The 57,671-nt window shown below is 34.7% G+C and carries 52 protein-coding genes and 1 other RNA gene (2 of these 53 cut by a window edge); 38 read left to right on the forward strand and 15 right to left on the reverse strand.

The window, feature by feature from the left end:
- The 3 genes from DCS32_RS13340 to rnpB all read left to right on the forward strand — a co-directional run.
- A protein-coding gene (locus tag DCS32_RS13340; RefSeq protein WP_108878728.1) for a M16 family metallopeptidase crosses the window boundary here: on the forward strand, positions 1 to 759 show its 3' end. Its footprint begins 1,311 nt before the window's first position; 759 of the gene's 2,070 nt are visible here — the last part of the coding sequence; its start codon lies beyond the left edge, outside the window; it ends in the stop codon at positions 757 to 759.
- A 324-nt stretch (positions 760 to 1,083) separates the two neighbouring features.
- Positions 1,084 to 3,663 (forward strand): phosphoenolpyruvate carboxylase, encoded by a 2,580-nt coding sequence (locus DCS32_RS13345; protein WP_108878729.1) that lies wholly within the window; start codon positions 1,084 to 1,086, stop codon positions 3,661 to 3,663.
- A gap of 59 nt (positions 3,664 to 3,722) precedes the next feature.
- Positions 3,723 to 4,044: RNase P RNA component class A (rnpB, locus tag DCS32_RS13350), an RNA gene on the forward strand.
- A 105-nt stretch (positions 4,045 to 4,149) separates the two neighbouring features.
- Here the strand turns inward: rnpB and DCS32_RS13355 are convergent.
- Genes DCS32_RS13355 through DCS32_RS13365 form a run of 3 tightly spaced genes read right to left on the reverse strand, consistent with a single transcriptional unit; the run spans position 4,150 to position 6,141 of the window.
- Positions 4,150 to 4,710 carry an RsmD family RNA methyltransferase gene (locus tag DCS32_RS13355; protein WP_108878730.1) on the reverse strand — a complete coding sequence of 187 codons (561 nt, stop codon included), beginning with the start codon at positions 4,708 to 4,710 and terminating at the stop codon, positions 4,150 to 4,152.
- On the reverse strand, positions 4,707 to 5,498 hold the full coding sequence (locus tag DCS32_RS13360) for a DUF3822 family protein (protein ID WP_108878731.1): 792 nt from the start codon (positions 5,496 to 5,498) through the stop codon (positions 4,707 to 4,709). Before DCS32_RS13360 ends, DCS32_RS13355 begins: the two co-directional genes overlap by 4 nt.
- Positions 5,491 to 6,141 (reverse strand): hypothetical protein, encoded by a 651-nt coding sequence (locus DCS32_RS13365; protein ID WP_013752279.1) that lies wholly within the window; start codon positions 6,139 to 6,141, stop codon positions 5,491 to 5,493. The genes DCS32_RS13360 and DCS32_RS13365 overlap by 8 nt, the downstream gene beginning before the upstream one ends.
- Positions 6,142 to 6,255: 114 nt before the next feature.
- Here DCS32_RS13365 and DCS32_RS13370 point away from each other — a divergent pair, with 114 nt between their 5' ends.
- From DCS32_RS13370 to DCS32_RS13385, 4 genes are all read left to right on the forward strand, one after another.
- The gene (locus DCS32_RS13370) at positions 6,256 to 7,692 is read left to right on the forward strand and encodes an ATP-dependent RecD-like DNA helicase (protein ID WP_108878732.1); all 1,437 of its coding nucleotides are present in this window, start codon (positions 6,256 to 6,258) and stop codon (positions 7,690 to 7,692) included.
- Between the two features lie 168 nt (positions 7,693 to 7,860).
- The gene (locus DCS32_RS13375; RefSeq protein ID WP_108878733.1) at positions 7,861 to 8,421 is read left to right on the forward strand and encodes a DUF4126 domain-containing protein; all 561 of its coding nucleotides are present in this window, start codon (positions 7,861 to 7,863) and stop codon (positions 8,419 to 8,421) included.
- A gap of 157 nt (positions 8,422 to 8,578) precedes the next feature.
- Positions 8,579 to 9,298: a 3-deoxy-manno-octulosonate cytidylyltransferase gene (gene kdsB, locus DCS32_RS13380; RefSeq protein ID WP_108879297.1), complete on the forward strand. Its 720-nt coding sequence runs from the start codon at positions 8,579 to 8,581 to the stop codon at positions 9,296 to 9,298.
- 5 nt (positions 9,299 to 9,303) lie between these two features.
- Entirely contained in the window at positions 9,304 to 9,858 is a 555-nt protein-coding gene (locus DCS32_RS13385) for a 1-acyl-sn-glycerol-3-phosphate acyltransferase (RefSeq protein WP_108878734.1), read from the forward strand.
- 6 nt (positions 9,859 to 9,864) lie between these two features.
- On the opposite strand, the gene DCS32_RS13390 is transcribed toward DCS32_RS13385, so the two are convergent.
- Together DCS32_RS13390 and DCS32_RS13395 are read right to left on the reverse strand one after the other, a co-directional pair.
- Entirely contained in the window at positions 9,865 to 10,359 is a 495-nt protein-coding gene (locus DCS32_RS13390) for a hypothetical protein (RefSeq protein WP_108878735.1), read from the reverse strand.
- Between the two features lie 74 nt (positions 10,360 to 10,433).
- The gene (locus tag DCS32_RS13395; RefSeq protein ID WP_108878736.1) at positions 10,434 to 10,925 is read right to left on the reverse strand and encodes a Dps family protein; all 492 of its coding nucleotides are present in this window, start codon (positions 10,923 to 10,925) and stop codon (positions 10,434 to 10,436) included.
- Positions 10,926 to 11,087: 162 nt separating this feature from the next.
- Between DCS32_RS13395 and DCS32_RS13400 the strand changes: the two genes are divergently transcribed.
- The 19 genes from DCS32_RS13400 to DCS32_RS13490 all read left to right on the forward strand — a co-directional run bounded on the left by DCS32_RS13400 (position 11,088) and on the right by DCS32_RS13490 (position 30,245).
- The gene (locus DCS32_RS13400; protein WP_108878737.1) at positions 11,088 to 12,086 is read left to right on the forward strand and encodes an SDR family oxidoreductase; all 999 of its coding nucleotides are present in this window, start codon (positions 11,088 to 11,090) and stop codon (positions 12,084 to 12,086) included.
- A gap of 37 nt (positions 12,087 to 12,123) precedes the next feature.
- Positions 12,124 to 13,404 (forward strand): nucleotide sugar dehydrogenase, encoded by a 1,281-nt coding sequence (locus DCS32_RS13405; RefSeq protein WP_162533659.1) that lies wholly within the window; start codon positions 12,124 to 12,126, stop codon positions 13,402 to 13,404.
- On the forward strand, positions 13,404 to 14,447 hold the full coding sequence (gene rfbB, locus DCS32_RS13410) for a dTDP-glucose 4,6-dehydratase (protein WP_162533660.1): 1,044 nt from the start codon (positions 13,404 to 13,406) through the stop codon (positions 14,445 to 14,447). The genes DCS32_RS13405 and rfbB overlap by 1 nt, the downstream gene beginning before the upstream one ends.
- The gene (gene rfbA, locus DCS32_RS13415; protein ID WP_108878739.1) at positions 14,447 to 15,301 is read left to right on the forward strand and encodes a glucose-1-phosphate thymidylyltransferase RfbA; all 855 of its coding nucleotides are present in this window, start codon (positions 14,447 to 14,449) and stop codon (positions 15,299 to 15,301) included. The genes rfbB and rfbA overlap by 1 nt, the downstream gene beginning before the upstream one ends.
- Positions 15,301 to 15,855: a dTDP-4-dehydrorhamnose 3,5-epimerase gene (gene rfbC, locus DCS32_RS13420; protein WP_108878740.1), complete on the forward strand. Its 555-nt coding sequence runs from the start codon at positions 15,301 to 15,303 to the stop codon at positions 15,853 to 15,855. The genes rfbA and rfbC overlap by 1 nt, the downstream gene beginning before the upstream one ends.
- On the forward strand, positions 15,855 to 16,745 hold the full coding sequence (gene rfbD, locus DCS32_RS13425) for a dTDP-4-dehydrorhamnose reductase (RefSeq protein ID WP_108878741.1): 891 nt from the start codon (positions 15,855 to 15,857) through the stop codon (positions 16,743 to 16,745). The genes rfbC and rfbD overlap by 1 nt, the downstream gene beginning before the upstream one ends.
- Positions 16,745 to 17,548 (forward strand): 3'(2'),5'-bisphosphate nucleotidase CysQ, encoded by an 804-nt coding sequence (gene cysQ, locus DCS32_RS13430; protein WP_108878742.1) that lies wholly within the window; start codon positions 16,745 to 16,747, stop codon positions 17,546 to 17,548. Before rfbD ends, cysQ begins: the two co-directional genes overlap by 1 nt.
- Positions 17,549 to 17,555: 7 nt before the next feature.
- A complete protein-coding gene (locus DCS32_RS13435) occupies positions 17,556 to 18,566 on the forward strand; it encodes an NAD-dependent epimerase (protein ID WP_108878743.1) in 1,011 nt (336 codons plus the stop codon).
- An 88-nt stretch (positions 18,567 to 18,654) separates the two neighbouring features.
- The gene (locus tag DCS32_RS13440) at positions 18,655 to 20,049 is read left to right on the forward strand and encodes a UDP-glucose 6-dehydrogenase (RefSeq protein ID WP_108878744.1); all 1,395 of its coding nucleotides are present in this window, start codon (positions 18,655 to 18,657) and stop codon (positions 20,047 to 20,049) included.
- A 147-nt stretch (positions 20,050 to 20,196) separates the two neighbouring features.
- Positions 20,197 to 21,210, forward strand: a complete 1,014-nt coding sequence (gene pseB / locus DCS32_RS13445) for a UDP-N-acetylglucosamine 4,6-dehydratase (inverting) (RefSeq protein ID WP_108878745.1) — start codon at positions 20,197 to 20,199, stop codon at positions 21,208 to 21,210.
- Positions 21,211 to 21,218: 8 nt separating this feature from the next.
- Positions 21,219 to 22,412, forward strand: coding sequence for a UDP-4-amino-4,6-dideoxy-N-acetyl-beta-L-altrosamine transaminase (gene pseC, locus DCS32_RS13450; RefSeq protein ID WP_108878746.1), 1,194 nt, complete (start codon positions 21,219 to 21,221; stop codon positions 22,410 to 22,412).
- A complete protein-coding gene (pseF, locus tag DCS32_RS13455) occupies positions 22,405 to 23,091 on the forward strand; it encodes a pseudaminic acid cytidylyltransferase (protein WP_108878747.1) in 687 nt (228 codons plus the stop codon). Before pseC ends, pseF begins: the two co-directional genes overlap by 8 nt.
- Positions 23,078 to 24,079 carry a GNAT family N-acetyltransferase gene (locus DCS32_RS16095; RefSeq protein ID WP_162533661.1) on the forward strand — a complete coding sequence of 334 codons (1,002 nt, stop codon included), beginning with the start codon at positions 23,078 to 23,080 and terminating at the stop codon, positions 24,077 to 24,079. The genes pseF and DCS32_RS16095 overlap by 14 nt, the downstream gene beginning before the upstream one ends.
- A 4-nt stretch (positions 24,080 to 24,083) precedes the next feature.
- On the forward strand, positions 24,084 to 25,103 hold the full coding sequence (gene pseI, locus DCS32_RS13465; protein WP_108878748.1) for a pseudaminic acid synthase: 1,020 nt from the start codon (positions 24,084 to 24,086) through the stop codon (positions 25,101 to 25,103).
- Between the two features lie 33 nt (positions 25,104 to 25,136).
- Positions 25,137 to 26,336, forward strand: a complete 1,200-nt coding sequence (locus tag DCS32_RS13470; protein WP_108878749.1) for a lipopolysaccharide biosynthesis protein — start codon at positions 25,137 to 25,139, stop codon at positions 26,334 to 26,336.
- Entirely contained in the window at positions 26,336 to 27,496 is a 1,161-nt protein-coding gene (locus DCS32_RS13475) for a hypothetical protein (protein WP_108878750.1), read from the forward strand. The genes DCS32_RS13470 and DCS32_RS13475 overlap by 1 nt, the downstream gene beginning before the upstream one ends.
- A 2-nt stretch (positions 27,497 to 27,498) precedes the next feature.
- The gene (locus DCS32_RS13480) at positions 27,499 to 28,812 is read left to right on the forward strand and encodes a hypothetical protein (RefSeq protein ID WP_108878751.1); all 1,314 of its coding nucleotides are present in this window, start codon (positions 27,499 to 27,501) and stop codon (positions 28,810 to 28,812) included.
- Complete coding sequence (locus DCS32_RS13485) at positions 28,748 to 29,482, forward strand: phytanoyl-CoA dioxygenase family protein (RefSeq protein ID WP_108878752.1); 735 nt, start codon at positions 28,748 to 28,750, stop codon at positions 29,480 to 29,482. Before DCS32_RS13480 ends, DCS32_RS13485 begins: the two co-directional genes overlap by 65 nt.
- A 4-nt stretch (positions 29,483 to 29,486) precedes the next feature.
- Entirely contained in the window at positions 29,487 to 30,245 is a 759-nt protein-coding gene (locus tag DCS32_RS13490; protein WP_108878753.1) for a glycosyltransferase family 2 protein, read from the forward strand.
- Positions 30,246 to 30,274: 29 nt separating this feature from the next.
- Here the strand turns inward: DCS32_RS13490 and DCS32_RS13495 are convergent, their stop codons facing one another.
- Positions 30,275 to 31,183: an aldo/keto reductase gene (locus DCS32_RS13495; protein WP_108878754.1), complete on the reverse strand. Its 909-nt coding sequence runs from the start codon at positions 31,181 to 31,183 to the stop codon at positions 30,275 to 30,277.
- Positions 31,184 to 31,461: 278 nt separating this feature from the next.
- Here DCS32_RS13495 and DCS32_RS13500 point away from each other — a divergent pair, with 278 nt between their 5' ends.
- Genes DCS32_RS13500 through DCS32_RS13520 form a run of 5 tightly spaced genes read left to right on the forward strand, consistent with a single transcriptional unit; the run spans position 31,462 to position 38,773 of the window.
- The gene (locus tag DCS32_RS13500) at positions 31,462 to 32,424 is read left to right on the forward strand and encodes an MraY family glycosyltransferase (RefSeq protein WP_108878755.1); all 963 of its coding nucleotides are present in this window, start codon (positions 31,462 to 31,464) and stop codon (positions 32,422 to 32,424) included.
- 3 nt (positions 32,425 to 32,427) lie between these two features.
- Positions 32,428 to 33,558 (forward strand): DegT/DnrJ/EryC1/StrS family aminotransferase, encoded by a 1,131-nt coding sequence (locus tag DCS32_RS13505; RefSeq protein WP_108878756.1) that lies wholly within the window; start codon positions 32,428 to 32,430, stop codon positions 33,556 to 33,558.
- An 8-nt stretch (positions 33,559 to 33,566) separates the two neighbouring features.
- On the forward strand, positions 33,567 to 35,564 hold the full coding sequence (locus tag DCS32_RS13510) for a polysaccharide biosynthesis protein (RefSeq protein ID WP_108878757.1): 1,998 nt from the start codon (positions 33,567 to 33,569) through the stop codon (positions 35,562 to 35,564).
- 38 nt (positions 35,565 to 35,602) lie between these two features.
- The gene (locus DCS32_RS13515) at positions 35,603 to 36,376 is read left to right on the forward strand and encodes a polysaccharide biosynthesis/export family protein (protein WP_108878758.1); all 774 of its coding nucleotides are present in this window, start codon (positions 35,603 to 35,605) and stop codon (positions 36,374 to 36,376) included.
- A gap of 9 nt (positions 36,377 to 36,385) precedes the next feature.
- Positions 36,386 to 38,773 (forward strand): GumC family protein, encoded by a 2,388-nt coding sequence (locus DCS32_RS13520; RefSeq protein WP_108878759.1) that lies wholly within the window; start codon positions 36,386 to 36,388, stop codon positions 38,771 to 38,773.
- A gap of 70 nt (positions 38,774 to 38,843) precedes the next feature.
- On the opposite strand, the gene DCS32_RS13525 is transcribed toward DCS32_RS13520, so the two are convergent.
- Complete coding sequence (locus tag DCS32_RS13525; protein WP_108878760.1) at positions 38,844 to 39,566, reverse strand: tyrosine-protein phosphatase; 723 nt, start codon at positions 39,564 to 39,566, stop codon at positions 38,844 to 38,846.
- 46 nt (positions 39,567 to 39,612) lie between these two features.
- Here DCS32_RS13525 and DCS32_RS13530 point away from each other — a divergent pair, with 46 nt between their 5' ends.
- Both DCS32_RS13530 and DCS32_RS13535 read left to right on the forward strand, forming a co-directional pair.
- Entirely contained in the window at positions 39,613 to 40,971 is a 1,359-nt protein-coding gene (locus tag DCS32_RS13530) for a capsule assembly Wzi family protein (protein WP_108878761.1), read from the forward strand.
- A 286-nt stretch (positions 40,972 to 41,257) separates the two neighbouring features.
- The gene (locus tag DCS32_RS13535; RefSeq protein ID WP_108878762.1) at positions 41,258 to 42,328 is read left to right on the forward strand and encodes an NADH:flavin oxidoreductase/NADH oxidase; all 1,071 of its coding nucleotides are present in this window, start codon (positions 41,258 to 41,260) and stop codon (positions 42,326 to 42,328) included.
- Positions 42,329 to 42,582: 254 nt separating this feature from the next.
- On the opposite strand, the gene mnmE is transcribed toward DCS32_RS13535, so the two are convergent.
- Positions 42,583 to 43,971, reverse strand: a complete 1,389-nt coding sequence (gene mnmE / locus DCS32_RS13540; protein ID WP_108878763.1) for a tRNA uridine-5-carboxymethylaminomethyl(34) synthesis GTPase MnmE — start codon at positions 43,969 to 43,971, stop codon at positions 42,583 to 42,585.
- 76 nt (positions 43,972 to 44,047) lie between these two features.
- Here mnmE and DCS32_RS13545 point away from each other — a divergent pair, with 76 nt between their 5' ends.
- On the forward strand, positions 44,048 to 44,413 hold the full coding sequence (locus DCS32_RS13545; RefSeq protein WP_108878764.1) for a DUF4870 domain-containing protein: 366 nt from the start codon (positions 44,048 to 44,050) through the stop codon (positions 44,411 to 44,413).
- On the opposite strand, the gene DCS32_RS13550 is transcribed toward DCS32_RS13545, so the two are convergent.
- Positions 44,406 to 44,684, reverse strand: a complete 279-nt coding sequence (locus DCS32_RS13550; protein WP_013752231.1) for a DUF3817 domain-containing protein — start codon at positions 44,682 to 44,684, stop codon at positions 44,406 to 44,408. The two genes, DCS32_RS13545 and DCS32_RS13550, sit on opposite strands and share 8 nt — an antisense overlap.
- Positions 44,685 to 44,747: 63 nt before the next feature.
- Positions 44,748 to 45,851 carry an esterase-like activity of phytase family protein gene (locus tag DCS32_RS13555; RefSeq protein WP_162533662.1) on the reverse strand — a complete coding sequence of 368 codons (1,104 nt, stop codon included), beginning with the start codon at positions 45,849 to 45,851 and terminating at the stop codon, positions 44,748 to 44,750.
- 113 nt (positions 45,852 to 45,964) lie between these two features.
- On the opposite strand from DCS32_RS13555, the gene DCS32_RS13560 reads away from it, so the two are divergent.
- Entirely contained in the window at positions 45,965 to 46,681 is a 717-nt protein-coding gene (locus tag DCS32_RS13560; protein ID WP_108878766.1) for an SDR family oxidoreductase, read from the forward strand.
- A gap of 289 nt (positions 46,682 to 46,970) precedes the next feature.
- Entirely contained in the window at positions 46,971 to 48,479 is a 1,509-nt protein-coding gene (gene hutH, locus DCS32_RS13565) for a histidine ammonia-lyase (RefSeq protein ID WP_108878767.1), read from the forward strand.
- 3 nt (positions 48,480 to 48,482) lie between these two features.
- On the opposite strand, the gene DCS32_RS13570 is transcribed toward hutH, so the two are convergent.
- From DCS32_RS13570 to DCS32_RS13580, 3 genes are all read right to left on the reverse strand, one after another.
- Complete coding sequence (locus DCS32_RS13570) at positions 48,483 to 48,851, reverse strand: STAS/SEC14 domain-containing protein (RefSeq protein WP_108878768.1); 369 nt, start codon at positions 48,849 to 48,851, stop codon at positions 48,483 to 48,485.
- Positions 48,852 to 48,927: 76 nt separating this feature from the next.
- A complete protein-coding gene (locus tag DCS32_RS13575; protein WP_108878769.1) occupies positions 48,928 to 49,314 on the reverse strand; it encodes a hypothetical protein in 387 nt (128 codons plus the stop codon).
- A 158-nt stretch (positions 49,315 to 49,472) separates the two neighbouring features.
- On the reverse strand, positions 49,473 to 52,025 hold the full coding sequence (locus tag DCS32_RS13580) for an ATP-dependent Clp protease ATP-binding subunit (protein WP_108878770.1): 2,553 nt from the start codon (positions 52,023 to 52,025) through the stop codon (positions 49,473 to 49,475).
- 251 nt (positions 52,026 to 52,276) lie between these two features.
- Between DCS32_RS13580 and gyrA the strand changes: the two genes are divergently transcribed.
- Both gyrA and DCS32_RS13590 read left to right on the forward strand, forming a co-directional pair.
- On the forward strand, positions 52,277 to 54,823 hold the full coding sequence (gene gyrA / locus DCS32_RS13585) for a DNA gyrase subunit A (protein ID WP_108878771.1): 2,547 nt from the start codon (positions 52,277 to 52,279) through the stop codon (positions 54,821 to 54,823).
- A gap of 64 nt (positions 54,824 to 54,887) precedes the next feature.
- The gene (locus DCS32_RS13590; RefSeq protein ID WP_108878772.1) at positions 54,888 to 56,144 is read left to right on the forward strand and encodes a tetratricopeptide repeat protein; all 1,257 of its coding nucleotides are present in this window, start codon (positions 54,888 to 54,890) and stop codon (positions 56,142 to 56,144) included.
- Between the two features lie 71 nt (positions 56,145 to 56,215).
- Here DCS32_RS13590 and DCS32_RS13595 read toward each other — a convergent pair whose 3' ends face one another.
- Positions 56,216 to 56,965, reverse strand: a complete 750-nt coding sequence (locus tag DCS32_RS13595) for a C40 family peptidase (protein WP_108878773.1) — start codon at positions 56,963 to 56,965, stop codon at positions 56,216 to 56,218.
- 15 nt (positions 56,966 to 56,980) lie between these two features.
- Positions 56,981 to 57,671 carry the 3' portion of an acetyl-CoA C-acyltransferase gene (locus DCS32_RS13600; RefSeq protein WP_108878774.1) on the reverse strand. The gene runs 491 nt beyond the window's last position, so the window shows 691 of its 1,182 coding nt (coding positions 492–1,182); its start codon lies beyond the right edge, outside the window — the gene reads right to left on this strand; its stop codon occupies positions 56,981 to 56,983.

Genomic DNA, 57,671 nt, shown 5'->3' on the forward strand with positions numbered 1-57,671 from the left:
ATTGTAGTTACTGGAAAAGGTAGCGAGGTGATTGATAATCTTAATAAGGTTGTTATTAATGGTAAAGCTGTACCAGTAAAGTATTTTGATGTGTACGGTAAAGCAATTGCAAAGCCAGAATTTAAGAAAGAACTTCCAGCAGATTTAACGGTAAATAAGGTGCTTGAATCTTACATTGCTGCCATAGGTGGAAAGGATAAGATTGCTGCAGTAAACTCTGTGTACATAAAAGCGCAAGGTACTGTGCAAGGTATGACGTTAGATTTTGAGCTTAAAAAGACAACTAAAGAGCAATTTGTGCAAAACATCATGATGGGAGGTAATTCTCTTTCTAAGCAAGTGCTAGATGGTGAGACCGCTTATATGGTAGCACAAGGGCAGCGTAAAGACCTAGAAGGTGATGATATTGCAAAAGTAAAAGCAGAATCTTCTCCTTTTCCAGAAGTAAACTGGTTAAGTGGTGGAGCTACTCTAGAAGGCATGGAGAAAGTAGATGGTGAAGATGCTTATGTTGTAAAGGTTGATGGAGGTAAAATGGCTTATTACAGTGCAAAAACTGGACTTAAACTTCAAGAAGTTTCTGTACAAGAAGCACAAGGTCAAACTTTCAAGACTACGATCGTTTATAGCAAGTACCAAGATGTAGGAGGAATCATGTTTCCATTTACATTGAGCCAGTCTTTAGGCCCACAAGCTATAGAGTTTAATGTTACAGAGATCAAAGTAAATGAAGGAGTTTCAGATGCAGATTTTGAGTAATCATTAATCACATAATTTTAAAAAGGTCAGCGGTTGCTGGCCTTTTTTTATGCTCTTAATTTCCTTTGCACATTGTTATAAACTCCTTATTGCTACTTTACTTCTCAGAATATTCAAAAAAAGCTGGAAGTATATGGTATTACGCTTTCGCGAAAGCATAATAATAACCCATCAAAAAAGAGAAATTATAAATTTTACGATGAATTAATTGGCTATTTGCTAATGAGGTTAACTCATAAACAAGTGTAATTATGAGATTCTGAAATTTAACAACCCTATATAGTAAGTGAAAAGTGATATGTACTTTTAATAAAAATAATACCCATGTCTAGAGAACCAAAAATTGAGAGATTTAATACAAACGTAAAGTCAAAATATGAAGTGTATAACGCTATATTTATGACACTTCCCTTTGACGGTATTTCAAATACTGGAGTACTTCTGCCGCTTTTTCATTCTATTTGTAAAGCAGGATATGAAGACAATAAAAATCCTTCAGAAATCATTGAGTACTTTTTTGAAAGATACATGAGAGATGCTTCGGCAAAGGAAAGGGAGGATTTGCTGTTTAAGTTTATTCAATATATAGAACGCCAAGTGGTACTTTTTGATGCGATAGAAGATGCTTCATATCGTATTGTAAACAATATGGACGGTCGCGGAACACTGCGTAACATAAAAGAAGAAGCAGAGGCAACTGGTAAAAAAGAAGAGCTTATCGCTTACTTAAATACCTTTAAAATAAGACCAGTACTTACTGCTCACCCTACGCAATTTTATCCAGGAGTGGTGCTAGGTATTATTAATGATCTTAGTGAAGCAATACGAGAAGACCGTCTAGAAGACATAAAATCATTACTTGCTCAATTAGGAAAAACACCTTTCTTTAAGAAAGAAAAACCTACGCCTTATGACGAGGCAGTAAGTTTAATATGGTATCTAGAAAATGTGTTTTACCATAGTGCAGGTGCTATTTATGATTACTTACATAAGCACTTAATACAAGACGAAGCTTTTAGTAACTCACTAGTAGATCTAGGTTTCTGGCCAGGTGGAGATCGCGATGGTAATCCATTTGTTACTACAGCAATCACGCTTAAAGTTGCAGGTAAATTACGCAGCACCGTACTAAGGAATTATTATCGCGAACTAAGACAACTGCGTCGTCGTATAACTTTTCAAGGTACAGAAGAGCTTCTTGGGTCATTAGAGGCTGCATTGTATAAAGCCATTTTTGTAGAAGGAAAGCCAGAGATTGATCAAAAACATATTCTTACTACACTTAAAGATGTGCGAGATGTTGTAAGAGATAAACATCAAAGTTTGTACTTAGACCATATAGATAGCTTAATTCACAAAGTAGAGCTTTTTGGGTTGCATTTTGCTTCTCTAGATATAAGACAAGATAGTAGCATCCATAAAATTGTATTTGAAGAAATAGTAGCACATGCTCAGATAGATGGTAAAGCCATATTTCCAGAGAACTACTTGAGTCTAGATGACGAGGCGCAGATTGCATTTTTAAATGATGTTTCTGGCTCCTTAGATCCGGAGAGTTTTAGTGAAGAAGTTGTCACAAAAACACTAGGTTCCATTTATGCAATGAAAACTATTCAAGAAGAAAATGGAGAAAAAGGTTCAAACCGTTACATTATAAGTAATTCACAAAGTGCATTGCATGTAATGCAGGCTTTTACATTCTTAAGACTATGTGATTGGGACATGCCTACGGCAGATGTTTCTCCGCTTTTTGAGACCGTTCCAGATTTAATTGCTGCGCCAGAAGTGATGGAAGCGTTATATACAAACCCAACCTACAGTGCGCATTTAAAGCGTCGTGGTATGCGACAGACTATCATGCTTGGCTTCTCTGATGGAACCAAGGATGGAGGTTATCTCATGGCCAACTGGAGTATTTTTAAAGCCAAAGAAGCAATGACTGCCATGTCTAGAAAATACGGTGTTACTGTAATCTTCTTTGACGGTAGAGGAGGACCACCAGCACGTGGTGGTGGAAAAACACATCAATTTTATGCATCCTTGGGTTCTAAAATAGAGGCTCAAGAAATACAACTTACAGTACAAGGACAAACCATCAGTTCAAATTTTGGAACCTTAGATTCTTGTCAATATAACCTGGAGCAATTATTAAGTAGTGGTGTAGCAAATGAAGTGTTTGCTTCTGCAAATAATGACATTACAGATAGTGATAGAGCCACACTAGAAGCACTAGCTCAAAAGAGTTATGAAGCATATACAGCTTTTAAACAGCACGATAAATTCTTGCCGTATCTAGAGCGTATGAGTACGCTTAAATATTATGCAAAAACAAATATTGGTAGTAGACCAAGTAAGCGTTCTCAGAAGTCTACACTAGATTTTGGAGATTTAAGAGCGATTCCTTTTGTGGGAAGTTGGAGCCAACTTAAACAAAACGTTCCAGGATTTTATGGTGTAGGTACTGCACTGGCTTCTTTTGAAGAAAAAGGAACACTTGACGAGGTGAAAGAACTTTATAAGAACAGTTCATTCTTCCGTACGTTGCTAGAAAATAGTATGATGAGCCTAACTAAGTCTTTCTTTGGCTTAACGGCTTATATGGCAGATGACGAGGAGTTCGGTGCTTTCTGGAAAATTCTATTTGATGAATATGAACGTAGCAAGCGATTAATGCTTGAAGTGTCAGGACTTAAGGAGTTAATGGAAAATGAGCAAGCTGGAAAAGCTTCCATACAAGAAAGGGAACGCATTGTATTACCCCTTCTTACCATCCAGCAATATGCCTTAAGAGCTATACAAGAAATGCAAAAATATGGAGAACAGTCTGATAAGCTAGCTGTATATGAACAGATGGTGACGAGATCATTATTTGGTAATATTAATGCGAGTAGAAACTCGGCATAAAAAAAACATCATAAGGGAGTAATGCGTTGCTCCCTTATAATAGTTAGAGTACCTTTGCGTCAGCAGGCCGCCTTATTGATCCAGCAATGGATAGGAAAGTCCGGACACCATAGGATAGCATAGCGGCTAACGGCCGTCACGCTAAATTTATTTTTAGTGGAGGACAAGTGCAACAGAAAGAATGTACAGGTAATGCTGTAGCGAACCCAGGTAAACTCTATGCGGTGCAATGTCAAGTATACTCACAGTTAAGTGCGATCCGCGCGTTGTGGGAGGGTAGGCAGATAGAGGTTACTAGTAATGGTAATCCCAGATAAATAATAAGGAATCTCTAGAATCATCTAGAGTGAACAGAATCCGGCTTATAGGCCTGCTTTTTTTAAGATTTTACAAGCTTTTTATAACAAATAAATCCCGCTAGTTGCGGGATTTATTTGTTATACTATATGTTGTTACGCTTAAGCGAAAGCGTGCTTATATAAATTACTATTCTTCTTCGTCGCTTTCTGGCAGTTCAAAAAAGCTGAAGGCATTGCCACCATAATTACGTGTTTGTACATAATTACTAAACGAGTCCATCTTAGTATATTTTCCGTGTTCTATGATCAAGGTGCCATCTTGATCTAGCAAATTTTGTTTAAAAACAAGCGTTGCTATTTTTTCAAAATCTTTAATGTCAATATCGTAAGGTGGGTCTGCAAATATGATATCATAGGTACCTCTTGCTCGCTCTAGATACTTAAATACGTCACTTTTTATAGTTTGGATTGAAAATTCAAACTCCTCTGCCGTTTTATTTATAAACTGCACACAACCATAATTTGCATCTACGGCTGTAATCTGGTCTGAGCCACGTGATGCAAACTCATAACTGATATTTCCTGTACCCGCAAAAAGGTCTAAAACCCTAAGCTGGCTCATATGGTAATTGCTTCTCAGAATATTAAACAATGCTTCCTTTGCCATATCTGTGGTAGGGCGTACGGGTAATTTTTTTGGAGCAGCGATGCGGCGTCCTTTATATTTTCCTGAGATTATTCTTGTCATAGTAGTGTTGCGAGTAGGGATTGAGATCTTGTGAAGCTGGTAGACGGACTATCTTTAATAATAAGATGTCTGATGTACGTATGTGCTATACTATAAAATTCGTCGTCTTTTTCTATAGTACCTGTAAGTGTTACAGGTGTATTTTCTGGATTGAGTTCTAGTTGTTCTAGTGTGAAGAGTAGGTAATATATAAAATCTTCCTTGGCGCGTATCTCAAACCTATTAATAAAAAGTAGTTTTTTGTTCTTTACAACACCCATCTCAAAATAGGAGCCTTGTAAATTTATTAATACCTGAGCCTCTTCGTTATTAGAATACTCTTTAAGAAGATGTTTTGCAAATATTGTGGTACTGTGATAATACTCAAAGGATCCAAAAGTGTCAAAAAAGAAGTTGTTTATGTTTGAATACGGCACATAGACATTGATAAGATCATAAAAATCTATGGTGTCGTGAGCTATATAATCAGTACTTAAAATCTTTGTATTAAACTTAAGATAGTCTGCTGCTTTCTCACTATCAAATAGCGCCTGAGGGACAAGTGTAAACAATTCGTTAGCATAAACCACAATAACCTTTGAAAATGGTTGTGCAAGCGCCTCTATCTCTTTGAAAGCCTTTTCTATCTCAACAAGTAGGGTTGTAGGATTCACGTTTTCGCGAAAGCGTACTACCTCTGCATCCTTTATATCCTTAGAATGGATATGTTGAGTAAAAAAAGAAAGTCCATCCAAATGTATTTGGATGGACAGACTATATAATGAGTTAGAATGACCTTGATTAATCATCAACACCGTAACTTTTTGGGAAGTTACTGTTAGTATTAATAGAAACCATTGATCCTATAGTTAATGCATCTCCATTTACACCATCTACAGATACGATTTGCTTTTCTTTAGCAACATAGTCTTTAGGTTGGTCTGCAAGTAATATATCTTTCTTTAAAGAAATTTCAAATACTGGATACATGGTGTTGTTTTTTTCAATTTCTCCAGCGTCCATAGTATACTTTGCATCAATCCCTTCAATAGGTACATTGATCATTGTCTTATAACGATCTGAACCCTTAAATAAAGAATCCTTTACTGATTTAGTTCCTAAAGTATCTATTATTACAATATTCTTTTTTGTGTCAACACGGAAACGCTTAGTTTTCTCTACATCAAGAACCGAAGTATCTCTACGTTGAGTTATTGTGAACTCAGCTGTATCAATAAAACGAACTAGTTTGTCAAAGTCTTTTTCATATTTTCCTGTTACGGTTTTATGAGCTAACTGAGCTTTACGTAGATCTCTCATGTTAGTAATAGCGGCCTTATATCGCTTTTCTTTTATTTCATTAAATTCTACCTCTCCCCAAACTGCGTTAAAAAGAAGGTAACCTAAAGCGGCAATTACTACCCAAAGTACAAGCTGTATTACTAGTTTCATGTAATGATGTTTAAAATTAGTTATGGTTAGGAACAAATCTACAATTTTTTTTTACACACAAAAATTTATTATCTCATTTTTCATTATGTAATTTGCGAGCATTCTCAACCTCCTATGATTAAAGAACCCAGAGCATTTTACAAGCAGCTAGTTAAAGACTTTGTACACACACCTACTTTAAAGCAAGACAGGCTGTTAGAGCAATTGTCTACTTTTCTATTTGACACCTCTAAGGATAAAGTATTTGTTCTTAAAGGGTTTGCAGGTACGGGTAAAACAACGGTAATAGGGACTGTTGTAAAAAATTTATGGCAAGCTGGCATGACATCTGTGCTCATGGCACCCACAGGAAGAGCGGCTAAAGTGGCGAGTAATTACAGTAAAAAGCAAGCATATACCATCCATAGAAAAATTTATTTTCCTAAAAAAGAGCGCGGAGGCGGCGTTTCTTTTAGCCTACAACCCAATAAGCACAGAAATTGCATTTTTATAGTAGATGAGGCCTCCATGATTTCAGATCGAGCAGCAGAGTCGAAGTTTTTTGATAATGGATCACTCTTAGATGATATGATGCAATACATATATAGTGGACATAATTGTAAACTTATTCTAGTAGGTGATGAGGCGCAGTTACCGCCAGTAAAATTAGATATGTCTCCTGCACTTGATATTAAACTGCTCTCCATGCAGTATAATAAAAATGTCGAGACCATACAGCTTGATGAAGTAATGAGACAAGCAGAGGATAGTGGTATCCTTATGAATGCAACAGCCTTAAGGGAGCAACTCTCTGAAGAATTTTATGAAGATTTTAAATTTGAAATAGCAGGGTTTACAGATGTAGTACGACTTATAGATGGCCATGAGATAATGGACGCGATTAATGATTGCTACAGTAGCGTGGGAACGGAGGAGACAGCCATTATTGTACGATCTAACAAACGAGCAAACTTATATAATCAGCAAATTAGAAACAGAATTCTCTTCCAAGAAGAGGAGATATCTGCTGGAGATCATTTAATGGTTGTAAAAAACAACTACTTCTGGATTGACGCAAAAAGTGATGCAGGATTTATTGCAAATGGTGATATTATTAAAGTGTTAGAGATTCTGGCCATTAAGGAACTATACGGTTTCCGCTTTGCAGAAGTAAAAGTGCAAATGGTAGATTACCCACAGATGCAACCTTTTGAAACTGTTGTCATGCTTGACGTACTTACCCTTGAGACGCCAGCGCTTCCTTATGAGCAAGGTGACACCTTATATAAGGAAGTTCAAAAAGATTATGCAGATGAAACTTCTAATTATAAACGCTTTCAAAAAATAAAGAACAATAAATTCTTTAACGCACTACAGGTTAAATTCTCCTATGCAATCACCTGTCACAAATCACAAGGTGGACAGTGGGATAATGTTTTTATAGAACAGCCCTATCTTCCTGACGGTATGAATAAAGATTATTTGAGATGGTTATATACGGCCATCACACGATCTAAAAGTAAGCTGTACTTAATAGGTTTTAAAGACGATATGTTTGTAGAAGAGGCTTAAGTTATAGTTCTTTTGGAGCTATTTCCCGCTTTACGTTACAATTCCTCATCGCGGCTACGCCAGCTCTTGCGGGATTTTCACTACAATCGGGGCTAGGGTTAGGTTAGTACGTTGGCACTTTTCTTTTTCATTCTTACCTTGTGCACATTATTAGTTAAGTTTACCATTATGAGTTTTGAATTAATTGTAAGTATTATTTTAGGATTTTCTCTGGCGGCATCTGCTGGCTTTAGAGTGTTTGTCCCTTTATTAGTATTAAGTCTCTCGGCTCATTTTGGCTGGTTTCCAGTAAACAATTCATGGGAATGGGTGGGAAGTGTTCCCGCCTTAGTGTTACTAGGAGTAGCCACAATTTTTGAAATAGGAGCTTACTTTATTCCTTGGGTAGATAATATTCTAGATACCATTTCTGTGCCGCTTGCTGCAGTAGCGGGTACTTTATTAATGGTAGCAACGATGGGAGATATGGATCCCACCATCACATGGGCACTCGCCATTATTGCAGGAGGCGGAGCAGCGGCAGCAGTTTCTGGCACTACAAGTGCTACAAGATTAGGAAGTACTGCAACCACTGGCGGACTCGCAAACCCGGTAATCGCCGGGACAGAAACAATAGCTGCGACTACAGTCTCTGTGGCAAGTATATTTTCTCCTATTTTGGCACTTATTCTCGTATTGTTATTAGTGGGCCTAGTTTGGAAGGTAATTCGTCGTATTAGAAGAGCATAGCTTTTGTACTCTTTTCACTAACTTCGCTACTTGTTTTGAGGTGATGTATCACGCTTTCGCGGAACTCGTCCCCGAATTTACTTCGGGAAGTGTAAACACATCCTTTGTAATTTTCTAAAAAAGATACTTTTTGAGTAAAGAACTTAAAATTATTGCTATGATCCCTGCTCGCTATGCAGCCTCACGTTTCCCAGGGAAAATGATGAAGGATTTGGCTGGTAAGCCGGTAATTGTGCGCACTTACGAGAGTACTGTTGCAACAGGTCTTTTTGACGAAGTATTTGTAGTTACTGATAGTGAAGTTATTTACAAAGCGGTAGAAGAAGCTGGAGGTAAAGCAATCATGAGCATAAAAGAACATGAGAGTGGTAGCGATCGTATTGCAGAGGCAGTTGCAAGTCTTGATATAGATATTGTGGTAAATGTACAAGGTGATGAGCCTTTTACTACAAGAGAAGATCTTGAACCAGTACTAGGTGTATTCTATGGTGACAATGCAGATCAAATAGATTTAGCTAGCGTAATGATGCCAATGACGGAAGGAGTAGAAATCGAAAATCCCAATAATGTCAAGGTGATAGTTGATAACGCAGATTTTGCGCTGTATTTTTCTAGATCTCCTTTGCCTTATGTGAGAGATACTACAGCTGGTATCACCACTTATAAGCATAAGGGAATATATGCTTTTAGAAAGCAAGCTATTTTAGACTTTGCTTCTATGAACATGACTCCATTAGAGAAAGCAGAAAAGATAGAATGCATCCGATTTTTAGAATATGGTAAAAAAATAAAAATGGTACGTTCTTCCAAGCTTGCTATAGGAATTGACACTCCAGAAGATCTTGAGGAGGCAATAAAAATTTATAAAGGTTTATAAAAGTTATGGGATTTTTTAAATGGATATATAACGATGTAATCGGTTGGAAAGCAATAGGTGATTTTTCTCAGGATACCGTAAAAAAAGCGGTGGTAATAGCCGTGCCGCATACCAGTTGGCATGATTTTTACATGGGCATCTTATTGCGAAGTGCACTTGATGTTAAAATAGGATTTATAGGAAAGAAAGAGCTTTTTAAATGGCCTATGGGCCTTCTCTTTAAGGCCATGGGAGGCGCACCTATAGACAGAACTCCAGGTCAAGATAAAGTACAATCTATAGCAGATGTCTTTAAGGATAAAGAAGAATTTAGACTTACAATTGCCCCAGAAGGAACGCGTAAGAAAGTTGATAAACTCAAAACGGGTTTTTATTACATAGCCCTAGCAGCAGAAGTACCTATTATTATGGTAGCTTTTGATTTTGGCAAAAAAGAGCATCGTATTTCTAAACCACTATATCCATCTGGAAATATTGAAGAGGATATGAAAACTATATATGCATTTTTTAAGGGGGCTGTAGGGAAGGTACCTGAGTATAGTTTTACTCCAGAGGAATAAAAACAACTATGTTCTCTTAAGGATTATTTTTTCTTGATGCCCTATTTTTTTTGAAGACGCACCAGCTCCAAATAATAAAGGAGTACTAGAAAAGGTGGTTCCAAAGGTGGTAGCGGCTGCACTTACTTGTTCTATAGCACTTTTTAATTCTTGGGTTGTAAGAACATCTAGTGGATGCACAAAAACTGACCATAATATCCCATTTGATATGGCATATTTTACGTCAAGAGCTGAGTGAAAATTTGCTGTAAGCGTATCTAGTAATAAATCTTTATCTAGAGATGCTGCCTCAATTATAGGTGATATGATCCGCATACGGTTGTTTTGCTCATCAGTTAAGATGACTAAGGGAGTATCATTATAAATAGCTTGCCATCGGCCTGATTGACCTAATAAGCTATCTACTTTAGTTTCTAGTAATTTTTCAAGCGAATCATTATTTAGTTGTGCATTTAAAGAACTTACAAATAACAAAATGGCTAAAATAAAAAAATGTCTCATAACAAATAATTGAATATTATCTGTCGAGACATTTTTAGTATGCTAACAAGCTTTCATTAAGATTTAATAATCTCTTAAGCTTCTTTATAAGTTCCTGCTGTTTTCTTTCTCCATGCATCCAGCATCCAGCTTGTTTTTTCTAATTCACGTATGTATGCTCCAATAAGGTCGATAGTTCCCTCGTCACCAGCATCATCTGCTTTCTTCACAACTGCACTTAGCTGTTTTAAAATAATTCCATGGTCCTCGAGAATGTTATCGACCATATCTCTATCTGACAGATCTGATTTTGCTTCCTTTATACTGGAGTTTTTTAAATAATCAGATAAATTACTTGTAGGTGCAAAACGTAATGTAAGAATACGCTCTGCGATTTCGTCAATTTTTAATTTTGCATCATCGTATAATTCTTCAAATTTAATATGTAAATCAAAGAAATTTACTCCTGAAATGTTCCAGTGAAAGTTACGGAGCTTTTGGTAGTACACGTGGTAATCTGCGAGGAGTGTATTAAGTTCGTTTACTGTATGTTTAGTTTTTTCTGTATCTAAGTTTAAATAATTCATAGTTTTATTTTTTGGTTTATGTAAAGCTACGAATGCATTTAAACCTACTAAGACGCTGGTATAGGGTTTAATATAAGTTTAACCCGATTTGCTAAGGTTATGGTAAAATAAGCAAAGTTCTCTAGACAGTCGAAATACATTATATTTGCTCAAAATTTTTTTATGAACGATAGTGTGTATTCTCAAGTCAAAGGAAAGAAGATATTAGTAACGGGTGGAGCTGGATTTATAGGTTCAAATATTTGCGAGGTATTGATTGAGAATGGAGCAATTGTTACCTGTTTAGATAATTTGGCAACAGGTCATAAGCATAATCTTGATGCTATTATTTCAAATCCTAATTTTATATTTATAGAAGGTGATATTAGAGATATCAAGGTATGTGAGAACGCTATTTCTAGTTGTGACTATGTGCTTCATCAAGCAGCATTAGGCTCAGTGCCTAGGTCAATACAAGATCCAGCTACGAGCAACGAAGTAAATGTGGGAGGTTTTTTAAACATGCTTATTGCAGCAAAAGATAAAGGCATAAAACGTTTTGTGTATGCTGCCAGCTCATCTACTTACGGTGATTCTCAAGGATTGCCTAAGAAGGAAGATGTCATAGGGAAGCCCTTATCACCATATGCCATCACAAAATATGTTAATGAATTGTATGCAGATGTATTTCATAAAACATATGGATTAGATTGTATAGGTTTGCGATACTTCAATGTATTTGGTCGTAAGCAAGATCCTAATGGGGCGTATGCCGCTGTTATTCCAAAATTCACAAAATTATTAATGGACCATGAATCGCCAGTGATGAATGGTGATGGTACATTTTCTCGTGATTTCACGTATATTGACAATGTTATTCAGATGAATATCCGTGCTATGCTTACTGAGAATGAGGAAGCAATGAATACTGTATACAATGTTGCTTATGGAGAAAGAACTGATTTAAACGAACTTGTTGCAATTCTGAAAACTGAATTAAGTCAGTTTGATAGTGGAATTGCAGATGTTGAAATAAAATTTGGACCAAAAAGAGCAGGTGATGTACCTCATAGCCTAGCAAGTATTGATCGTGCAAGAACTAGAGTAGGGTACGACCCTCAATTCAGTATTAAAGACGGTCTCAAGGAAGCAATGGCGTGGTACTGGAAAAATTTAAAATAAAGTTTTTTGCTTTCGCGAAAGCATAAAAAATATAGATATGACAAAAATTAAAGTAGGAGTTATTGGATTAGGTTATGTAGGATTACCACTGGCTAGGTTATTTGGGACTAAGTACAATACGGTAGGATTTGATATAAACGAAAAACGTATTGCTGAACTTCAATCAGGCACAGATAGTACATTAGAGGTTTCTGACGAAGTATTACAAGGCGTTCTTAAAACTGATAATAATGAATTGAACGGTTTGTTATGTAGTGCAGATAGTAAGGATATTGAAGACTGTAACTATTATATAGTAACCGTTCCAACACCGGTTGATAAAAATAACAGACCTGTTCTTACCCCTTTATATAAAAGTAGTGAGACTGTAGGTAAGGTTTTAAAGAAAGGTGATATCGTAGTTTACGAGAGCACTGTTTATCCCGGTGTAACAGAAGATGAATGTGTGCCTGTTTTGGAACGTGTAAGCGGACTTAAATTTAATATAGACTTTTTTGTAGGCTATTCTCCAGAGCGTATCAATCCAGGAGATAAAGAGCACACTGTAGAGAAAATATTAAAAGTGACCTCTGGTAGTACTCCAGAAATAGGTAAGAAAGTGGATGATCTATATAGTTCTATAATTACTGCTGGAACGCATCTAGCTCCAACGATAAAAGTAGCTGAAGCGTCTAAGGTAATCGAGAATTCTCAACGAGATATCAATATAGCTTTTGTAAACGAACTAGCTAAGATTTTTAATTTGATGGGTATCAATACCCATGATGTCCTAGAAGCAGCAGGGACAAAGTGGAACTTTCTTCCTTTCAGACCGGGATTAGTAGGAGGTCATTGCATAGGTGTAGATCCGTACTACCTAGCACAGAAAGCGCAAGAATTAGGATATCATCCAGAAATTATTTTAGCAGGTAGACGTCTTAATGATAGTATGGGGGCTTACGTTGCTTCAGAAGTCGTGAAACTCATGCTTAAAAATGACATAAAGGTTAAGGGAGCACAGCTTTTAATGTTAGGAATTACTTTTAAGGAGAATTGTCCAGATGTTCGTAATACAAAGGTAACGGACGTGATAAAGAATTTAAAAGAATTTGGGGTTAATGTAACCATTTATGATCCATGGGTAAATGCAACTGAAGTAAAACATGAATATGGATTAGAGACTCTTACGGAACTTCCTAGAAAGAAATATGATGCCATTGTGCAGGCTGTGTCGCATAAAGAATTTAGCTCTTTGAATTTAGATGCGCTCAAAAAGGACAATGCTGTTGTTTATGATGTAAAAGGGGTGTTAGGTAGTAAAGCAGATGCTAAGCTATAATGAATATTCTTATTACAGGTGGAGCAGGTTTTATAGGGTCTCATGTGGTGAGATTATTTTTAGAAGTTTTTCCCAAAAGTCATATTTACAATGTTGATGCGCTCACATATGCAGGTAACCTAGAGAACCTTTCCGATGTAGATACGTCTAGCAATTATACATTTATAAAAGGGGACATCAATGATGCCCCTTTTTTGATGAATCTATTTTCAAAGTACGAATTTGATAAGGTAATCCATCTAGCTGCGGAGTCTCATGTTGATAGAAGTATTGAGGATCCTTTAGCGTTTGTGCAGACTAATGTTATTGGAACACTTAATCTTCTTAACGCGGCAAAGAGTATTTGGAAAGAAGATTATTCGTCAAAACTTTTCTACCATATAAGTACAGATGAAGTCTATGGTTCACTAGGTGAAAGCGGACTCTTCACTGAAACTACTTCTTACGATCCAAACTCGCCCTATGCAGCGTCTAAGGCGAGCTCAGATCACTTTGTGAGAGCGTTTGGAGAGACGTACGGTTTACCATATATAATTAGTAATTGCTCTAATAATTATGGGCCTAATCAGTTTCCAGAAAAATTAATTCCTTTATTTATAAATAATATTATCGAGGGTACATCTTTACCTGTTTATGGTGATGGGAATTACACGAGAGATTGGTTATTTGTAAAAGACCATGCGGCTGCAATAGCACTTATATTTGAAAAAGGTACATTAAAAGAAACCTATAACATCGGCGGTTTTAATGAGTGGAAAAATATTGACTTAGTAAAGCTATTGTGTGATATAATGGATAATAAGCTTTCGCGAAAGCGGGATTCTTCAAAATCACTTATAACTTACGTGAAAGACCGTCCGGGTCACGATAAACGCTACGCAATAGATGCCTCAAAAATAGAAAAAGAACTTGGTTGGAAACCATCTGTTACTTTTGAGGAAGGTTTAGAACTTACTGTAAATTGGTATCTTGAAAATAATCAGTGGCTCAAGAATGTGACTTCTGGTAATTACCAAGAATACTATAATAAAATGTATTCATAATGAAAGGTATAGTACTTGCAGGCGGCTCGGGGACGCGTTTATCACCACTTACCATAGCGGTAAGCAAGCAGTTGTTACCTGTATATGATAAACCAATGATTTTCTATCCTATATCTGTATTAATGCTTGCCGGCATTAAAGAGATATTAATAATTACTACACCAGAAGACAGTCATCTTTTTGAGCGTTTACTTGGTGATGGTAGCTCATTAGGATGTTCGTTTTCTTATGAAGTGCAAGAATCACCTAATGGTCTAGCAGAAGCATTTATTATAGGTGAATCATTTATAGGAAATGATAAAGTTGCCTTAGTATTAGGTGATAATATCTTTTATGGTAATGGCCTTAGCCAGTTATTACAAAGCAAAAATGATGTAGATGGCGCGGCTATTTTTGCTTATCCTGTAAGGGATCCAGAACGATTTGGTGTCGTCGCTTTCGATAAGGATATGAAGGCAACAAGCATTGAGGAAAAACCGAGTATACCAAAATCAAATTACGCAGTTCCTGGAATTTATTTCTATGATAACGAGGTAGTGGGGATTGCAAAGAAGATAAAACCGTCAGAACGAGGAGAGCTAGAAATTACTACAATCAATCAAGAATATCTCAAGAAGAAAAAACTTTCAGTAGGTATTATGAGTAGGGGGATGTCTTGGTTTGATACAGGAACAGTAGATGCGCTAGATGATGCAACAGAATTTATAAGGGTGATACAACGCAATCAAAGCACGATGATAGCATGTCTTGAAGAAATCGCCTATAAGATGAATTGGATATCATACGAAGCACTTAAGGCAAGTGCATCAAGGTATGGTAAAGGTGCTTATGCACAATATATAAATACTGTATAGTGGAATTTCAAAAAACAGCATTCAAAGATTTAATTATATGTACTCCAAAGGTGTTTGAAGATGATCGAGGTTACTTCTTTGAATCATATAATTCGGAAGCTTTTGAAAAATTTGCTGGTTTCTCCCCATCATTTGTTCAAGATAATCAGTCTAAATCATCTTTCGGAGTACTAAGAGGACTTCATTTCCAGATAGGAAAACATGCTCAGTCTAAACTTGTGAGGGTTATTGAGGGTGAGGTGCTGGATGTCGTTGTAGATCTTCGTAAAGAAGAGCCTACCTATGGAAAATCTTTTACTATCAAACTTTCGGGCATTAATAAAAAACAACTCTTTGTGCCTAAAGGAATGGCGCATGGGTTTATTACGTTGAGTGATACCGCTATTTTTGCATACAAATGTGACGCATTTTATGATCAAAAAAGTGAACGTGGACTGGCATACAATGATCCATCATTAAAGATTGATTGGTTACTTGATGAGCGTGAATTTCTGCTTTCCCCCAAGGATTTAGAGAACCCAATGCTCAGCGAACTTAAAAATATTTCTTTTTGATGAGTGTTACTGCGAGTAATATGGAGGTCACTTCAAAAAAGATTGTAGTCACTGGGGCTCTTGGTCAGCTAGGGATGGCGTTACAAGAGCAGTCTAAGCATCATGCTGATTTTGAGTGTATATTTCTAGCTAGAAAGGACCTTGATATAAGTTCTCGTGATAATATCTCATTAGTACTTAATAAACATCAACCAGATGTTGTTATTAATACTGCTGCTTATACAGCTGTAGATGCTGCCGAAGATGATAAAAAACAGGCTTTTCTTGTTAATGAAACTGCAGTAGGTTATCTCGCCGAGGAGTGTAAAAAGCGAGATTGTGCATTAATTCATGTCTCTACAGATTATGTCTTTGATGGTAATAAATCCACTGCCTATGTAGAAAGTGATAAACCTAATCCGCAAACAGTTTATGGTGCGTCAAAACTAGGCGGAGAACTCTTAATTGAGTCTTCAAAAATATCAAAATACGCTATTATTCGTACCTCATGGGTGTACAGTGTCTATCGTCATAACTTTGTCAAGACAATGTTGCGTTTGGGAAAAGAACGTGATTCGCTCTCTGTTGTCAATGACCAGTTGGGTTGCCCTACCTGGGCAAATGACCTTGCAGATACTATTTTAACTGTTGCCCGAGAATTGAAAGAAGATAGTTCCGGTGTTTATCATTATTCTAATAAGGGAAGTATTACTTGGTATGATTTTGCAAAAGCCATCTTTGAGAACGCACAAATCGATGTGCTCATAACTCCAGTAACAAGCGATTTATTTCCTACCAAAGCAAAACGACCTAAAAATAGTGTGCTAGACACGCATAAGATTAAAAAGCAATTTCAAGTTGATATTCCAGAATGGGAATATTCGCTCCAAAAAATGCTCAAAGGACTATAATGAATGAATCTTGGAAAACTATCGCAATTCAAGCTGCAATAAAAGCAGGGAAAGTAATTATGGATGTTTATCATCGTGATTTTGATGTTGCACATAAATCAGATAATTCTCCGCTCACTGAGGCAGATCTAAAAGCTCATGAAGCTATTTTAGCTCATCTTAAGCAAACTGGGATTCCAATATTGAGTGAGGAAGGAAGTGAAATACCTTTTGAAATTCGTACAAAATGGGATCATTTTTGGATGGTAGATCCTCTCGATGGTACTAAGGAGTTTGTAAAACGCAACGGTGAGTTTACGGTAAATATCGCATTAGTAGTAGATGATAAACCTGTTTTTGGTGTGATTTATGTCCCTATAATGAAAACTATCTATGCTGGTGGATCTGATGATGGAGCTAGTTATAAGTTGGTTGATCCCAAAGATGATATGTCATGGGAAACGTTGATAAATAAGGCAATCCCGCTTTCGCGAAAGCTTAAAAAATACACAGATCTTAACCTTATTAAAGTGGTTACAAGTCGCTCACATTTAAATTTAAAAACGCAAGAATTTGTAAAGAACTTGCAAAATGCAGGTAAAAATACAGAAGTAGTACCATCTGGTAGTGCGTACAAGTTTTGTCTTGTTGCAGAAGGAACTGCAGATGTATATCCACGTTTTGGGCCTTGTATGGAATGGGATACTGCAGCAGGAGATGCTATTTGTGAAGGAGTAGGAGGAGCTGTTTATGTTGAGAATACAAGTGAGAAACTATTATACAATAAAGAATCACTTTTTAGTCCTAACTTCGTAGCACATTAATTGATTTATGAAAATTCTTGTTACTGGCGCTGCTGGATTTATAGGTTATCATCTTTGTAAACGCTTACTGAGCGAGGGTCACACTGTGGTAGGCCTCGATAATATAAATGATTATTATGATCCACAACTCAAGTTTGATAGACTTAAAGAGCTGGGTGTGGTGAAGGAACAGGCGGAAAAGTGGAATACACTTTCTACTAGTAGTCTAGAGGACAACTTCTCATTTATTAGATTAAATCTCCAAGATAGAGTCGAAGTTCCAAAGCTATTTAAATCAAATTCTTTTAACCAAGTCTGTAATCTCGCGGCTCAAGCAGGAGTGAGATACTCTATAGAAAACCCAGAAGTGTATGTAGATACTAATATTGTTGGTTTCTTGAATATTTTGGAATGCTGTAGAGATTATAAAGTTTCAAAATTAGTTTATGCTAGTAGTAGCAGTGTTTACGGTAATAGTAAAGAGGTCCCTTTTACAGAAAAACAGTCTGTAGATGAGCCCATAAGTATTTATGCAGCGACTAAGAAATCTAATGAGTTAATGGCGCATACGTATAGTCATCTATTTAATATAGAGACTGTAGGATTACGATTTTTTACCGTTTACGGGCCTTGGGGAAGACCAGATATGGCAATGTTTTTATTTACAGATGCTATACTCAATAAGAAACCTATTAAAGTTTTTAACGAAGGTAATCTTTCACGAGACTTCACATTCATATCAGACATCATAGATGGTGTGATGGCAGTGATTTCGGGTTCATCAAAGTCTAAAAATGAAATTTATAATATTGGAAATAGTAAACCTGTCAAGTTATTAGATTTTATTTCAGCATTAGAGGACGAAATAGGTGTAACTGCGATAAAGGAAATGATGCCTATGCAAGATGGCGATGTGCATAGAACATGGGCAGATGTTTCCTCACTACAGAAAGATTTTGGCTATGAGCCTTCAGTTGCTGTTGCTGAGGGGATTGCAGCTTTTGTAACTTGGTTCAAATCTTATTATGTAAAGTCTTAAGTACGCTTTCGCGAAAGCGTAAAAAAAAACCACAATTACCTTATTATTCAAACCGCTATATTTGCGATTTGCTAGAAATTTGATATAAATGAAGATTAAGAATATTTGCTGTATTGGTGCAGGGTACGTAGGAGGTCCTACGATGTCTGTGATAGCATTAAAGTGTCCAGATATTAAGGTAACTGTAGTGGATCTTAATGAAAAACGTATTGCCGCTTGGAATGATGAAAATTTGGACAACTTACCAATTTATGAGCCAGGACTTGCCGAAGTAGTAGGAGAGGCTAGAGGAAGGAATTTATTTTTCTCAACAGAAGTAGATAAGGCAATAGATGAAGCAGATCTTATTTTTATCTCTGTTAACACACCAACAAAGACTTACGGTGTAGGAAAAGGTATGGCTGCCGATCTCAAGTATATCGAACTATGTGCGCGCCAAATTGCAAGAGTTGCAACGTCTGACAAGATTGTAGTGGAAAAGTCAACACTTCCGGTACGCACGGCAGAAGCACTTCAAAATATCTTACATAATACGGGGAATGGCGTGCGCTTTGATATTTTATCAAATCCTGAGTTTCTGGCAGAAGGAACTGCAATTCAAGATTTGTTAAATGCAGACCGTGTTTTAATAGGTGGAGCCTCTACACCAGAAGGAATAAAAGCAACAGATGCTCTTGCGGAGATATATGCACAATGGTTGCCTGAAGAACGTATTTTGAGAACCAATGTATGGTCTTCAGAGCTTTCTAAACTTACGGCCAATGCTTTCTTAGCGCAACGAGTTTCCTCTATAAATGCCATGTCAGAACTTTGTGAAGTTACTGGAGCAGATATTCAAGAAGTAGCTAGAGCAGTAGGTACAGATTCTCGTATAGGCCCTAAATTTTTAAAAGCTTCTGTAGGTTTTGGAGGGTCTTGTTTCCAGAAAGACATTTTAAATCTTGTTTATATTGCCAAAACGTATGGACTTGATGAAGTAGCCGATTATTGGGAACAGGTAATTATTATGAATGATTATCAAAAAAGACGATTTGCAGAGAAGATAGTGAAGACGCTTTTTAACACAGTTTCTGGAAAAAAAATAGCGCTACTAGGTTGGGCTTTCAAAAAGGATACTAATGATACCCGAGAATCTGCAGCCATTTATGTAGCAGATTATTTACTCAATGAACAAGCGGAAGTAGTGATTTATGATCCAAAGGTTTCTAAAGAACAGGTTTTAGCAGATTTAGATTATTTAAATTCTCGTTCTGAAGCTGAAAATAGAGCACTTGTTACAGTGGTTACAGATCCTATAGAGGCTTGTGACAATGCGCATGCTATTGCGATTATGACTGAGTGGGATGAATTTATAGGATATGACTGGCAAGAAATTTATAACCAGATGCAAAAGCCTGCGTTTATTTTTGATGGAAGGGCTATATTTGCGATAGATGAAATGAAGGAGATTGGGTTTGAAATGTATGTAATAGGGCTTGGGTAGCCATTAATGCTTAGATTTCTATTTACTCTCAATAACAGATTAATGGCGTTATTTATTTGTTTATTCTTTATAGAAAGGGAAATTTGTTGTGATAGTCTATTTAAAAAAGAATAGAAACATAACTTCAGTTATATAAAAACCATTTAGATGAATTTAAAAGACAAATCAATTTTAATTACAGGAGGAACGGGATCTCTTGGAAAGGCACTTACTTCACATATCTTAAAAAATAGTCCAGATATTAAAAGGCTAGTCATCTTTTCAAGAGATGAACAGAAGCAATTTGATATGGCTCAAGAATACCCAGTCTCAGAATATCCTCAAATACGTTTTTTTATCGGTGATATTAGAGATTATGATAGAGTGAAAAGAGCATTAAAAGGAATAGACTACGTAATTCATGCCGCGGCAATGAAACATGTCCCTATTGCCGAATACAACCCGATGGAATGTGTTAAAACGAATATTTTGGGAGCAGAGAATTTGATTAATGCTTGTCTTGAGACTGAAGTTACTAGAGTTGTAGCTTTATCGACTGACAAAGCTGCTGCTCCTGTAAACTTATATGGAGCAACAAAACTAGCATCTGATAAATTGTTTGTTGCGGCTAATAATATTACAGGATGGAACCCAATTAAATTTAGCGTAGTACGCTATGGAAATGTAATGGGGTCTAATGGTTCTGTTATTCCCTTTTTCTTAAAAAAAAGAAAAGAAGGAGTTCTTCCTATAACAGTAGAATCTATGACACGATTTAATATTTCCTTACAGGGTGGTGTTGATATGGTGATGCATGCTCTAGAACATGCTTGGGGTGGTGAAATATTTGTTCCAAAAATACCTAGTTATAAAATTATGGATATTGCAGAGGCCATAGGTCCTGAATGTGATAAGCCTATTATAGGAATAAGACCAGGAGAAAAAATTCATGAGGAAATGATCACTAGCTCTGATTCATTTTACACCTATGATTTGGGTAAATATTATACCATATTGCCGGCTACTCACAAATGGAATTTGGAAGAATTTATATCTAGTTTTGATGCCAAAAGAGTTGAAGATGGATTTAAGTATAATAGTGGGGAAAATGATGATTGGGAAACAGTAGAAGGACTTCGTAAGCTAATAGTTGAACATGTTGATTCTGATTTTAAAGTTTAATTAATAATATGTCAAACCTAATACCTTACGGAAGGCAGAATATTACTCAAGAGGATATACTTGCAGTGACAGAAGCACTTCAATCAGATTACCTTACACAAGGACCACGCATAGCTCAGTTTGAAGTGGAATTTGCAGCTTACGTTGGTGCAAAATATGCAGTAGCTGTTTCTAACGGTACTGCAGCACTACATTTAAATGCACTAGCTTTAGGTGTGAAGCCTGGAGATAAGGTTATTACAACATCTCTTACTTTTGCTGCGTCAGCAAATTGTATTAGATACTGTGGAGGTGATGTTGTTTTTGCAGATATTGATCCAGAGACTTATTTGTTAGATATTAATTCAGTACGTTCTTTATTAGAAAAGTCTCCAAAAGGAACCTATCAAGGATTAGTTCCAGTAGATTTTGCTGGAAGAGCAGTAGATCTTGAGGCTTTTAGAGCCCTTGCAGATGAGTACGGTCTCTGGATTATAGAAGATAGTTGCCATTCACCAGGAGGTTATTTTATAGATAGCACAGGGGAGAAGCAACACTGCGGTAATGGTAATTTTGCAGATTTAGCAATATTCTCATTTCATCCTGTAAAGCATATTGCATGTGGTGAAGGAGGAATGATAACTACAAATGACGAGTCACTTTACAAAAAGCTTTTAGCACTTAGAACTCATGGAATTGTAAAGGACGATGACTTGTATACTAACAGTGTGGAGTTCGCTTCCGCGAAAGCGAGTACAGAACAATATCCTGCTTGGTATATGGAAATGCAAATGTTAGGGTACAACTATAGAATTACTGATTTTCAGGCAGCATTAGGTTCCAGCCAGCTGTTAAGAGCAAACAGCGGTATAGAGAGAAGAATTCAGATAGCGCAGCAATATTTTAAAGCCTTTGAAGGAAAGAGCTATATTCATGGTCAAAGTGGAGTAATTGAAGGTCATGCATATCATTTATATGTGATTGAGGTAAATGATCGATTAGGGCTATATAACTACTTGAGAGAACATAGTATTTATGCTCAAATACACTATATCCCTTGTCATCTAATGCCATATTATAGAGATTTAGGATGGAAAGAAGGTGATTTACCTCTAGTTGAGGCTTATTATGGACAGTGTATAAGCTTGCCTATGTTTCCTACATTAACAGATACAGAGCAGCAATTTGTTGTTGATACAATAGATAGTTTTTATAATGAATAGTATCTGTATCATACCAGCTCGGGGAGGTAGCAAACGTATTCCTAGAAAAAATATTAAATCCTTTTTAGGAAAGCCTATCATTGCTTACTCTATAGAAGCAGCTATAAAATCACAGCTATTTGATGAGATTATGGTTTCTACAGATGATGAGGAGATAGCTGCTATTGCAAAGGATTACGGTGCAGTAGTACCTACGATGCGATCTGCACAAAACGCAAATGATCATGCAACTACTTTTGACGTATTAGATGAAGTATTGGAATATTATTCATCTTCATTAAATAGAAAATTTGATTATGCCTGCTGTATTTATCCCACCGCACCATTTGTTACAAATGTGACTTTATTTAAAGCTTTTGAAACCTTAAAGAAAGAAAATTTTGATACTGTTTTTCCAGTAATGAGATTTGGATTTCCTATTCAAAGAGCATTGAAAAAAACAAGCTCTCATAAAATTGAATTTTTTAATGAAGAATTTCAAAACACTAGAAGTCAAGATCTAGAAGCTGCATATCACGATGCAGGTCAATTTTATTGGTTTCATGTAGAGAATTGCTTAAAAGCAAAAAGTTTGATTACAAATAACTGCGGTAGTATAGATATTAAAGAAACAGAAGGGCAGGATATTGATAATGAAATAGATTGGAAACTAGCAGAATTAAAATATGAACTCTTATAAGGCACTTTCACGACAAGAATTTTCTTCTGGAGAATTTAAAATTGTACCTATACGTTCTGAAGATCGTATAGATATTATGAAGTGGCGTAATGAACAAATGTACCATTTGCGTCAATCGCAACTTTTAACTTTAGAATCTCAGAATAAATATTTTAATACTACAGTAAAGTCTTTGTTCAATCAAGAAAAGCCTAAGCAGCTACTTTTTTCTTTTTTAAAAAATGATATCTGTATTGCTTATGGAGGTTTGGTTCATATTAATTGGGTAGATAAGAATGCAGAAATATCCTTTATTATGGATAGTACTCTAGAAAAAGAGTTTTTTGAAGACTTATGGTTTGTTTATCTAGGTTTAATTGAAAAAGTAGGTTTTCAGGAGTTAGATTTCCATAAAATTTTCACTTATGCCTTTGATTTAAGGCCTAGATTATATATAGCACTTGAAAAGGCTGGCTTCCATAAAGAAGTAACTTTAAAAGAACACTGTTTGTTTGAAGAGAAATTCATTGATGTTATTATTCATAGCTTAATTGCTGATTCATTTGTTTTGAAAAAGGCCACATTGAATGATGTACAAGCAACATTTAATTGGGCTAGTAATCCTGCAATTAGATCTTTTTCATTTAATCAAAATAAAATTCTACTTAAAGATCATATTAAATGGTTTAATAATAGACTAAGTGATAATAATTGTGAGTATTTTATCGCTTATGATGGAATTAATAGAGTAGGTTCAATTAGGTTTGATATTACTAATAACAATGCCTTATTAAGTTACTTAATAGATCCTGAGTTTCATGGTAAAGGATTTGGAACTCAAATATTAAAAGATGGAATAGCGAAGCTGAAAAATATTCGAAACGATGTAGATATAATTTCTGGATTTGTAATTCCTGAAAATAAAGCCTCAGTTTACATTTTTAACAAACTACAATTTGATGTAGAAACTGTTGAAGATAATTTATATTTTTCTTTGAAAATCAAGTAAAATTATGCGTTTAAATAATCAAACTTATATAATTGCTGAACTTTCTGCTAATCATGGCGGTCAATTAGATATTGCCTTAGACACAGTAAGAGCAGCAAAAAGGGCAGGAGCTGATGCCATTAAGCTACAAACTTATACCGCCGATACCATTACTTTAGATTGTGATAAACCAGATTTTAAAATTAATCAAGGTACACATTGGGATGGACAGTACCTCCATGATCTTTATAAGGATGCCGCACTACCTTGGGAATGGCATAAACCTATTATGGATTTAGCTAATGAATTAGGAATTGATTGTTTTTCATCTCCTTTTGATCATTCTGCCGTAGACTTTCTAGAAGGCTTAAATGTTCCAGCCTATAAAATTGCCTCTTTCGAAATAACAGATATACCTTTGATTGAATATGCTGCATCAAAAGGTAAGCCTATGATTATTTCAACTGGAATTGCTGGAATTGAAGATATAGAATTAGCAATCGCAGCATGTAAAAGATTTGATAATCACGATATAACTATTTTAAAATGTACTAGTGCTTATCCTGCTGCTCCTGAAGATGCAAATTTGTTGACCATTAATGATATTAAAGAACGATTTAATGTTAAAAGTGGATTGTCGGATCATACAATGGGAATAGTAACTCCAGTAGTTTCTGTAGCAATGGGTGCAACAGTAATTGAAAAGCACTTCATTTTGGATAAAAAAATAGGTGGAGCAGATGCGCATTTTTCATTAGATGAAAAGGAGTTTACAGATATGGTAAATGCTGTAAGAGAAGCAGAATCAGTTATAGGGAAGGTTGATTATGAAATGACGAAAAAAAAACTTAAAAGTCGTGAGTTTTCTAGATCTCTATACGTAGTAGAAGACATTAAAAAAGGTGAAAGATTTACGGCTAAAAATGTTAGGTCTATCCGTCCTGGATTTGGTTTACATCCTAAGCATTATAACGAAGTTTTAGAGTCTAATGCTTCAAGAGATTTAGAACGAGGTACGCCGTTAAGTCTTAGTTTTATAGATTAATACATATTGAGACTAAGTAAAATATAAGTAACTATGAAGTTTTCTTTAAATTTATTGGGAACCTTTTTAGACAAAGGGATACCGTTGATTATAGGTATACTTCTTTCTAAATATATGACCAGTGAGTCATTTGGAACATGGTCGCTATTTTATCAATTTTTATTGATTGTAAATTTAATTGCGACATCTCCAGTTTTAGGTTTTTTTAGCCGTTACTTTTTTCAGTCATCGTATGATGATAAATCCGTAATGGTTATTTATAACTATGCTTTTGTATTTCTGATATTTGTTTTCTCTTTTATTATTTTTTACGGATTCTTTCAACCATTTACACGAGTTAGTCTACTAGAGATTTTATCTTTATTAGGCTTTACATCCTACATTTATTATACTCTTTACTTAAGATTTATAAAAGAGGATTTAAAATATGTTTTGAGTGCATTACTACGTATTACAGTTTTGATAGTCACTATAGCCATTGGATATTATTTTAGTGGAATAATAACATATGAACTTCTTATTACTGCTTTTTGTTTAAGTCATGTTTTAAGCTTAATTCAAGCGTTAAGAAAATATAAGCTTAAGAAAAAGTATGCGCAACTCGAATTAAGAGAATTCTTAAGCCTATCTATTTATGGAATAAGCTCTTCTACGGTTAATGGATCAGATAAGTTCATAATATTGGCATTAGGTAATTCTAAAGCTTTTTTAGGTGTCTATTCTTACTTTTTCACTTTAGCGTCTGCACCTAATTTATTAGTTGAGGCATTTAAGAAAATATATACACCAATACAGTTTAGAGAATATGCAGAAGAAGGTAAGTTGACTTCTAAAACAAAAAAGGGAATTATAACCTTTCTTTTAGTTTTTAGCTTTATACAACTCGCAGGACCCTTAATTTTATACAGATTCTTACTTTTCCTCAAAATGGTAAACGTCGAGTATATTGCTGTTGAGAATGTTGAGTATTTACTCTTATTATTTTCTTTTGGTTTATATGGATTTAGTATTTATCACTTTATAAACCCATATCTTATTTATTTTAAGAAAACTCTATTTATGACCTTCTCTCTAGCAGCTGCTTTCGTAATCTATTTATTATTTTTGCATTTTGGGTATGGCTCAAATGATCTGTTTTATTTAGCAATTTGTAAATCAGTGATGCTGGTTAGTGCCACTATATTGACATTCCTTTGTTCTAAATTATTTATAAAAAAAAGTCTCTCAAACTAATGAAAAGTTCAAATTTAGTCTACGCCTACGAGTACAGCCAGACTAGGTGGGATCATTTTAAAAAAATGGGAGGCTCACATAATTCTTTTGTTTTAATAATCATTATTATTCTTGGTATATTATTCTCACCTTTTTATTGGCTCATTCATTATGTATTAACATTATATGTTGCTAAGGTTAAGATTGCAGATACTGTATCATTCTGTTTTACTGCAAATCATATAACAGTAATGGATAAAATTAAAGAGAATTCATTTCAAAATATAAATATTGGAACAGGTGAATCTAATTTCTCTAATAAATTATTAGTCTTATTCATTTTTAGTAGTTATAACTTTTTTTCTAATTGCTTTACAATTTTAAGAAATAGACATATGAATTTTAATGCTACTAAAGTATTTAAAACCATAGCTCTTTCAAATTTATTTCAAATGATATTTGAAAAACATGCTATTAAAAATGTAGTGCAATTTAATGACCACGGACCATTACATTTTGATTTATATAGACAAGCAAAGTTAAGTAACGCTAAAACTTTTTATATTCAGCATGCACCAATTACCAAGGAGTTCCCGCCTCTTTATCATGATGTAAATATTTTATTTAGTCAGGATAGTTTAGATAAGTATAGAAAAGAAAATGATAGGATAGAGGTTATTTTAAATAGAGATCTCCGATTTCCTAAGCAACTTAATATATTATCGAAAAACCCTTTAAAAGTTGTATTGTGTCCTAACATTTTAGATAGTAAGGCAGAGATTATTATCACTTACAATAATTTAATTAATGAAGGTTTTGAAGTCCTTCTTAGAAATCATCCTGCCGATCGAAGACAATTCCCTAAGGAATTTTTATTAAGCTCTAATGAGAGTATTTGGGATGATTTTGCCGATGCCAAATATGTTGTGACAAATGAATCTGCTGTTACTTTAGAAGGTTTATATAGCAATTGTATTTGTTATAAAACGTGTTGTTGGTCTGATTCTATAGATGGTTATGGATTTATGGAAAAGGGATTGATTTTACGTGAAATTAAAACTCAAGGAGCTCTCATAGATTCGATTAAAAAGAATTTAATTTTGACTGATTCATCTAAATTATCTTATTTCATAGGAGATCAGAAGAAAAAATTCTATTTAAAAAACTTTTTGATTAACTAAATATGAAGAATTTATTGATACATAAAAACAAGAATTTATTTTTTTCCTTAGGTATCTATTTATTTATTTTTTTTGTTGTACCGTTTTTATACCACCTTGCTAATCCACAAGCCTTTATTGTACAATTTCAAGGAACAAGAGATTTTTCTTCATTGATCTACCTCTTTATCTTATTTGTGATAATATTGATCTCATATAATTTAACCTCTTTTAAATTACCTCGCATAACATTGCCGACTATAATGTTTAATTCAAAACTTGTTGCAGCATTACTACTGGTTTTTTTAGTCATTTCTATTTATTTCTATATTAATTTTAGTTTTAAATTTAGACATACTGGTGAAGGGTTAACAGCAGCGGGAAATGACATTATTGTTTTGAGTTTGCTGAAAATATTCTTTAAAGCGTATCTCTTCATTTCTTTGATATACTATATTAAATCAAAAATTATTTTAGGTAAATGGTATGTCTATATTGTTATTGCTGCTTCCTTTTGGCTTTCTAAGTCTGCTTCTTCCGATATCCCTATTATTTTAGTATCTCTGCTTTTTGGAGTTAAAAAACCTAACTTACTCATCCAGAATACATCAAAGTTAAATTTTAAGCTAAAAATTTTTAACAATTTATTTTTTAGATTAATTTTAATTTTACTTTTAGGTTTTGGAATTATATTTATGGGATTTGCGAATAAAATAGGTTTTGAAAAAGCACAAGAAATTTTTTTTTCAGAAGCCGGTTTACCTAAAGTATTCAATTCTACGACTCTTAGACTATCTACACATTATGCTTCTAATTTTGGTGCATATAAAGCATATGAGGAAGGTAGTTATACGATTACTGATGCTCTCTCAGGAACATGGAATAACATGTACAGTAGAGCTGCATATTTGTTTAGTGGACAAGCGGTAGAAAGAGATCGTGTTTGGAGTATCAATAGAGCTAACTATTTAAATTTGTTCAACGATAATTACGGAGAAAAAACAGGCGCATCACCAGGACTTTTTGCTTCTATCTATTATACAAATAATCTAACAATAGGATTAATATTGATAAGCTTGTATATTGTAGGTGTTATTAAAGTTCTCAAGGTCTCTCTACAATTAAATACGTTGAAATTTAATTTAGCGGGTTATATTATCTGTGCATTATATTTAATGCCGTTATTCGAAAGTCCTTTTGATAACATTAATATTTTCAATACTTCTTTTGTTTATTTGTATTTTACAATCATACCTTTATTAAAAATTAATAATGATAAATCACTTAAAATTACTTCTGTCAGAAATAGGGCACAAGGGAAACTTCATAAAATCTGATTCAATAATCAAGTCTTTAAATACTAAGGGGTATCATTATATTCCCGATTTTATTATTGGTGAAGAATTAAAGCGTATAAAGAATGCTGTGGTAGAGCTTTATTCTAATGAGGATCTTGTAAAGATAGAATCGAACGGTTTTGATAAGAGGATTTATGGTGCAGATGAACGAGCAAAATTTTCTGTGCCATTACTCAATAACAAATCAAATCCTCTATATTCAAAATTTTCATTTACATCAAATCCTTTTCATTTCTTATTGTTGGGATGGATTACAAGTGGTAAAGGAAATTTAGGATCTGGCGGAGGATGGCATAGGGATAGTCCATTTGCTCATCAATTTAAAACGATTTTATATCTTACCGATGTTACCGAAGAGAATGGTCCATTTCAATTCATTGAAGGTTCAAATCATTGGAGAAACAATACTTTAGTGGCTAAAGCCCTAGGTAAATCTATAAAGGATTACCGCTTTACTAATGAAGAGATTGACTCGTTGATTGCAAAAAATATACTTAAATCACCCCAAACTTTTACATCTAAAGCAGGTGGGTTAATCATAGCAGATACTAGAGGGTTGCATAGAGGGAAACCCATTGAAACAGGAGAACGTCTAGCAGTAACCAGGTATCATTTTCATAAAGACGTACGAAGTAAATTTTATAAATAATAGAATGAGTAGACCTAAAGTTTCTATAATTACTCCAGTTTATAATGCAGCTCGCTTCATCGAGGAAACTTATAATTCTGTTAATAAACAAATTTTTCAGGATTGGGAATGGGTTCTTGTTGATGATCAATCAACTGATAATTCTTTTCAGTTATTACAAGATTTAAGTGTAAAAGATCGTAGATTAAAAGTTCATCAACTCCCTGAAAATTCTGGTTCAGGACCGGCAAGGAATTTAGCCATTGATTTAGCACAGGGAACTTATCTAGCATTTCTTGATAGTGATGATATTTGGACTAAAAATAAATTATCAAGACATGTATCTTTCATGGAAAAACATCAAGCTGCATTTTCACATACATCTTACGGTTTTATGAATGAAGCTGGTGAAGTAATAAATCAAACTTTTCATGTAAGTAATAAACCCGTTACCTATGATGATTTACTTAAAAGAACTGAAATAAGTTGCTTAACAGCGATGTATAACCAAGATTTAATTGGTAAGTATTTTATGCCAGATTTGAGAAGGAAGCAAGATTATGCTTTGTGGCTCAGTATTCTAAAAGATGGACACAATTCAATTCCCTTAGATGAAGAATTAGCTTTTTATAGACAAGTAAAGGGCTCCGCCACAAATAATAAGTTTAAATTAATAATAAAGCACCTTAAGTTCCTCAGAGAAGTAGAGGGACTAAGCCTCCTGCAATCTTTATATTATAGTTTTCATTGGGGAATTAATGGATTAAAGAAGTATTACTTATAGTAATTGTATGTAAAGATGAAGTTATGAAATCAATTTATTTGTCTTTTTAACTTTTGTATTATCTCTTGATTAATCTCACGTTGCACTACATTTATGTTTGAGTTTAAATGATGAGTTTTAGTAGTACCTATCATTGCAGCACTTACATATTGATTCTCTGTCACAAATTTTAGGGCTATTTCAGCTCCTTTCCAGTCTGGATAAGAGTTGATGTATCTATATTTATAACCTTTAAATAATTGCGGTCTATAATTCTTTAATACCCTTAGTAGGTACCAAACATCACTCAATCCTCTTATTTTAAATATATCATTGCTGTACAATCCATGAGCCATTGGGCTTTTTATCAATACACCTATGTTTTTTTTGGCGGCTTTCTTAATTTGATTATCTGCTTCTTGTTCTAGTATATTATAAGTCAACATCACTGTGTCAAAAAAGTCAAGATTAAGTACATGATCTAGAACTTTACCATCGCAAGAGACACCTATATTTCTTATCTTTCCCTGTAATTTAAATATTTCAAGTGTTTCAAATACATCATCTGTTAAATGCTTTATTTGCGGGCTATGTAATTGAAACAAATCAATGTATTCCAGATTAAGTTTCCTCAACGATGTTTCTAGGGACTCTGTAAGTTGTTTTCTAGAATAATCTTTTTTGTAAGTATTTCCTTTGACGTGTACTGTTCCTCCCTTAGTAGCTATTACTAATTTATCTCTGGGAACGTCTTTAATAAGATTTCCTAATCTCACTTCTGCATTACCAAAAGAATAAGCACTACCAGTATCAAAAAAGTTTATACCCTTATTGTAAGCTTCATGTAAAACCTTACTTGCTTGGTCTTCATTAAATGCCTTCATACCTAAAATTCCTCCTATTCCTAATCCTAGTTTAGAAATCTTTAAATCTGTTGATCCTAGTTGTTTTAATTCCATAGTAATTTTACTTCTTGACAAAAATCCGTAATATATATGAATAAACCATTAAATTTAAGTGATTCCATTATTATTGATTTTATAACCTACATTAGTTTCTTACTCTCTATTTTTTTTTAACCTCAAATTATTATCTAGCATTTTTAGAAATACAAATAATTAAATATGTATTTATGCTTTATAGTCAAAGTATCCATATATTTTTGTCATTCTTTTTAATTCTTTAAATCTATTAGAGAATACCTAGATTACAAGAGTTTAATAATTCGGTTTAAAAAATGACATATATTTTAATTTTTATAATTCTAGCAATACTTTCCTACGTCTATCTAAAATTAGCAGATAGATTCAATATCATAGATAAACCTAATCACAGAAGTTCACATACTCAGATTACTATAAGAGGTGGTGGTATCATATTCTACATAGCATTGCTTATTTTTTTCATTTCCAGTGGTTTTGTATACCCATATTTATTTATCGGCACAACTATTATTGCATTGGTAAGTTTCATAGACGATTTAAGGCCACAACCACCAGTATTACGTTTGCCAGTTCAATTTATTGCTATTGCTTTGGCTATTTATCAGGTAAGTTTAGACTTCCCTTTAATATCATTAATTCTATTATTGATAGTAGGTGTAGGGTTTGTAAATGCATTTAATTTTATGGATGGGATCAATGGGATAACCGGAATGTATTCCATAGTCATCGTAAGTTTTTTACTATTCTTTAATATTTATGAAGCTACTTTTGTAAATGTAGACTTACTGTATTATATACTTTTTTCTCTAGTTGTTTTTGGTTTTTATAATTTCAGAAAAAAGGCGCTGTTTTTTTCTGGAGATGTAGGAAGTATTTCTATAGCGGTGGTTTTGTTTTTTCTAGTCTATCAATTTTACTTTACATTAAAAGCACCAGTAGCTATTTTGCTAGTTGCAGTTTATGGAGTAGATACCGTACTAACAATCATACGCAGAATTAAGATGAAAGAAAAAATTTCAGAAGCGCATAGACATCATCTTTATCAATTATTTGTTGATTCAAAACGGTTTTCTCATATTACTACTTCATTAATATATAGTGTAATTCAATTATTATGCTGCATCATTGTGTATTACAGTTTTCAGTTGGGATTATGGGAGCAATTATTAATTATTACACTAGTTTTACTTTCGATTACCTTTTGTTATGTGTTCTTAGTTCGTTACTTTCTTAAAATGCGTGTGAAAGCATTATAAAATATGAAAAAACGTATTTATTTATCACCGCCAATTTATGGTGATCAGACCGTTTTATCTACACCATCAAGTATAAATGTTTATGATGATATCTATAAAGATATTGATGGTTTTGAGAAAATAGTCAAAGATTATTTAAATACGGATAAGCAGGTTGTTGCTCTCAATTCTGGTACATCAGCAATTCATATGGCTTTAATTCTTGCAGGTGTTGAAGAAGATGATTTTGTACTGTGTCAATCTATGACTTTTGTTGCCTGTGCAAACCCTATTCTATATCAAAGAGCAAAACCAGTGTTTGTTGGTAGTGAAGAAAGTACCTGGAATATGTGTCCAGAAGCTTTAGAACTAGCTTACCTAGAATGCGTTAAAAAAGGAAAAATCCCCAAAGCTATAATTGTAACCAGCCTTTATGGTATGTCCAGTAATATGGATGCTATTGGAAGCTTTGCTAGAAAAAACAGTATAAAGTTAATTGAGGACAGTGCTGAAGCTTTAGGTGGAGCGTATAGAAATGAAAAACTGTCCACTATAGGAGATTACGGAATTTTGTCTTTTAATTTAAATAAAATAATCACAACAGCTGGTGGTGGGATTTTAGTTGTAAACTCAATAGAAGAGAAGCAAAAAGTACTTCATCTAGCAACTCAGGCCAAAACAAATTTACCATACTATCATCATGACACCTTAGGATACAACTATAGGTTAGGTCATATAAATGCAGCCCTAGGAGTACTACAATTTAAAGAATTAGAAAATAACCTTAAGAAAAGAAAGGCCAACCATAAATTCTATGAAGAGCTATTTAAACATATTAGTGGAATATATGTCCATAAAGAACCCGATGATCATTTTATTTCCAACCACTGGCTCAGTGCTATTCTAGTAGATCCTTTAAAAACTGGTGGAATTACTCGAGAAGATATCAGACTTTTCTTAGAAAAAGACAATATAGAGTCCAGACCATTATGGAAGCCTATGCACATGCAACCGCTTTATAAGAAATTTTCATATTACGGAAACACCTTAGCTGAAAAGTTATTTAATCATGGTTTGTGTCTTCCTTCTGGTTCTAATCTTTCTGATAACGATAAAGGTAGAATAGAAAATGTTATCTTTAACCTTTTCAATTAAATGTATAGATGTTCAAACGATTAATAGAAGCCATAAATCGCCTATTTTCAGAGGAGAATAGGTTAGATATTCGGAAACTGCGCTATCTACCTAGATGGGCGGTATTGTTTATTGATATTTTTCTAGTCTTTGTTGCGCTTATCACTACTTATTATTTGCTTGAAGGTATTAATATTAAGTCGTTATTTACGCTAGACTTAAATAAACAGATAAGTATTGTAATAGGTATTAATTTTATTTTTTTATTACTTTTTAAGACATATGCAGGTTTAATAAGACATTCATCATTTATGGATGCTCTTAAATTACTCTTTGCTTCTGGAGCCACCTTTGTTTCTTTAATATTTATTAATATCCTAAGTAAAATTTTTCTGGGTGAGAAAATATTTTTGACGACAGGTATATTTTTATTTGCACTATTATCCTTTACTGCTCAATTCATTTTCAGGCTAGTAATAAAACAGCTGTATGAATCATTTAAAATTGCACAGAAAGAAGAGGAGCTTATTAAAGCAATCATCGTAGGGATTGATGACGGTGCAATTTCTATTGCGGCAGCACTAGATATAGAACATCCTCAGCGTTTTATTATTAAAGGTTTTGTTTCAAAAAGACAGAATAAAAGTTTAAGAATACTTGGTAAACCTGTATTAGAACTTAACGATGATATTAGTTTACTTACAAATAAATTAGATGCCAGTGCAATCATTTTTGCAGGTAACACAATGAATGCTGAAGAGCGTTTTTTATTAGTTAAAGACTGCTTAGAAAACGATATTAAGGTTTATAATTCCCCCCTTGTAATTAACTGGAGTGAAAAAACAACAGTAACAGATCAATTAAAGTCTTTGCAAATTGAAGATTTATTGAATAGAGATCCTATAAAATTAAACGATAAGGATAAGGCCAAAAAGATTCAAGGTAAAACAGTGTTAGTGACAGGAGGTGCTGGTTCAATAGGTAGTGAAATAGCAAGGCAAGTTGCTTCTTATAATCCTTCAAAGCTTATAGTTTTAGATCAAGCCGAGTCACCCTTACATAATTTAAGTCTTGAGCTTCTTGGGCTGTATCCTGATATCGATTTTGAATTTACAATTTGTGATGTAGCAAACCGAAATAGATTAAGAGTTTTATTTGATACTTTTAAAATTGATATTATTTACCATGCTGCTGCCTATAAGCACGTGCCCTTAATGGAGAATAATCCTTCTGAAGCTATATTAACTAATATATATGGCACTAAAAATTTGGCAGACATAGCTGCCAAGCATGAAGTAGGCTATTTTGTAATGGTCAGTACAGACAAAGCAGTGAATCCAACCAATGTAATGGGTGCTTCTAAAAGAGCAGCTGAAATGTATGTGCAATCTAAATACTTTGACGCTATTCAAGCTGGATCTTCAAAGACCAAATTTATAACAACTCGATTTGGGAATGTATTAGGGTCTAATGGGTCTGTAGTACCTCTATTTAAGAAGCAAATTAAGCAAGGTGGTCCTGTCACTATTACGCATCCTGACATCATACGTTATTTTATGACCATACCAGAAGCTTGCCAACTTGTTCTTGAAGCAGGTACGATGGGTAAAGGTGGTGAGATTTTTATTTTTGATATGGGGGAACCTGTTAGAATTATGGATTTAGCAGAAAAAATGATAAAGCTTGCTGGTTTTACGGTAGGCGAGGACATTGAAATAAAAATTACAGGTCTACGTCCAGGTGAGAAGTTATATGAAGAATTGCTAAGTGATGAAAGCAAGACGCTCGCGACTCATCATGAAAAAATAATGATCAGTGAGGATATAAGTGCTAATTATGATTATGTAAATACAGTAATTAGTAAAATAGTAAAAGCAGCTATTAAAAATAATAATAATATAAGTGTTGCTAAATTAAAATCATTGGTTCCTGAATTTAAAAGTAAAAATTCTGAATATGAAGTGTTAGATATTAATGTACATGATATTGTACCTGAAATAAACCCTTCTCAAAACATTGTGCAATAGTCAGTAGTATAGTATTTTTGCACTCCAAATTTTTATATATGTCTATTAAAGAATTGAGTAGAACTTTCTTAACATTGCTAGCTTGTGTGGCTTTTTGCTCATCTTGTATATCAAAGAAAGAGGTGCTATATTTTCAAGATATTGAAACCTTATCAGGACAAGATCAAAATACTAATTACAATACGGTGATACGTCCAGACGACCTATTATCTATAACAGTTTCTTCTCAAGATCCTGAATCTGTAGCTATATTTAATCCAGTAGCAGGTGCTGCAAATGCTTTAAGAACAACGAATGATCGTCTTGGGACCTACTTAGTAGACAAGAATGGTAATATAGAATTTCCTTACTTAGGGACATTAGCTATTGCAAACAAGACAAGAATTGAAGCAATACAACTATTACGAGATCGTATTAGAGAATTTGCTAAAGAAGCTGTTATAGATTTAAGGATTTTAAATTTTTCTATATCTGTACTTGGAGAAGTGCAACGTCCAGGGACATTTACCATTCCTAATGAAAGAATTACAGTACTTGAAGCTTTAGGGCTTGCTGGGGATATGACAATTTTTGGTGAGCGTAAAACAGTTAAAATTATTAGAGAAGAAGAAGGAGTTAAAACATACGGTGAGCTTGATTTTACTAGTATTGATTTAGTTAATTCACCTTTTTACTATCTTCAGCAAAATGATGTTATCATCGTTTCTCCAAATAAAGCTCAAATACAAAGTGGTGCCTTTAATAGAAATTCAACCATATTCATTTCTATAGCAGGTATTGTAATATCTGTGTTAACTATTCTTACTCGTTAATTATTCTTCATGCAACAACCTAATACTCAAATATCACAAGAAGACGATTTTAACCTTAAGGATGTATTGAATCAATACTTAAAATTTTGGCCTTGGTTTTTACTCTCAGCTATAATCTTTATATCACTTGCTTTCTTATATGTACGTTATAGCACGTATGTTTATCAATCACAGGCAACCATATTAATTAAAGACTCAAATAACGGTGCTTTATCTGAACTCGCAGCTTTTGAAGATTTAGGTTTAGGCGGTGGAGGATTAAGTAAGTCTGATTTTGAAAACGAAATTGAAATCATTAAGTCAAAAAGGTTAATTTCTCAGGTAGTTGATGATTTCCAATTAAATGTGAAGTACTATAGAGAAGGTAATGTTAAATCTTCAGAAGTTTTTAAGAATAGTGAATTTACAGTGGAAGTACTAAATTTGAAAGATTCTCTCAAATCTTTTATGAGTTCTGTTTACATACGACAAATTTCAGGCAATACTTTTGAAATTAAAAAAAGAGAAGATTCAAAAGGTGAAATAAAAAATTATGGAACGCCACTACCTTTAGATTTCGGAGAAATTGTAGTTTTTCCGAATAAATTGTATAAAGAGGATGGCATTGAGAAAGGAACGGACTTTACATTAGTAACCATAAGCGATAAAGCTTCAGCTATTACAAGTCTAAGAAACAACCTCTCTATTCAGGCAGTAAATAAAAATAGTAGTGTAATACAATTATCTTTTAATTCATCTGCACCTAATAAGTCTGAAGCAATACTAGATGGTCTTGTAGATGCTTATAATAATGATGCTATACTAGATAGAAATTTAGTGTCAGCAAATACCGCTCGCTTCATTGATAGAAGACTAGAAATTATTACCAGTGAATTAGATTCTGTTGAGACTAAGAATGTTGATTTTAGAGAAGATAGACGAGTAACAGATATTGCCACAGAGGGTCAAATTTTCTTGCAAAGCGCCACAGAACTACAAAAGAAACAACTAGAACTGTCTACCAAAATTGGTTTGGCAAATTCTATGAAGGATTATTTAAGTAATGAGGGATCTGAAGAATTACTTCCTGTTAATTTAGGCTTATCAGGAGATGGTTTAGCACAAGCAATTCAAAACTATAATGGTTTACTTCTAGAAAAAGAACGTTTATTAAAAAGTTCTACACCAGCAAACCCTGTGATTATAGCACTAAATGATCAAATTGATCAATTAAAGGGTAGTATTGGTTCTAGTTTAAATAATATTACTACCTCATTAGAGATAGAAGATCGTGATTTAAGAAGACAAAGTGGACGTATAGGAGGTAAGATAGCTTCAATACCAAGCTTAACGAAGGCTGCTCGTGATATCATGCGCCAACAAGAAATCAAAGAGGCACTGTATCTATACTTACTTCAAAAAAGAGAAGAAACTGCAATTTCTTTGGCAGTTACCACTCCTAAAGCGAAAATAGTCGATAGAGCATATAGTTTAAAGACACCTATTTCTCCCAAACCTAAGATTGTGTACTTAGGGGCTTTAGTATTAGGTCTGTTAATTCCATTTGGTTTTGTGTATGTAAAAACGCTTTTAGATACTAAAATACATAACCGTCTTGATGTTGAAAAGGAAGTTCCTGGTGTACCAATTCTAGGTGAGGTTCCTATTATTGATAGCAAAGAGAGTGAAACGATTACAAGTAACGATAGGTCTGTACTTGCAGAAGCTTTTAGAATTCTTAGAACTAATTTAGGGTATTTTATTAAAAGTACAGACGGAGGTCTTGGAAATACTATTTTTGTAACATCAACCATAAAAGGTGAAGGAAAAACTTTTGTAGCTTATAATCTAGCGCTGTCACTTACGAGTACAGGTAAAAAGGTATTACTTGTTGGGGCAGATATAAGAAATCCACAACTACATAGATATATTGATAAAAATGAATGGACTATAGGATTATCAGAATATTTATTTGATACTGAAGTTGATATCAAATCTATTACAAATGAAGTTTTCAATGGTGATGAACATTTTGATTTAATACTATCTGGACGTATTCCACCTAATCCAGCTGAATTATTAATGAATGGTCGTTTTGATAAACTAATTGAGGATGTTCGTGATGATTACGATTATGTGATTGTAGATACAGCACCTACGCTTTTAGTAACTGATACACTACTCATAAGCCAAAAGGCTGATATGACTGTCTATGTATGTAGAGCCGAATATACTGAGACGAATCTGCTACAGTATCCTAATGAACTTTATAAGGATGGTAAACTCAAGAACATAGCATTTGCAATCAATGGAATAAAGCTAACTAACTTTGGTTATGGAAGTAAGTATGGCTATGGTTACGGCCAAGATAAACCATCATTAATGAATAGAATTAAAAATAAGGTGGGACTGAGTTAGAACATCTGATTTTAATAGAAAAGAGGCAAAAACTTACATTAAGTTTTTGCCTCTTTTAGTTTGTAGCAAGTTACCTAAATGTCTTTGTTGTGCTCAAGCATATATCTTCTAATGCTGAACTATACTTGGCAGAAATTTGCATCTTTTCAATTTTCTCAAGATGATCAATTCTATGCGTATCTAAACCTATAAAGTCAAAAAGGTTATTTTTTAATAAGTCATAAGCTACCTTTTGTACAGATTCACCATAGTGATTTGACAAGGAAAGTCCATTGAGTTGAAGGAGACATCCTTTCTTTTTGAAGTCTCTATAAATTTCGGGGCGCTTGTGATAAAATGCATAACGCTCGGGATGTGCTAGAATAGGTGTATATCCCTGAGAACCAATTTTAAAAATTTGTTTAAAAAGATTTTCTGGTGGTTGAAAAAAAGACATTTCCACTAGTACAAAATTATCGATTAGAGGTATAAGCTCTTTTTTTTCCAAATAGGTAGTAAATACTTCATCCAGCATATACTCAGAAGAGTATGATAAATCAATGCCCTGTGTGTTTTCAATGCTTTCAAACGCATTGAAAATGGTTGTAGGTGTATTATCATACATACCCCCCATAGTATGTGGAGTAGCAATAACCTTATCACAACCTAAACTCTTATATTTTTTTAAAAGTTCCTCGCTTTTGGCTATAGTTTTAGCTCCATCATCGATTCCCGGTAATACATGACAGTGCATCTCTGGTGTACCTGACCAAATATCTAGGAATGATTTCTTTTTGTTAAAAATTCCAAACATGAGTCAAAAATACTTCAAATATTTTAGAAACTAGTATCTTCATTCTATGATTAAAAAGTTGATAAGTGTATTACTTCACATTTTTATTTTCACTTCCAGTATCACTGCGCAAGAAATATTAAATTTTTCTGGTTCTCTTGGCTCTATAGGCTTTATATCTAGTGATAGACTTCCTTTTTGGAGTTTTACTAATAGTCAAGGTTTCTTAAGTGAGTCAAGTAGTTATGGGGTTTCCGCTTTCGCGAAAGCGGACTATAGCATTTCAAATACTCATATACTCACTCTAGGTACAGGTGCTTTTATATCTGACGGATTTGATAATAATATAAGGAGAAGTGATTTGTATTTGGAATATAAAAATCAATGGATTCAATTGACTGCAGGTGCAAAACAGCTTACTCCAGAGACATACAATCTTTCTACTATAAATAATAACATTTTACAAACTGGAAATGCACGACCACTTCCCGGAATTATAATTTCCAATACGAAACCAATTAAATTATCAGAGAAATTTTCTTTAGATGCAGCGTTAGCTCATTATAATCTGAATGATGATCGCAGTACGAAAAATGCGCAGATTCATTATAAGATGATTAGGGCCAATTGGGCTATAAATGAATCAAGTTCACTATTAGTAGCGTTAAGACATTATGTTCAATGGGGAGGTAGGCTTTCTGACGGAACTAAGCTTCCTAGTGACTTAAAAGCATTTGGTAGAGTTTTCATAGGAGCCAATGGTGGTGATATAGATAACCCTAACGAGGCTATAAATGCATTAGGAAATCATTTAGGCAGTTATAGTGTTGACTATAAAAGAACACTTAACAGTGGAATATTAGCGCTCTATCATCAATCATTGTTTGATGATAGATCCGGAAGGGAATTAAATAATTTTCCTGATGGTGTTTGGGGTGTAAACTATCTCCCTAGAGGAAGTATAATGATTAAGTCTATCTTATATGAATATATACAGACCGTATCACAAAGTGGAGCACCTAGGCCTACTGAAGGTAGTGGCCAACAAAGTGGTGGTGATAATTACTTTAGCAATAGTATATATAGATCAGGATGGACATATGAAGGGGCTGTTATAGGACTTCCCTTTCTTAATCCTTTTGGTAATGCAACGGCGCCAAGCAATAACAGAATGATAGGTCATCATCTAGGTATAGCGGGATCAATAGGGAAGATAGACTATGCTATTAAGGGATCTTATATTCAGAATCTAGGAACATACACTTCACCTATCAAACCTAGACAACAAGCGCTATATAGTCATGCAACGTTTTCTTATGATACCAATATTCTCGGAATTATCAATCTTTATGTAGGAGCAGATTACATTAACGATTTCTCTAATGCTACGAGTATTGGAATAGGATATAAGTATAACTTAGAGTAATTATTTCTCAAAGTAATTTAAATATTTGTGGTAGCTTACAATTAATTAGCTCGAGCTTCTTCCGAAATTAATTTCTTCTCTACCAGTTTAAAAATTTAAATAAGGTTTGGTTTATTCTTTGTTAGTATGGGCTTCGTGTCTCTTATTATGGAGTTTTATCTTTGTAAAATGGATTGAACTTACGATTTGTAATGTCCTTACTCTTTGTTTAGATATCATATAAAAACGGTCATTCAGAAATTGAGAAAATACCCTTAGGGTACACTAATTTATAATTATAACTAATATGTCTAAAATATATACACCATTAACAATAAGAGGCTTAGAATTACCTAATAGAATTGTAGTTTCTCCCATGTGCCAGTATAGTTCGGTTAACGGAATGGCAAATGATTGGCACCTTGTTCATTTAGGTTCTAGAGCCGTTGGAGGAGCTGGGCTTATTATTACTGAGGCTGCTGCAATTTCTCCGGAAGGAAGGATTACACCTTCAGATATGGGGATTTGGTCAGATGAGCATATTAAGCCTCTTAAACGGATTACAACATTTATTAAGGAACAAGGAACAGCAGTGGGAATTCAGCTAGCTCATGCTGGGAGAAAAGCAAGTACCTTACCTCCTTGGGAAGGTAGCAAGGTGCTTAATAGTGAAAATGGAGGATGGCATCCCATAGCACCTTCTGCGATACCTTTTAATGAAGAAGGATTAATACCAAAAGAACTTTCTATAAGTGAAATAAAAGATATTATTAAGTTATTTGTAGATGCAGCTTTGAGAGCTGTTGAAGCAGGTTTTGATGTTATAGAAATTCATGCCGCGCATGGCTATCTTTTAAATCAGTTTTTGTCTCCACTAACCAATAAACGTGTAGACGAATATGGTGGTACTTTTGAAAATCGAGTACGTCTCTTGCTGGAGGTAACAGAGGAAATTCGATTAGTAATCCCTGATGCCATGGCTTTATTTGTACGTATATCTGCTACGGAATGGGCAGAAGGTGGTCATACCATTAAAGATTCCTTAAAAATCTCACAGCTCCTCAAAGATAGCGGAGCAGATTTAATTGATTGTTCGACCGGTGGCGTTGTTAAAAATCAAGAAATTCCAGTAGAAAAGAATTACCAAGTACCATTTTCTGAAGAAATCAAGAAGAAAATAAATATAGCCACGGGTGCAGTAGGCTTAATTGATAACGCCATTCAAGCTGATGAGATTTTAACTAATGACCAGGCAGATTTAATATTTATAGGAAGAGAAATGTTACGAAATCCATATTTCGGATTATTAAGTCCAGAACTGGGAGGGAAGAAGATTGCCTGGCCAAATCAATATCAAAGAGGAGAACCTAGAAAATAATTTTAATATACGGTAATCATATTTGAAACTTCTATGGCTTTAAACTAAGTATATAGGCTCTTATATATTGGATAATTAAATTAGCTTTATCAAATCTTGTAAAAAATTTGATAAAGTTGGTTTTGATTACCAGCCTTTTCTACTGTTTGGAGTAAAACAAGAGTAGCTTGTTATTTAATTGTGCATGGAATATACTAGCAACTCTTATTGAAATTACATTGAATGAATACTTGAATCGCTGAGTAAACAGCGTTTTATTTGCCGATACAGAAGTTTGCAAATATGTTCCCAAGTAACTCATCATTAGTTACTTGACCTGTAATTTCTCCAAAATGATAGAGCGCTTCTCTAATATCAATAGCCATAAGATCACCAGATAAGTCTGTATCTAGACCGTATTGTACTTTTTCTATTTCCTCAAGAGCCTTAAGTAAAGCATCATAGTGGCGGCTGTTAGTCACAATAGTTTCATCATTACGCAGGGCACCGGTATTTACAAATTCTAAAAGTTTAGTTTTAAGCTCATCAACTCCTTTATTTTCTTTGGCCGAAAGTAGATGGAGATTAGGTATTTGACTACTTATTTCTTTAATGTCACTCTCAGCTACTTGGTCCACTTTATTGGCTACAATAACAAGAGGCTTCAAAGGAAACTTATTCTTGATCTTTTCTATTTCTGTTTTAAACGTCGCTGCATTTGCAAGAAATTCATTTGCACTAAATAACAGAATTACAACTTGTGCTTGTTTTATTTTTTCAAATGTCTTTTTGATTCCTAAGCCTTCAATAACATCTACAGTTTCTCGTATACCGGCAGTGTCTATAAACCTAAAACCTATGCCACCTATTGATAGTTCATCCTCAATAGTATCACGAGTGGTACCAGCGATGTCTGATACAATGGCACGTTCCTCATTAAGTAGTGCGTTTAATAAGGTTGATTTACCCACGTTTGGTTCTCCTACAATAGCTACGGGGATTCCATTTTTTATAACATTACCGGTAGCGAAAGAATCTATAAGACGTTTAAGTACTTTAGTAATACGAGCAATGAGCTCTTTAAACTGGCTACGGTCTGCAAACTCAACATCTTCTTCAGAGAAGTCTAGCTCTAGTTCAATGAGGGATGCAAAGTTTAAAAGTTCTTGACGTAGTTGTGCTATTTCATTAGAAAAACCTCCTCGCATTTGTTGCATTGCAATCTGGTGAGAAGCTTCGTTATCACTTGCAATAAGATCTGCAACAGCTTCTGCTTGACTCAAGTCCATTTTACCATTAATAAATGAACGTAGTGTGAACTCTCCTGCTTGCGCAGCACGACAGCCTGACCTTAATAGTAACTGTATGATTTCTTGTTGAATATAATTTGATCCGTGGCAAGAAATTTCAACAGTAGGCTCGCCAGTGTATGAGTTTGTGCCTTTAAATAATGAGACTAGAACTTCATCTATAGTGCGCTCACCATCCATAATATGTCCTAAGTGAATGGTATGTGTCTTTTGCTCTGATAACACCTTGCCACTTACAGATTTAAAAATAGGGGAGGTTATTTCTAGGGCTTGAGCTCCAGAAACGCGTATTACAGCAATTGCACCAGCACCTGCTGGACTTGCTAAAGCTACTATAGTATCTTGTACATTCATCTTTACAAAATTACGTAAACGTGTAACATTTTCGCGTAAGCATATACATATATAGTATCAATCAACAATCAATCATATGGAAATCGTACAACAAACCACTTTTGCGCGTGAAGACAGAACGCTGCTAGCACTTACTCATCTATCACAACTTCTAGACTATATAACTGGTTTTGGAGGTTTTATAGTACCACTTGTTTTGTGGCTTTCTAATAAAGACCGAGTAATTGACATGGATGAGCATGGAAAATCTATTGCAAATTTTCAGATAAGTCTGTTCATTTATTGCATACTGAGCATACCTGCAATACTATTATTTGGGTTAGGTCTAGTTACTTTATTAATACTTGCAGTGTTAGGCTTTATTTTGCCTATAATTAATGCAATACGAGCTAGTAATGGGGAAGAGCCTAACTATTATATAAGTATAAAATTCTTTAAGTAGACTGGAGATATTTTTTATCCATCCAGAAAGTCCCAAATGGAATAATAGAGCATAAAAGGACGATTCCTACTGTTTTATTGTTCCATTTCATATATGATTTCATCATAATTGCCATCACTACATAGGCAAGAAATAGAAATCCATGAGCCATCCCTATGACTTTGTTAGGTGCTCCATTATCAAATATATACTTTAATGGCATGGTGATAAAAAGGATTAATAAGAATGATATTCCTTCTAATACACTGAGAATTCTAAAGGTCTTAAGCATCGTATATTTTTTAACAAAAATAAGAGCAAACTACTAATAAGCCTACTCATCAAAGAGTAACTTTCACTTAATTTCAAATAGGATTATCTGACTAAGTTGTTTTCCAAAGGAGTTAAAATTATTATCAGAAATAACGATAAGTGATCTATTCCCGTTTTTAAAATTAGGGCCAAAAGTCATTCCTTCAATATTATCTACAATACCATCTGTGAGCTGACTGCGCACGCTACTAAAATCTAATAGCAGTTTCTTGGTCGCAGGGATATAAGCGGAGTTAGAAAGACTGTTTAGGTCGTTTACATCTGTAGCATTTTTAGTTGATACTAGGTAAATCTTAACATCATTTCCACCGTCTTCATGACCCGAAGCATAAGAGCGTTCAAGAACTAGAAAAGAGTGTTTATCATATGACAAAATTTCAGTAACACCGTTTACTTCAAGCTTCCCTTTTCTAGCTACTTTATCCAGCATGTAGGCATACTCTTTAGTAAAAGTGTTGCGCTTATGGTCTATATATGCAATACGTACGGGAGAGTTTGCATCGCTAGCAGTAGGTACAATTCCATCTTGTTTAAGTGGTAACTCTGTAGCTACCCAGAATCCATTATTATCGTAATTTCTAGTAAGCGCTTCAAAAACACCATTATTATGTGGACCACTATTATCGTTTGATTGGACAAGATATCGAGATGGAATTGTAAAAGCATTTTTAAATTTTCCATCTATACTAGCTACTCTTATAAATGGGTTGATGCCTTTACTTATATTCCCTTCGCTAGACCAGATAATGTCATTTGATACTGTAACACGTAGCGACTCAGGATCTGCTTGCCCAGCGTTAAAAGCAAGACCTGTGTTATCTTTAAGACTTACCACTTTAGTAAATATGGGTGCTTGCAATTTGCCACCTTGAATAGGAATATCAGCCATATAAAATCGCGGATCTTTTCTATCATCACTTATGATATACATTTTACCATCCATATAATCGATGCTTGATAGCCCGCCTACGGCTGCTCCTTCATACATTTTATCACTTGGTATGATAACTTCATTTATAAAATTAAGTTTATTTATTTCGAAAATCTCCTTTGGTAGGGTGTTAACAGATTTACAAGAGAGTACAACTGTTACAAATAGGAGAGAAAAGATATATTTAATTGACATTTGAGTGTGAATTTTCATGTTTGCAAAGGTGTCACTTTTTTAGATTTAGTTTAAGAAAATTTCTTGTTTGCTTTCGCGAAAGCGTGATTATCTTTATAAAAAAACACGTAATCATGGAATCATTAAAGGATAAAGTTGCATTAATAACAGGAGGAACAAAAGGAATAGGGCGCGGTATTGCCGAAGCCTTGTTGCATCAAGGGATGAAAGTAGCTATCACGGGAAGAGATGAGAAAGGTGCTCAAGAAGCAGCTCATGAGCTTACTGAAAATGATAATTACATTCTCGGTATTGCTGCAGATGTAAGGAATTATGAAAGTCAGCAAAACGCGGTGAAAGCAGTGCTAGATAAATTTGGAAAAATTGATGTACTCATTGCAAATGCTGGTCTTGGTCATTTTGAGAGCATTGCAGATATGTCTATAAAACAATGGGATGAGACTATTGATACCAATCTTACGGGTGTTTTCTACTCGGTAAAAGCATCTCTTGAAGCACTTAAAAAAACAGAAGGATATATTTTTACAATTTCTAGTCTTGCGGGAACAAATTTCTTTGAAAAAGGAACAGCTTATAATGCAAGTAAATTTGGATTAACAGGATTCTCACAAGCCCTAATGTTAGACTTAAGACAAGACAATGTAAAAGTGACTACCATTATGCCAGGTTCTGTAAGTAGCCATTTTGGAGGTAGATCACCAGAGGAAGGCACAGACTGGCGCATACAACCTGAAGATCTCGGTCAAATTACCGTTGATCTTCTTAAAATGCATCCAAGAACATTACCAAGTAAAATCGAGGTGCGCCCTTCTAAACCGCCTACTAAATAAATATAAGATATTTTGAACAAAGCCTTCAATTAAGTTATAATTGAAGGCTTTACTGATTTATAACCCTTTTACAATTAAACGCAAATTACTATTGCGATATTGATAACCGTAAATATTAACTAATATGAGATAATGTTTTAGCAAAACTTTCTTTGCTAGTTAGTTACTGGTTGAGTTTTATTATTTTCTTATAATTAGCTAGGGTGTATTATAAAAGTAAGTGAGCTGTATTTAAAAAATTCACAATTATCTATATATTTTTTACGAAATTGCAGCAAATCTTCCCCTTATGTCAACAATACATTATATCAGTAATGATATTCTCGATTTACAGACTATTTCAGAAATAATATCTGAGCACAAAATGCTTGAGCTTAGTGAAGAAAGTATTCATAATATTAGTGCTTCTAGAAGTTATCTTGATAAAAAGATAGCGGAAAGTAAAGTGCCTGTATATGGTGTTAATACAGGTTTTGGGAGTCTTTGTAATGTCGCAATAAGCGATGAAAATTTAACCCATCTTCAAGAAAATCTTGTACGATCTCATGCTTGCGGTACTGGAGGTTATGTGCCTAAGGATATCGTAAAATTAATGATCTTGCTTAAGATTCAATCTTTAAGCTATGGTCATAGTGGTGTACATATCAATACAGTATTACGATTATTAGATTTCTATAATAATGATATACTACCAGTAATATATGAGCAAGGTTCGCTAGGTGCTAGTGGTGATCTAGCGCCACTTGCGCATCTTGCCTTACCATTAATAGGCGAGGGGCATGTTTGGAACGGCGAGCATATAGAATCGTCTAGTATAGTAATGTCTAAATATGGTTTTGAACCTATAAAGCTTCACTCTAAAGAAGGACTTGCTCTATTGAACGGGACACAGTTTATGAGTGCATATGGAGTATACGCTCTTTTAAAATGCCATAAGCTTTCTTACATGGCAGATCTTATAGGAGCAATATCTATTGATGCATTTAATTGTAATCTGTCACCCTTTGATCCATTAGTACATTTTGTAAGACCACATAGAGGACAGATTAAAACAGCAGAACGCATCTTAGAATTACTAGATGGGAGCGACATTGCTGAGACGGAAAAGAATAACGTACAAGATCCGTATTCTTTTAGATGTATTCCGCAAGTGCACGGTGCATCTAAGGATGCTATTCATTTTGCAACTAAAACGTTTAAAACTGAAATCAATAGCGTTACTGATAACCCAAATATCTTTCCTGAAGATGATAAAATTATAAGTGGAGGAAACTTTCATGGTCAACCACTAGCGCTAGCCTTAGACTTTTTATGTATTGCAATGGCAGAGTTAGGGAGTATTAGTGAACGCCGCGTATTTCAACTCATAGGCGGCCTCAGAGGATTACCTCCATTTCTCGTAGACAGTCCAGGACTTAATAGTGGTATGATGATTACCCAATATTCTGCGGCGAGTATCGTGAGCCAGAATAAGCAATTATGTACGCCTGCAAGCGTAGATTCCATTGTTTCTTCAAATGGTCAAGAAGATCATGTAAGCATGGGGGCAAACGCTGCGACAAAACTATTACGTGTTGTTGATAACATAGAAACCTTATTATCTATCGAGCTCCTTAATGCTGTACAAGCATTACACTATAGAGCACCCTTAAAAACCTCTAATTTTCTAGAGGCTTTTGTAAAGAGTTATCGAGAAGTTGTTCCTTTTGCTGAAAAAGATCGCATCTTCTCTGAAGATATTTTTAAAGGGAAGGAGTTTTTAAACAGTCTTAATATTGATCCTAACGATCTTTACTAAGGATTATCTAACTAGCAGCTGAGACAACCAAGTCTTTGCGTCATTTACAGTATTGAAAGACTCAAAGGGTTGGTTAAAAAATTGCTTTTCTAATAATACATTGGATTTAATAAGCGGATTATCAAAAACAACAGCAATGGCTTTAAGACCACGATGATTTCCTGCATCCATATATACCGTAGGGTCTACTGAATATGAATTGAGTCTATATGAAATGTAACCAAAGGGCTTATCATTAAAATAGTCGTTGCAAAATGATAGTAGTAATTGGTTAGACTCTCGATCTACATGAGAGCCTTCTTTCATAATACCAATAACAAAATTGTCTTCGATTTGGATTTTTCCAAATTCAAATTCTTTAATATTTTTCAAGAGTTGTAGGGGGAATTAATTTGTGCGCAAAACTCTTTCTTTTTTAAATAAGATAAAAGTATTTACCACAAAAAAATCATTGTTTACCAGTGAGCAATTCTTCCTTATATGCTAAGGCCTCATCGAGGGTTTGGTATACCGCAAAAGGCTTTTCAAAAAATAATTTTTCAATTCTAAAAGATTCAATAAGACTCTTGTTTGGGCAAACGGCTATAAAACCTTTTAAGTTTTTAATTTTTGACGTTTCTATGTAAACAATAGGGTCAATGGAGTAGGAGTTAATTCTGTGAGTTATATAGACAAATTCTCTATCACTATAATAGATTTCGGCTACAGCAAGAAGAATATCGTTCAGATTTGGTGATACTGTAATGCCTTCGTTCATAACCGTATAAACATAGTCGTTATAGACAGTTATCTCGCCGAATGATAAACTTAAGTGGTGTTCTATTGCTTGTGTCATAGGTATATGGGGGACTTAGAGATTTAATATACTAATAATACATTACACAACAATCTATTTATCAATACATTAACTATGTGTGCATAGTACTTTAAATAAAAAATCCCCAAAAAGTCAATTAGACCTTTTGAGGAAATTTTATAAATACTTGGACTTAACTACGATTCTGTAGCTTCCGTCTTTTTTATATCAATAACTAATTCTTCTTTTTTCTCATCAAAATCCATAAAGATGCTGTCACCTTCTTTAAGTTGAGAATTTATAATTTCCTCAGCTAGTGCATCTTCAATGTATTTTTGAATAGCTCTCTTAAGCGGTCTTGCTCCATACTCTTTATCAAATCCTTTATCACTTATGTAATCTTTAGCTTTTTCGCTAAGAGATAAGTCATATCCTAAGTCTTTAATTCTAGTGAATAATTTTGCAAGTTCGATATCAATGATTTTATGAATATCCTCACGCTCTAGTGCATTAAATACCACAACATCATCTACACGATTTAAAAACTCTGGAGCAAATGCTTTTTTAAGTGCATTCTGTATAATACTTCTTGCATTATCATCTACTTGCGTTTTACGTGAAGCAGTGCCAAAACCAACACCCTGACCAAAGTCTTTGAGTTTTCTTGCACCTATATTAGATGTCATAATGATGATTGTATTTCTAAAATCAATTTTACGACCTAAAGAGTCTGTCAAGAAACCATCGTCTAGCACTTGCAATAACATGTTAAATACATCTGGATGTGCTTTTTCTATTTCATCAAGAAGTACTACAGCATAAGGCTTGCGACGCACTTTTTCTGTAAGTTGTCCACCTTCTTCATAACCTACGTATCCTGGAGGAGCTCCCACTAATCTAGATATGGAGAATTTCTCCATATACTCACTCATGTCAATACGTATGAGTGCATCTTGATTATCAAATAATTCCTTTGCAAGGACTTTTGCTAGTTGCGTTTTACCTACACCAGTTTGTCCTAAGAAAATAAATGAACCTATCGGCTTATTAGGATCTTTTAGTCCTGCTCTGTTACGTTGTATAGCCTTTGCTACTTTAGCAACTGCTTCGTCCTGACCTATTACATTTTTCTTAATGATAGCAGGTAGTTCGGCAAGTTTGTTACTTTCTGTTTGTGCAATACGATTCACAGGAATTCCTGTCATCATACTCACTACATCTGCAACATTATCTTCAGACACTTCTTCTTTATGAAGCTTTGCATCTTCTTCCCAGCGCTCTTGAGCGATAGCAAGTTCCTTTTCTAAAGTTTTCTCATCATCTCTAAGCTTGGCTGCTTCTTCATACTTCTGCTTTTTAACAACAGATGTTTTAAGTTCTCTTACTTCTTCTAGCTTCTTTTCTAGTTCTAGAATTTTCTTTGGGACATCTATGTTGGTAATATGCACACGAGATCCAGCCTCATCAAGAGCGTCAATAGCTTTGTCTGGCAGAAATCTGTCTGTCATATATCTATTAGTAAGCTTCACACAAGCTTCGATAGCCTCATCCGTATATGTTACGTTGTGGTGTTCTTCGTACTTTCCTTTAATGTTCTGTAAGATTTCAATAGTTTCTTCAACCGTTGTAGGCTCGACAATCACTTTTTGGAAACGACGCTCTAAAGCACCATCTTTTTCTATATGCTGGCGAAATTCATCTAGCGTAGTAGCTCCAACACATTGTATTTCGCCTCGAGCTAGTGCTGGTTTAAACATATTTGAAGCATCAAGAGATCCTGTTGCTCCACCTGCCCCTACAATTGTGTGAATTTCATCAATAAAAAGAATAATATCATCATTCTTTTCAAGCTCATTCATCACAGCCTTCATACGCTCTTCAAACTGTCCTCTATACTTTGTTCCAGCTACAAGGCTAGCAAGATCAAGAGTAACGACACGCTTGTCAAAAAGTATACGTGATACTTTTCGCTGCACAATGCGTAGAGCAAGACCTTCGGCAATGGCAGATTTACCTACTCCAGGCTCTCCTATTAAAAGAGGGTTGTTCTTTTTACGTCTGCTCAAAATCTGAGAGACACGTTCTATTTCTTTCTCGCGTCCTACTACTGGATCAAGTTTACCCTCGTCTGCCATTGCAGTAAGGTCTCTACCAAAATTATCTAGAACAGGAGTTTTACTTTTCTTTCCTCCTTTAGGCGTAGTAGGGCTGTTAAAAGGATTTTCTTTTGATCCTTCATCACTATTATCGGCATCATCACTAAAAGATTCTGACTTAATAGGCTCTATATATTCATCGCTTTCGTTTGCCATCATTAATTTAAATTGGTCTTTTACACTGTCGTAATCTACTTTGAGTCGATTGAGCAGTTTTGTGGTAGGATCATTTTCATTACGTAGTACACATAATAATAAATGAGCCGTATTTATTGATGAACTTTGAAAAAGCTTTGCTTCTAAGAATGTGGTCTTAAGTGCACGCTCTGCCTGGCGAGTAAGGTGTAAGTTTTTCTTATCGTTACTCTGTAAGTTCAAGTTGGGGTTTGCCGGGCTTAGTATTTCAACTTTACGTCTTAAGTGCTCTAAGTCTATGTTTAAAGCTCCTAAAATATCGATTGCTTTACCGCTTCCGTCTCTTAATAAGCCAAGTAGTAAGTGTTCCGTACCTATAAAGTCATGACCTAATCTCAAGGCCTCTTCCTTACTATAAGCAATCACATCTTTTACTCTTGGTGAAAAATTATCGTCCATATCTATCTTCTCTTTCTAAGGTAAATTTAAGCAAACTGGTTCAAAAATCATTCCGCTTAAAGTCATTAGTCCAAATTACCAAAAATACCTGACAATTTGCCTTCAAGGGCTTTGGGTAGTTATTAAGAGACTTTGTTAAAATTTGTTGATAAATAGTACGCTTTCGCGAAAGCGTGAACCCATAAAAAACCTCCAAAATGCTTACATTGCTAGCTAGTAAAATTTTGACATAAAATCTAATCAATTTATATATGGCTGCAGGAGAAAAGCTGATCTCGATTAATATTGAAGATGAAATGAAATCTGCTTACATCGATTACTCGATGTCGGTTATCGTGTCACGTGCATTACCCGATGTACGCGATGGTCTTAAACCAGTACACCGTCGTGTTCTTTTTGGGATGCACGAGTTAGGAATACGAGCAAGCGGTGCTCATAAAAAGAGTGCAAGAATAGTAGGAGAGGTACTAGGTAAGTATCACCCACACGGAGATACCTCTGTATATGACGCTATGGTGCGTATGGCTCAAGAATGGAGTTTACGTTACATGCTCGTAGATGGTCAAGGTAACTTTGGGTCTGTAGATGGAGATAGCCCAGCAGCAATGCGTTATACGGAGGCTAGAATGCAAAAAATATCTGAGGATATGCTTGCAGATATTGATAAAGACACTGTAGATCACCAACTTAACTTTGATGATACTCTAAAGGAGCCTACTGTGCTTCCTACTAGAGTGCCAGGCTTACTTATTAATGGTGCTTCTGGTATTGCAGTAGGTATGGCTACAAATATGCCTCCACACAACCTGTCTGAGGTTGTAGACGGTATACATGCTTACATAGATAATAATGACGTTACTGTAGATGAATTAATGGAGCATGTAAAAGCTCCAGATTTTCCTACTGGTGGTACCATTTATGGGTATGATGGAGTAAGAGAAGCTTTTAAAACTGGTCGTGGTCGTGTTGTAATGCGTGCAAAGGCAGAGTTTGAAGAAGTTAAAGGTCGTGAGTGTATCATCGTAACAGAGATACCGTATCAAGTCAATAAGGCAGATATGATTAAGAAAACGGCAGATATGATTAACGATAAGAAGATCGAAGGGATCTCTGCTATTCGTGATGAATCTGACCGTAATGGAATGCGTATCGTTTATGTAATTAAACGTGATGGTATTCCTAATATCGTTCTTAATAAATTATATAAGTATACAGCACTACAATCTTCGTTTAGTGTAAATAATATCGCCTTAGTTAATGGGCGTCCTGAGATGCTTAATCTTAAGGACATGATTCATCATTTTGTAGAGCACCGTCATGTAGTGGTAGTGCGACGTACAGAATACTTGCTTAAAAAAGCTGAGGATCGTGCACACATACTTGAGGGACTCATCATAGCATCTGATAATATAGATGAAGTAATTGCAATTATACGTGCAAGTGCAAACGGTGATGAAGCTCGTAACAACTTAATCGAACGCTTTAAGCTTTCTGAAATTCAAGCAAAGGCGATTGTAGAGATGCGTTTACGTCAACTTACAGGTCTGGAACAAGACAAGTTGCGTACAGAGTATGACGAGATCATGAAAACCATTGATGATTTAAAGGATATCCTTGCTCATAAAGAACGTCGTATGACGATCATTAGAGAAGAGCTTCAAGAAATCAAAGATAAATATGGGGATGAGCGTCGTTCTGTTATTGAGTATGCTGGAGGAGATGTGAGTATTACAGATCTTATTCCAGATAAGAAAGTGGTAATTACTATTTCAAATGCTGGATATATTAAGAGAACTTCACTTACAGAATATAAGACTCAAAATAGGGGAGGAGTAGGTACAAAAGCATCTACTACTCGTAATGAGGATTTCTTAGAACATTTATTTGTGGGTACAAACCACCAGTATATGTTATTCTTCACACAAAAAGGAAAATGTTTCTGGATGCGTGTATTTGAAATTCCTGAAGGTAGTAAAACTTCAAAAGGTCGTGCGATTCAAAATCTTATCAATATAGAACAGGATGATGAAGTAAAAGCATTTGTATGTACGGGTGATTTAAAAGATGAGGAATACATCAATAATCACTTTATCATTATGGCTACTAAAAAAGGACAAGTTAAGAAGACGGCTTTAGAGCAATATTCTCGTCCTCGTACTAATGGTATTAATGCAATTACCATTAAAGATGATGATGAATTACTATCTGCAAAACTTACTACAGGAGAAAGTCAAGTAATGCTTGCACTTAAGTCTGGTAAGGCGATACGCTTTGAAGAAAGCAAGACAAGACCTATGGGAAGAAACGCTTCTGGCGTTCGTGGCATAACTCTTGCAAATGATCAAGACGAGGTCATAGGTATGGTTTCTGTAAATGACGTAGAAAGCAATATTCTCGTTGTATCAGAAAAAGGATATGGTAAGCGCAGTAGTCTTGAAGATTACAGAATTACTAACCGTGGAGGAAAAGGTGTAAAAACTATTTCTGTAACAGAGAAAACCGGTGAACTTGTAGCTATTAAAAATGTAACAGATGAGGATGATCTTATGATTATTAATAAATCTGGTATTGCCATAAGAATGGAAGTAGCTTCTCTTAGAGTTATGGGTAGAGCAACACAAGGTGTTAGACTTATAAATCTTAAAGGAAATGATTCTATTGCAGCTGTTGCCAAAGTAAAAAGCGACGATGATGCGATAGATGAAGAAGATCTAGAAGGAGTAGTAGATGAAACTACTGAGAATCCTTCTGGAGAGTCAACAGCCCAAGAACAAAACTCATCTGATGAAGAAGAGTAGCGATAATCAGGGGTTGATAAAAAAGTAGTAATTTTGAAACCCTTATATTAATTAAACCATTACAATGAAAAGTAAACTATTTTTAGCAATAGCACTTGCCGCAACATCAATGGCATTTGCACAGAAAAAGGAAGTAAAAGCTATAGAGAAGGCTATTAAGTCTGGTAGCTATACTGAAGCAAAAACGCTTCTAGGAGCTGCCGAAGCTCTTACAGCAAATATGGATGAGAAAACAAAAGAGAAGTTTATGCTTCTTAAAGCTCAGGCATATTTAGGAGTAGATAATCAAAATCCAGCCGATCTTGAAAAAGCTGCGACTGCCTTTGCAGATCTAAAAGACACAAAATATGCTAGTGAAGCAGATGCTGGTCTTGCAAATGTTACAAATGCTTACATCAACGGTGCAGTAGCAGATCAAAATGGTCAAGATTATGCAAGTGCAGCAACAAAACTTGAAAAAGCATATAACCTAAGTAAGAAGGATACTGTATACTTATACTTTGCTGCATCAAATGCAATCAACGGAAAAGATTACGATACGGCATTAGGATATTACGAGCAACTTAAAGACTTAGGTTTTCAAGGGAGAGAAGTTTCTTATGTAGCAACTAATGTTGAGACAAGCGAAGTTGAAAATTTTCCAAGCAAGCAAGAAAGAGATCTTCAAGTACTTGCTAAAACGCACGTAAAACCAGAAGAGCAGTTAGGAGATTCTAAAAGTGCAGAAATAGCAAAAAATATTGCTCTTATCTACATTTCTAAGGACGAAAATGAAAAGGCACTTGCTGCAATGGCAGACGCTCGTAAAGAGAATCCAGATGATATCTTATTATTACGTTCTGAGGCAGACATCTACCTTAAAATGAAGAAAATGGATAAGTATCAGGAAGTAATTGCAAAAGTTCTTGAGAAAGATCCAAACAACCCAGAGTTATTATATAACCTAGGTGTAAGTTCTGATCAACAAGGAAATAAGGAAAAGGCAAAGGAATATTACATGAAGGCTGTTGAGCTTGATCCTACGTATGCTGCAGCTTATAATAACATTGCTGTTCTTATCTTATCAGATGAGCGTGCAATTGTTGATGAGATGAACAGTTTAGGAACTTCAAAAGCAGACTATGACAAGTATGATGCTTTAAAAGTTAAACGTCAGGACGTTTACAAAAATGCAGTTCCTTACTTAGAAAAAGCATTAGCGGCAAAGCCTGATTACCTTGATGTAGCAAGATCTCTATACGGAATCTATGAGCAACTAGGTGAAACATCTAAGGCAGATGCAATGAAAGCAAACATTGAAAAACTAGAAGGAGGAAAATAATCCTCTATCTTCTATAAATTAAAATAGCCACTCATTTGAGTGGCTATTTTTTTTGTAAGATATTATCTAAACTATATAATTTTCTTAATAACTCTTAATTTATGAGTGTGTACACCCTTATGTACATTGTATATACCAGAATGATCTAAGCGATCAATTCTCACTTCTCCGTGAGCGTGTATGATATAATTATCTTCCATAATAATACCTACGTGCGTTATTATTCCCTCTGCATTGTCAAAAAATGCCAGATCCCCAGGTTCACTTTCCTCTATAAAACTTAACGCCTCACCTTGTGTTGCTTGTTGTGAGGCATCTCTTTTAAGGTCAAAGCCATTTAGTCGATATACCATTTGAGTAAAACCACTACAATCTATACCAAAGGTTGTCCTTCCGCCCCATAAATATGGAGTTTTGAGATAGAGTAGTGCTGTTTCCACAAGTTGGGCTCTGGTTGTTTTTCCAGTGTGACTATTGCCATCGTAAGAATCTTTAAGAAGCGCAATATTTTCAACAGAAGAACCTAGCACTACCGTAAGTAGTTGATTATGTTCTGTTGTGATAAATTGTACAGGATCTGTGGTGAGTGTGGTTTGTTGCGCTTTCGCGAAAGCGTACTCCTCCTCACTAATCTCTATGTATTGCTTATTATCAATCCATCCCTCATATTTATCATGAGAAAGTTTAATACGGCTCCATTGCTTGCGTTGCTCCACAACCTTAAAATGTTCACCATAGAGAACTTGATTTACAAGTTCGCTAGGATCCGAAGGTTCGGCGCGCATAGGGACTATACTAAGCTGGCAAATACCGTATCGCATAGGGTAAAACTATTCTTATTTGTGATTTTCTATTACCATAGCAGAGGCACCTCCACCACCATTACAAATCGCGGCAGCACCTAGCGTTGCATCGTTTTGCTTCAATACATTCATAAGTGTAATAAGAATACGTACTCCACTACATCCTAATGGATGTCCTAAAGAAACTGCTCCTCCATTTACATTTACATTTTTATCTGTTAAGCCTAATATTTTCATATTTGCTAGACCTACTACAGAGAATGCTTCATTAAACTCAAAAAACTCAATATCGCCTTGAGCTACACCTGCCTTTGCAAGTGCCTTAGGTAATGCTTTTGATGGTGCAGTAGTAAACCACTCTGGCTCATGTGCAGCATCTGCATAACTTTTTATGGTACATAGAGGAGTAAGGTTAAGCTCTTTTGCTCTTTCTTCACTCATAACAATTACAGCACCTGCGCCATCGTTTATAGTAGATGCGTTTGCAGCCGTTACTGTTCCGTCTTTTGAGAACGCAGGACGTAAAGCAGGAATTTTTTCCATTTTTACATTTGTAAATTCTTCATCACGAGATACGATAATATCATCTCCACGTCTTTGTGGTACTGGTACGGGTACTACTTCATTATCAAACTTTCCAGCTTCCCAAGCAGCAGCACTACGCTTATAAGATTGGATAGCATAAGCATCTTGATCTTCACGTGAGAATTTATATTCTGTTGCA

Source organism: Dokdonia sp. Dokd-P16, from assembly GCF_003095655.1.
In the GTDB taxonomy this organism is placed as follows: Bacteria; Bacteroidota; Bacteroidia; order Flavobacteriales; family Flavobacteriaceae; genus Dokdonia.

Excerpts from the sequence above, each read along its gene's own strand:
- pseC (WP_108878746.1), top strand. The coding sequence starts at position 21,219 with ATGTCAAACCTAATACCTTACGGAAGGCAGAATATTACTCAAGAGGAT.
- DCS32_RS13495 (WP_108878754.1), bottom strand. The coding sequence starts at position 31,183 with ATGGAATTAAAACAACTAGGATCAACAGATTTAAAGATTTCTAAACTA.
- DCS32_RS13360 (WP_108878731.1), bottom strand. The coding sequence starts at position 5,498 with ATGATTAATCAAGGTCATTCTAACTCATTATATAGTCTGTCCATCCAA.
- DCS32_RS13475 (WP_108878750.1), top strand. The coding sequence starts at position 26,336 with ATGAAAAGTTCAAATTTAGTCTACGCCTACGAGTACAGCCAGACTAGG.
- DCS32_RS13575 (WP_108878769.1), bottom strand. The coding sequence starts at position 49,314 with ATGACACAAGCAATAGAACACCACTTAAGTTTATCATTCGGCGAGATA.
- hutH (WP_108878767.1), top strand. The coding sequence starts at position 46,971 with ATGTCAACAATACATTATATCAGTAATGATATTCTCGATTTACAGACT.
- DCS32_RS13355 (WP_108878730.1), bottom strand. The coding sequence starts at position 4,710 with ATGACAAGAATAATCTCAGGAAAATATAAAGGACGCCGCATCGCTGCT.
- pseI (WP_108878748.1), top strand. The coding sequence starts at position 24,084 with ATGCGTTTAAATAATCAAACTTATATAATTGCTGAACTTTCTGCTAAT.
- DCS32_RS13500 (WP_108878755.1), top strand. The coding sequence starts at position 31,462 with ATGACATATATTTTAATTTTTATAATTCTAGCAATACTTTCCTACGTC.
- rfbA (WP_108878739.1), top strand. The coding sequence starts at position 14,447 with ATGAAAGGTATAGTACTTGCAGGCGGCTCGGGGACGCGTTTATCACCA.
- DCS32_RS13545 (WP_108878764.1), top strand. The coding sequence starts at position 44,048 with ATGGAAATCGTACAACAAACCACTTTTGCGCGTGAAGACAGAACGCTG.
- DCS32_RS13345 (WP_108878729.1), top strand. The coding sequence starts at position 1,084 with ATGTCTAGAGAACCAAAAATTGAGAGATTTAATACAAACGTAAAGTCA.
- DCS32_RS13470 (WP_108878749.1), top strand. The coding sequence starts at position 25,137 with ATGAAGTTTTCTTTAAATTTATTGGGAACCTTTTTAGACAAAGGGATA.
- DCS32_RS13535 (WP_108878762.1), top strand. The coding sequence starts at position 41,258 with ATGTCTAAAATATATACACCATTAACAATAAGAGGCTTAGAATTACCT.
- DCS32_RS13395 (WP_108878736.1), bottom strand. The coding sequence starts at position 10,925 with ATGAATTATTTAAACTTAGATACAGAAAAAACTAAACATACAGTAAAC.
- DCS32_RS13375 (WP_108878733.1), top strand. The coding sequence starts at position 7,861 with ATGAGTTTTGAATTAATTGTAAGTATTATTTTAGGATTTTCTCTGGCG.
- DCS32_RS13595 (WP_108878773.1), bottom strand. The coding sequence starts at position 56,965 with ATGCGATACGGTATTTGCCAGCTTAGTATAGTCCCTATGCGCGCCGAA.
- DCS32_RS13560 (WP_108878766.1), top strand. The coding sequence starts at position 45,965 with ATGGAATCATTAAAGGATAAAGTTGCATTAATAACAGGAGGAACAAAA.
- DCS32_RS13365 (WP_013752279.1), bottom strand. The coding sequence starts at position 6,141 with ATGAAACTAGTAATACAGCTTGTACTTTGGGTAGTAATTGCCGCTTTA.
- rfbD (WP_108878741.1), top strand. The coding sequence starts at position 15,855 with ATGAGTGTTACTGCGAGTAATATGGAGGTCACTTCAAAAAAGATTGTA.
- DCS32_RS13520 (WP_108878759.1), top strand. The coding sequence starts at position 36,386 with ATGCAACAACCTAATACTCAAATATCACAAGAAGACGATTTTAACCTT.
- DCS32_RS13580 (WP_108878770.1), bottom strand. The coding sequence starts at position 52,025 with ATGGACGATAATTTTTCACCAAGAGTAAAAGATGTGATTGCTTATAGT.
- DCS32_RS13530 (WP_108878761.1), top strand. The coding sequence starts at position 39,613 with ATGATTAAAAAGTTGATAAGTGTATTACTTCACATTTTTATTTTCACT.
- DCS32_RS13555 (WP_162533662.1), bottom strand. The coding sequence starts at position 45,851 with ATGTCAATTAAATATATCTTTTCTCTCCTATTTGTAACAGTTGTACTC.
- DCS32_RS16095 (WP_162533661.1), top strand. The coding sequence starts at position 23,078 with ATGAACTCTTATAAGGCACTTTCACGACAAGAATTTTCTTCTGGAGAA.
- DCS32_RS13490 (WP_108878753.1), top strand. The coding sequence starts at position 29,487 with ATGAGTAGACCTAAAGTTTCTATAATTACTCCAGTTTATAATGCAGCT.
- DCS32_RS13505 (WP_108878756.1), top strand. The coding sequence starts at position 32,428 with ATGAAAAAACGTATTTATTTATCACCGCCAATTTATGGTGATCAGACC.
- gyrA (WP_108878771.1), top strand. The coding sequence starts at position 52,277 with ATGGCTGCAGGAGAAAAGCTGATCTCGATTAATATTGAAGATGAAATG.
- DCS32_RS13515 (WP_108878758.1), top strand. The coding sequence starts at position 35,603 with ATGTCTATTAAAGAATTGAGTAGAACTTTCTTAACATTGCTAGCTTGT.
- DCS32_RS13510 (WP_108878757.1), top strand. The coding sequence starts at position 33,567 with ATGTTCAAACGATTAATAGAAGCCATAAATCGCCTATTTTCAGAGGAG.
- DCS32_RS13485 (WP_108878752.1), top strand. The coding sequence starts at position 28,748 with ATGATAAATCACTTAAAATTACTTCTGTCAGAAATAGGGCACAAGGGA.
- mnmE (WP_108878763.1), bottom strand. The coding sequence starts at position 43,971 with ATGAATGTACAAGATACTATAGTAGCTTTAGCAAGTCCAGCAGGTGCT.
- cysQ (WP_108878742.1), top strand. The coding sequence starts at position 16,745 with ATGAATGAATCTTGGAAAACTATCGCAATTCAAGCTGCAATAAAAGCA.
- DCS32_RS13390 (WP_108878735.1), bottom strand. The coding sequence starts at position 10,359 with ATGAGACATTTTTTTATTTTAGCCATTTTGTTATTTGTAAGTTCTTTA.
- kdsB (WP_108879297.1), top strand. The coding sequence starts at position 8,579 with ATGATCCCTGCTCGCTATGCAGCCTCACGTTTCCCAGGGAAAATGATG.
- DCS32_RS13525 (WP_108878760.1), bottom strand. The coding sequence starts at position 39,566 with ATGTTTGGAATTTTTAACAAAAAGAAATCATTCCTAGATATTTGGTCA.
- DCS32_RS13440 (WP_108878744.1), top strand. The coding sequence starts at position 18,655 with ATGAAGATTAAGAATATTTGCTGTATTGGTGCAGGGTACGTAGGAGGT.
- DCS32_RS13590 (WP_108878772.1), top strand. The coding sequence starts at position 54,888 with ATGAAAAGTAAACTATTTTTAGCAATAGCACTTGCCGCAACATCAATG.
- DCS32_RS13370 (WP_108878732.1), top strand. The coding sequence starts at position 6,256 with ATGATTAAAGAACCCAGAGCATTTTACAAGCAGCTAGTTAAAGACTTT.
- DCS32_RS13550 (WP_013752231.1), bottom strand. The coding sequence starts at position 44,684 with ATGCTTAAGACCTTTAGAATTCTCAGTGTATTAGAAGGAATATCATTC.
- DCS32_RS13480 (WP_108878751.1), top strand. The coding sequence starts at position 27,499 with ATGAAGAATTTATTGATACATAAAAACAAGAATTTATTTTTTTCCTTA.
- DCS32_RS13405 (WP_162533659.1), top strand. The coding sequence starts at position 12,124 with ATGACAAAAATTAAAGTAGGAGTTATTGGATTAGGTTATGTAGGATTA.
- pseF (WP_108878747.1), top strand. The coding sequence starts at position 22,405 with ATGAATAGTATCTGTATCATACCAGCTCGGGGAGGTAGCAAACGTATT.
- DCS32_RS13385 (WP_108878734.1), top strand. The coding sequence starts at position 9,304 with ATGGGATTTTTTAAATGGATATATAACGATGTAATCGGTTGGAAAGCA.
- DCS32_RS13435 (WP_108878743.1), top strand. The coding sequence starts at position 17,556 with ATGAAAATTCTTGTTACTGGCGCTGCTGGATTTATAGGTTATCATCTT.
- rfbB (WP_162533660.1), top strand. The coding sequence starts at position 13,404 with ATGAATATTCTTATTACAGGTGGAGCAGGTTTTATAGGGTCTCATGTG.
- pseB (WP_108878745.1), top strand. The coding sequence starts at position 20,197 with ATGAATTTAAAAGACAAATCAATTTTAATTACAGGAGGAACGGGATCT.
- DCS32_RS13400 (WP_108878737.1), top strand. The coding sequence starts at position 11,088 with ATGAACGATAGTGTGTATTCTCAAGTCAAAGGAAAGAAGATATTAGTA.